This is a genomic window from Bacillus chungangensis (assembly GCF_030812995.1).
Taxonomy (GTDB): Bacteria; Bacillota; Bacilli; order Bacillales; family Bacillaceae_C; genus Bacillus_CF; species Bacillus_CF chungangensis.
This window is the reverse complement of record NZ_JAUSTT010000029.1, coordinates 1-53,829: the sequence shown is the minus strand read 5'-3', so window position 1 is coordinate 53,829 and position 53,829 is coordinate 1. Positions and strand designations below refer to the sequence as shown.

General features: G+C 37.5%; 53 protein-coding genes, 1 tRNA gene and 2 rRNA genes. 54 read left to right on the top strand and 2 right to left on the bottom strand.

The features are described from left to right. The 12 genes from rrf to rsmI form a co-directional block, all read left to right on the top strand. Window positions 1-93, top strand: a 5S ribosomal RNA gene (rrf, locus tag J2S08_RS18930); the annotation flags it as partial. A gap of 236 nt (window positions 94-329) precedes the next feature. Continuing rightward, window positions 330-518 (top strand): sigma factor G inhibitor Gin, encoded by a 189-nt coding sequence (locus tag J2S08_RS18925; RefSeq protein ID WP_307232334.1) that lies wholly within the window; start codon window positions 330-332, stop codon window positions 516-518. 172 nt (window positions 519-690) lie between these two features. Beyond that, entirely contained in the window at window positions 691-2,130 is a 1,440-nt protein-coding gene (locus J2S08_RS18920; protein ID WP_307232332.1) for an aminotransferase class I/II-fold pyridoxal phosphate-dependent enzyme, read from the top strand. 150 nt (window positions 2,131-2,280) lie between these two features. Next, window positions 2,281-2,922: a dTMP kinase gene (gene tmk / locus J2S08_RS18915; protein ID WP_307232330.1), complete on the top strand. Its 642-nt coding sequence runs from the start codon at window positions 2,281-2,283 to the stop codon at window positions 2,920-2,922. 210 nt (window positions 2,923-3,132) lie between these two features. Further along, window positions 3,133-3,462 carry a cyclic-di-AMP receptor gene (locus J2S08_RS18910; RefSeq protein WP_307232328.1) on the top strand — a complete coding sequence of 110 codons (330 nt, stop codon included), beginning with the start codon at window positions 3,133-3,135 and terminating at the stop codon, window positions 3,460-3,462. A 53-nt stretch (window positions 3,463-3,515) separates the two neighbouring features. Next, window positions 3,516-3,956, top strand: coding sequence for a YaaR family protein (locus tag J2S08_RS18905; RefSeq protein ID WP_307232327.1), 441 nt, complete (start codon window positions 3,516-3,518; stop codon window positions 3,954-3,956). 59 nt (window positions 3,957-4,015) lie between these two features. Next, entirely contained in the window at window positions 4,016-5,023 is a 1,008-nt protein-coding gene (holB, locus tag J2S08_RS18900; protein ID WP_307232325.1) for a DNA polymerase III subunit delta', read from the top strand. Next, on the top strand, window positions 5,016-5,843 hold the full coding sequence (locus J2S08_RS18895) for a PSP1 domain-containing protein (protein WP_307232323.1): 828 nt from the start codon (window positions 5,016-5,018) through the stop codon (window positions 5,841-5,843). The genes holB and J2S08_RS18895 overlap by 8 nt, the downstream gene beginning before the upstream one ends. Before the next feature lie 13 nt (window positions 5,844-5,856). Continuing rightward, window positions 5,857-6,231, top strand: coding sequence for a DNA replication initiation control protein YabA (gene yabA, locus J2S08_RS18890; protein WP_307232321.1), 375 nt, complete (start codon window positions 5,857-5,859; stop codon window positions 6,229-6,231). Window positions 6,232-6,437: 206 nt separating this feature from the next. Continuing rightward, entirely contained in the window at window positions 6,438-7,187 is a 750-nt protein-coding gene (locus J2S08_RS18885) for a tRNA1(Val) (adenine(37)-N6)-methyltransferase (protein ID WP_307232319.1), read from the top strand. Next, complete coding sequence (locus J2S08_RS18880; RefSeq protein WP_307232317.1) at window positions 7,171-7,458, top strand: GIY-YIG nuclease family protein; 288 nt, start codon at window positions 7,171-7,173, stop codon at window positions 7,456-7,458. Before J2S08_RS18885 ends, J2S08_RS18880 begins: the two co-directional genes overlap by 17 nt. Then, the gene (rsmI, locus tag J2S08_RS18875) at window positions 7,436-8,314 is read left to right on the top strand and encodes a 16S rRNA (cytidine(1402)-2'-O)-methyltransferase (protein WP_307232315.1); all 879 of its coding nucleotides are present in this window, start codon (window positions 7,436-7,438) and stop codon (window positions 8,312-8,314) included. The genes J2S08_RS18880 and rsmI overlap by 23 nt, the downstream gene beginning before the upstream one ends. Window positions 8,315-8,567: 253 nt before the next feature. Here rsmI and J2S08_RS18870 read toward each other — a convergent pair whose 3' ends face one another. After that, complete coding sequence (locus J2S08_RS18870) at window positions 8,568-8,852, bottom strand: AbrB/MazE/SpoVT family DNA-binding domain-containing protein (protein WP_307232313.1); 285 nt, start codon at window positions 8,850-8,852, stop codon at window positions 8,568-8,570. 830 nt (window positions 8,853-9,682) lie between these two features. Here J2S08_RS18870 and metG point away from each other — a divergent pair. The 26 genes from metG (at window position 9,683) to J2S08_RS18740 (ending at window position 36,216) form a co-directional block, all read left to right on the top strand. Beyond that, window positions 9,683-11,644 carry a methionine--tRNA ligase gene (gene metG / locus J2S08_RS18865; RefSeq protein ID WP_307232310.1) on the top strand — a complete coding sequence of 654 codons (1,962 nt, stop codon included), beginning with the start codon at window positions 9,683-9,685 and terminating at the stop codon, window positions 11,642-11,644. 356 nt (window positions 11,645-12,000) lie between these two features. Beyond that, window positions 12,001-12,768: a TatD family hydrolase gene (locus J2S08_RS18860; RefSeq protein WP_307232309.1), complete on the top strand. Its 768-nt coding sequence runs from the start codon at window positions 12,001-12,003 to the stop codon at window positions 12,766-12,768. A gap of 224 nt (window positions 12,769-12,992) precedes the next feature. Next, a complete protein-coding gene (locus J2S08_RS18855) occupies window positions 12,993-14,201 on the top strand; it encodes a G5 and 3D domain-containing protein (RefSeq protein WP_307232307.1) in 1,209 nt (402 codons plus the stop codon). Between the two features lie 158 nt (window positions 14,202-14,359). Then, window positions 14,360-14,920 carry a ribonuclease M5 gene (gene rnmV, locus J2S08_RS18850; RefSeq protein WP_307232305.1) on the top strand — a complete coding sequence of 187 codons (561 nt, stop codon included), beginning with the start codon at window positions 14,360-14,362 and terminating at the stop codon, window positions 14,918-14,920. Further along, on the top strand, window positions 14,913-15,803 hold the full coding sequence (rsmA, locus tag J2S08_RS18845) for a 16S rRNA (adenine(1518)-N(6)/adenine(1519)-N(6))-dimethyltransferase RsmA (protein ID WP_307232304.1): 891 nt from the start codon (window positions 14,913-14,915) through the stop codon (window positions 15,801-15,803). The genes rnmV and rsmA overlap by 8 nt, the downstream gene beginning before the upstream one ends. A gap of 245 nt (window positions 15,804-16,048) precedes the next feature. Then, window positions 16,049-16,927 (top strand): sporulation peptidase YabG, encoded by an 879-nt coding sequence (gene yabG, locus J2S08_RS18840; RefSeq protein ID WP_307232301.1) that lies wholly within the window; start codon window positions 16,049-16,051, stop codon window positions 16,925-16,927. Window positions 16,928-17,302: 375 nt separating this feature from the next. Continuing rightward, complete coding sequence (gene veg / locus J2S08_RS18835) at window positions 17,303-17,572, top strand: biofilm formation stimulator Veg (RefSeq protein ID WP_307232299.1); 270 nt, start codon at window positions 17,303-17,305, stop codon at window positions 17,570-17,572. 156 nt (window positions 17,573-17,728) lie between these two features. Then, on the top strand, window positions 17,729-17,911 hold the full coding sequence (locus tag J2S08_RS18830; protein WP_307232297.1) for a small, acid-soluble spore protein, alpha/beta type: 183 nt from the start codon (window positions 17,729-17,731) through the stop codon (window positions 17,909-17,911). Between the two features lie 343 nt (window positions 17,912-18,254). Beyond that, the gene (ispE, locus tag J2S08_RS18825; protein ID WP_307232296.1) at window positions 18,255-19,124 is read left to right on the top strand and encodes a 4-(cytidine 5'-diphospho)-2-C-methyl-D-erythritol kinase; all 870 of its coding nucleotides are present in this window, start codon (window positions 18,255-18,257) and stop codon (window positions 19,122-19,124) included. Window positions 19,125-19,427: 303 nt separating this feature from the next. After that, a complete protein-coding gene (gene purR, locus J2S08_RS18820; RefSeq protein WP_307232294.1) occupies window positions 19,428-20,264 on the top strand; it encodes a pur operon repressor in 837 nt (278 codons plus the stop codon). Between the two features lie 46 nt (window positions 20,265-20,310). Continuing rightward, window positions 20,311-20,685 (top strand): RidA family protein, encoded by a 375-nt coding sequence (locus J2S08_RS18815; protein WP_307232292.1) that lies wholly within the window; start codon window positions 20,311-20,313, stop codon window positions 20,683-20,685. Between the two features lie 304 nt (window positions 20,686-20,989). Next, window positions 20,990-21,283 (top strand): septation regulator SpoVG, encoded by a 294-nt coding sequence (spoVG, locus tag J2S08_RS18810; RefSeq protein WP_307232290.1) that lies wholly within the window; start codon window positions 20,990-20,992, stop codon window positions 21,281-21,283. 272 nt (window positions 21,284-21,555) lie between these two features. Then, the gene (gene glmU / locus J2S08_RS18805) at window positions 21,556-22,929 is read left to right on the top strand and encodes a bifunctional UDP-N-acetylglucosamine diphosphorylase/glucosamine-1-phosphate N-acetyltransferase GlmU (protein ID WP_307232288.1); all 1,374 of its coding nucleotides are present in this window, start codon (window positions 21,556-21,558) and stop codon (window positions 22,927-22,929) included. A gap of 12 nt (window positions 22,930-22,941) precedes the next feature. Further along, entirely contained in the window at window positions 22,942-23,892 is a 951-nt protein-coding gene (locus J2S08_RS18800; protein WP_370875719.1) for a ribose-phosphate diphosphokinase, read from the top strand. A gap of 252 nt (window positions 23,893-24,144) precedes the next feature. Further along, window positions 24,145-24,759, top strand: a complete 615-nt coding sequence (locus tag J2S08_RS18795; protein WP_307232286.1) for a 50S ribosomal protein L25/general stress protein Ctc — start codon at window positions 24,145-24,147, stop codon at window positions 24,757-24,759. 292 nt (window positions 24,760-25,051) lie between these two features. Next, window positions 25,052-25,609, top strand: coding sequence for an aminoacyl-tRNA hydrolase (gene pth / locus J2S08_RS18790; RefSeq protein ID WP_307232284.1), 558 nt, complete (start codon window positions 25,052-25,054; stop codon window positions 25,607-25,609). Window positions 25,610-25,682: 73 nt separating this feature from the next. Then, entirely contained in the window at window positions 25,683-25,913 is a 231-nt protein-coding gene (locus J2S08_RS18785; RefSeq protein WP_307232282.1) for an anti-sigma-F factor Fin family protein, read from the top strand. A gap of 122 nt (window positions 25,914-26,035) precedes the next feature. Next, complete coding sequence (gene mfd, locus J2S08_RS18780; protein ID WP_307232280.1) at window positions 26,036-29,554, top strand: transcription-repair coupling factor; 3,519 nt, start codon at window positions 26,036-26,038, stop codon at window positions 29,552-29,554. A gap of 302 nt (window positions 29,555-29,856) precedes the next feature. After that, a complete protein-coding gene (spoVT, locus tag J2S08_RS18775; RefSeq protein WP_307232340.1) occupies window positions 29,857-30,393 on the top strand; it encodes a stage V sporulation protein T in 537 nt (178 codons plus the stop codon). 453 nt (window positions 30,394-30,846) lie between these two features. Further along, a complete protein-coding gene (locus J2S08_RS18770; RefSeq protein ID WP_307232278.1) occupies window positions 30,847-32,448 on the top strand; it encodes a putative polysaccharide biosynthesis protein in 1,602 nt (533 codons plus the stop codon). A 39-nt stretch (window positions 32,449-32,487) separates the two neighbouring features. Next, window positions 32,488-33,951, top strand: a complete 1,464-nt coding sequence (gene yabN / locus J2S08_RS18765) for a bifunctional methyltransferase/pyrophosphohydrolase YabN (protein WP_307232276.1) — start codon at window positions 32,488-32,490, stop codon at window positions 33,949-33,951. Window positions 33,952-33,975: 24 nt separating this feature from the next. Next, window positions 33,976-34,242, top strand: coding sequence for an RNA-binding S4 domain-containing protein (locus tag J2S08_RS18760; protein WP_307232338.1), 267 nt, complete (start codon window positions 33,976-33,978; stop codon window positions 34,240-34,242). Window positions 34,243-34,357: 115 nt separating this feature from the next. After that, window positions 34,358-34,669: a sporulation protein YabP gene (yabP, locus tag J2S08_RS18755; RefSeq protein ID WP_307232274.1), complete on the top strand. Its 312-nt coding sequence runs from the start codon at window positions 34,358-34,360 to the stop codon at window positions 34,667-34,669. Beyond that, window positions 34,666-35,307 carry a spore cortex biosynthesis protein YabQ gene (yabQ, locus tag J2S08_RS18750; RefSeq protein ID WP_307232272.1) on the top strand — a complete coding sequence of 214 codons (642 nt, stop codon included), beginning with the start codon at window positions 34,666-34,668 and terminating at the stop codon, window positions 35,305-35,307. The genes yabP and yabQ overlap by 4 nt, the downstream gene beginning before the upstream one ends. A gap of 14 nt (window positions 35,308-35,321) precedes the next feature. Then, on the top strand, window positions 35,322-35,726 hold the full coding sequence (locus J2S08_RS18745) for an FtsB family cell division protein (RefSeq protein ID WP_307232270.1): 405 nt from the start codon (window positions 35,322-35,324) through the stop codon (window positions 35,724-35,726). 73 nt (window positions 35,727-35,799) lie between these two features. Next, a complete protein-coding gene (locus J2S08_RS18740) occupies window positions 35,800-36,216 on the top strand; it encodes a S1 domain-containing RNA-binding protein (protein ID WP_307232268.1) in 417 nt (138 codons plus the stop codon). Between the two features lie 127 nt (window positions 36,217-36,343). Here J2S08_RS18740 and J2S08_RS18735 read toward each other — a convergent pair. Then, window positions 36,344-36,417: transfer RNA gene (locus tag J2S08_RS18735), tRNA-Met, on the bottom strand. Window positions 36,418-36,741: 324 nt separating this feature from the next. On the opposite strand from J2S08_RS18735, the gene spoIIE reads away from it, so the two are divergent. The 16 genes from spoIIE to J2S08_RS18655 form a co-directional block, all read left to right on the top strand. Next, complete coding sequence (gene spoIIE / locus J2S08_RS18730) at window positions 36,742-39,219, top strand: stage II sporulation protein E (RefSeq protein ID WP_307232267.1); 2,478 nt, start codon at window positions 36,742-36,744, stop codon at window positions 39,217-39,219. Window positions 39,220-39,325: 106 nt separating this feature from the next. Then, window positions 39,326-40,069 carry a VWA domain-containing protein gene (locus tag J2S08_RS18725; RefSeq protein ID WP_307232265.1) on the top strand — a complete coding sequence of 248 codons (744 nt, stop codon included), beginning with the start codon at window positions 39,326-39,328 and terminating at the stop codon, window positions 40,067-40,069. Next, window positions 40,035-41,000 carry a protein kinase domain-containing protein gene (locus J2S08_RS18720; protein WP_307232336.1) on the top strand — a complete coding sequence of 322 codons (966 nt, stop codon included), beginning with the start codon at window positions 40,035-40,037 and terminating at the stop codon, window positions 40,998-41,000. The genes J2S08_RS18725 and J2S08_RS18720 overlap by 35 nt, the downstream gene beginning before the upstream one ends. 264 nt (window positions 41,001-41,264) lie before the next feature. After that, window positions 41,265-42,665, top strand: a complete 1,401-nt coding sequence (gene tilS, locus J2S08_RS18715; protein WP_307232263.1) for a tRNA lysidine(34) synthetase TilS — start codon at window positions 41,265-41,267, stop codon at window positions 42,663-42,665. A gap of 15 nt (window positions 42,666-42,680) precedes the next feature. Continuing rightward, a complete protein-coding gene (gene hpt / locus J2S08_RS18710) occupies window positions 42,681-43,226 on the top strand; it encodes a hypoxanthine phosphoribosyltransferase (protein WP_307232261.1) in 546 nt (181 codons plus the stop codon). Between the two features lie 121 nt (window positions 43,227-43,347). Beyond that, the gene (gene ftsH / locus J2S08_RS18705; RefSeq protein ID WP_307232259.1) at window positions 43,348-45,375 is read left to right on the top strand and encodes an ATP-dependent zinc metalloprotease FtsH; all 2,028 of its coding nucleotides are present in this window, start codon (window positions 43,348-43,350) and stop codon (window positions 45,373-45,375) included. A gap of 161 nt (window positions 45,376-45,536) precedes the next feature. Continuing rightward, window positions 45,537-46,322, top strand: a complete 786-nt coding sequence (locus J2S08_RS18700; RefSeq protein WP_307232257.1) for a type III pantothenate kinase — start codon at window positions 45,537-45,539, stop codon at window positions 46,320-46,322. Between the two features lie 10 nt (window positions 46,323-46,332). Then, window positions 46,333-47,226, top strand: a complete 894-nt coding sequence (gene hslO, locus J2S08_RS18695; RefSeq protein ID WP_307232255.1) for an Hsp33 family molecular chaperone HslO — start codon at window positions 46,333-46,335, stop codon at window positions 47,224-47,226. 177 nt (window positions 47,227-47,403) lie between these two features. Then, window positions 47,404-48,330 carry a cysteine synthase A gene (gene cysK, locus J2S08_RS18690; protein ID WP_307232253.1) on the top strand — a complete coding sequence of 309 codons (927 nt, stop codon included), beginning with the start codon at window positions 47,404-47,406 and terminating at the stop codon, window positions 48,328-48,330. 205 nt (window positions 48,331-48,535) lie between these two features. Further along, window positions 48,536-49,369, top strand: a complete 834-nt coding sequence (folP, locus tag J2S08_RS18685; protein ID WP_307232251.1) for a dihydropteroate synthase — start codon at window positions 48,536-48,538, stop codon at window positions 49,367-49,369. Beyond that, window positions 49,362-49,730, top strand: a complete 369-nt coding sequence (gene folB, locus J2S08_RS18680; RefSeq protein ID WP_307232250.1) for a dihydroneopterin aldolase — start codon at window positions 49,362-49,364, stop codon at window positions 49,728-49,730. Before folP ends, folB begins: the two co-directional genes overlap by 8 nt. Continuing rightward, a complete protein-coding gene (gene folK, locus J2S08_RS18675) occupies window positions 49,723-50,250 on the top strand; it encodes a 2-amino-4-hydroxy-6-hydroxymethyldihydropteridine diphosphokinase (protein WP_307232248.1) in 528 nt (175 codons plus the stop codon). Before folB ends, folK begins: the two co-directional genes overlap by 8 nt. Continuing rightward, window positions 50,202-50,411, top strand: a complete 210-nt coding sequence (locus J2S08_RS18670) for a helix-turn-helix domain-containing protein (protein WP_307232246.1) — start codon at window positions 50,202-50,204, stop codon at window positions 50,409-50,411. The genes folK and J2S08_RS18670 overlap by 49 nt, the downstream gene beginning before the upstream one ends. A 79-nt stretch (window positions 50,412-50,490) precedes the next feature. Beyond that, complete coding sequence (gene dusB / locus J2S08_RS18665; protein WP_307232245.1) at window positions 50,491-51,498, top strand: tRNA dihydrouridine synthase DusB; 1,008 nt, start codon at window positions 50,491-50,493, stop codon at window positions 51,496-51,498. A 187-nt stretch (window positions 51,499-51,685) separates the two neighbouring features. Then, on the top strand, window positions 51,686-53,170 hold the full coding sequence (gene lysS / locus J2S08_RS18660) for a lysine--tRNA ligase (protein ID WP_307232243.1): 1,485 nt from the start codon (window positions 51,686-51,688) through the stop codon (window positions 53,168-53,170). 572 nt (window positions 53,171-53,742) lie between these two features. Beyond that, window positions 53,743-53,829: ribosomal RNA gene (locus J2S08_RS18655) — 16S ribosomal RNA — on the top strand; the annotation flags it as partial.

Here is a 53,829-nt window from a genome sequence, read left to right as displayed (position 1 = left end):
CACACCCGTTCCCATCCCGAACACGGCAGTTAAGCTTCTCTGCGCCGATGGTAGTGGAGGATTTCCCTCCGCAAGAGTAGGACATTGCCAGGCAACCAAATAAGTCCATTAGAGAAAAATTTCTCGGTGGGCTTATTTTTTATTTATTTTAATAAAGTGACAGTTCATTGTAAGGTCTTTTTCATATTTTCAAAAAGACACAAAGATGGATAATCGCACATATAATAAAAGAAAACAATTGTTGTCTATCACATTAAAATGCTAAGAATCTTGTATATGAAATATCAGATTAGGGAAAGATAATGATAAATCATATGGGGGTGGGAAAAATGCATGAGTCTACATTAGAGACTTGTATTATTTGTGAACAACGTAAAAAGAAAGGTATTCATCTTTACACGTCCTTTATTTGCATAGATTGTGAGAAGGAAATACTTCAAACAGATACAAATGATGCTAAATATCAATATTTTATTAAACGTTTAAAATGTGTAGCCAAACCTGAAATATTTTCATAATAAAAATAAAACATGAATGAAGTGGAATAGATAACTAATCACCATTTTCCTCTTTCTATTCCCTCTACATATAGTACAATTTTAAATAGAGAATGAAATGCTTTTTTATCAGCAGAAAAGATTGGAAGATCGCAATCCAATAAGATTGATGAAGTAGAGAGGATTATTTTTGATGAATCAAAATCAAATGCCATTATATGATTTTATGAGTCATTTTAGTGAGCAGCAGCCAATATCTTTCCATGTTCCAGGACACAAAAATGGTTTTTTGCTTGATGCCCTGCCTGTTAAACGGGATTTTAGACATTTTTTGAAGTATGATGTTACAGAGCTGCCAGGGTTAGATGATCTCCATGCACCAGAGGGGATTATTGCTCAGGCAGAAGCGCTTTTGTCTGATTTTTATCAAACAGTAAAGAGTTATTTTCTTGTAAACGGTAGTACAGTTGGAAATTTAGCGATGATCCTTGCTCTATGTAAAGAAGGAGATACTGTATTTGTACAAAGAAATGCACATAAATCAATATTTCATGCTTTAATGTTAGCAAAAGTACAACCTATTTTTCTCTCCCCAGAAATTGATCAAACTCTTGGTGTTGCCGGAGGGTTGTCGATAGAGGCGGTTAAAAAAGCTTTTGAACAGTATCCAAATGCAAAAGCCTGTATCTTTACTTATCCTCATTACTACGGTTTAACATATGATTTAAAATCCATGATTGAGGTTGCCCATGCACATGGATCTTATGTATTAGTGGATGAGGCGCATGGACCCCATTTTATTTTAGGAGAGCCATTTCCCCCATCAGCTATTTCACTAGGTGCTGATATCATTGTTCAGTCAGCACACAAAATGCTGCCAGCAATGACGATGGGTTCTTTTTTACATATAAATACTACAGCAGTCGCAATCGAGAAGGTAACCTTTTATTTAGGGGCATTGCAATCAAGCAGCCCTTCTTATCCAATTATGGCTTCTCTTGATATGGCCCGCTACTATTTATCTAGTATGACGAAGGACGATATCTGCTATACGATACATGAAAGAAACTCTTTTGTAAAACAACTACATAAAAACGATGGTATAATCGTTCAAGAAAAAGAACAAATGGATCCACTAAAAATCGCCCTTCGTTTAAGAGGCATTTCTGGATACGAGTTGCAAGAGCGGTTTATAAAAAATGGAATATATCCTGAACTGGCTGATCCTTATCAAGTTTTATTAGTATGGCCATTGTTAAAGAGTGGCTGCACCTTTCCTTCTAAAGAAGCGGCAGAAAAAATAAACAAGAGCATAAGTGATGTTAATATTAATAGAAAAGAGGATTCGGAAAAGTACAATGATCATTTTGGAGATGGATTGTTTAAGGGGCTGGAACTTTCCTATCAAGAAATAGAAAATCGACAAATAAGATGGGTGCCATTAGAAAAAGCGGAAAATGAAATTGCTGCTAAAATGGTGATTCCTTATCCTCCAGGTGTACCATTATTGATAACAGGTGAAAAAATTTCTCGTAAAACATTGATGCAGCTCCAATTTTATATCAAGATGGGGGCAAAATTTCAAGAAGATGATGCTCGATTTCAACAAGGATTCATTGCGATATTTATTTAGTTTTTCATAGGATATGGAAGTTTTTTTGATAATAGGGTTCTATCTCCAAAGGTTGACGTTATGTGAATACTTTGCACAAAGCTCTTTTACGACGTAAACTTGAACAATGGACAAGACAGATAGATTATAGGATTAGCGGAGGTTTATTATATGTCAGGATTATTTATTACGGTTGAAGGACCAGAGGGAGCGGGAAAAACAACCATTCTTCAAAGGCTTGCTGAATCATTAGCAAATGAAGAAGAACGTGATATTGTTTTAACTCGTGAACCTGGTGGGATTCCGATTTCAGAGCAAATTAGGGATATAATTTTAGATAAAAAAAATGTCGAAATGGACGCTTGGACGGAAGCATTGTTATATACTGCTGCCAGAAGACAGCATTTTGTTGAAAAAATTCTTCCTGCATTAGATAGAGGAGCAATTGTCCTTTGTGATCGATTTATTGACAGTTCTTTAGCATACCAAGGCTATGCAAGAGAACTTGGAATTGATGAAATTTATCGGATGAATCAATTTGCCATTCAAGATATGATGCCTGATTTAACATTATATTTCGATATTTCCCCGGAATTAGGATTGCAGCGGATAGAAAAACATCGAGGCAGGGAGCAGAACCGTTTAGATATGGAAACATTGGCCTTTCATCATAAAGTGCGAACAGGCTATCAGTTGCTTCTAGAAAAGTTTCCAAATCGTATTTTTAGGATTGATGCTAGTGAACCAATAGATATTGTTTATGAAAAAGTAAAGCAAAAGATAGCAATGTTTATAAAGAACAGCTGCAGCTAGCCGAATATATATATGATGATGTTAGATTTTTAATACTGATAGCTTTTTAGAGCCTATGTTGTTTTTTAAGAAAAACCTTACATTAAAAACGATAATAATGGCATGCTTTTCATTATTTTCAGTGACTTCATGTGGTAGAAAGGAAAAATCTTGATATAATAAAGAGAATAAGAAAGGAACGAATTTATTTTTACGAAAGGGTGAAACATGATGAAGTTAATTTTAGCGGTTGTGCAAGATCAGGATAGCAATCGATTGTCCAGCGCCTTAGTAGAATACAACTTTAGAGCAACAAAGTTAGCTAGTACAGGTGGATTTCTGAAATCAGGAAATACAACTTTCATCATTGGAACAGAAGATATTAGAGTAGATAAATGTCTACAGGTTATTCAAGATAATTGTAAATCTCGTGAACAGCTGATGGCCCCTGTTTCACCAATGGGAGGGAATGCTGATTCGTACGTTCCTTATCCAGTAGAAGTAGAGGTTGGGGGTGCGACCGTATTCGTTCTACCTGTTGAACAATTTCACCAATTTTAATAATGAATAAATATATCAGATAAATCATCATGACAAAATTGGAGGCAATGAATGTGAAAATTAACCAAGACGTAAGAGTTGGTTTTGATAAAGGAATCCAAGATCAAAAACAAAAACATACAGGGAATATCAAATTTTCTGAACTTGTCCAAAAACACGATGAGAAGCTTCATGTGCAGCAATTGAATAAGCTGCTTGCTGAAATTGAAAAAGCGGGGGAACGATTAAATCGGTCGCAAACATTTAAGGAATTAACAAAATATAAAACATTAGTAAAGCGTTTTGTTCGTGAAACAGTTGATTTTGGCATGGATTTAAAACAATCCCATACTTGGAACCAGTTTGGAGAAGGACGGAAATTAAATATTGTCGAAACAATTGACAAAAAATTGGTTGAACTAACAGAGGAAATCATGGTTAAAGAGAAGGAATCGATTGATATACTTGGTAAAATTGGAGAAATAAAAGGCTTATTGATTAATCTCTATATGTAGTCTTGTCTCAGATACATCTAAATGAACATACAAAAGATCAAGAAGAGAGCGGTGAAAACGTGGCAGCACAATGGGATGAACTTGAAAAAGTACAGCCATTAGTCATGAGATATTTAAAAAACAGTTTGCAAAAAAAACGGATGGCTCATGCGTATTTATTTGAGGGAGAGCGTGGTACCGGAAAAGTACATGTTAGTTTAATGTTGGCCAAAAGTATTTTTTGTACGTCTCTTCAGGAAAATGATATTCCTTGTGAAGCGTGTGTCAATTGTAAACGCATTAACAATGGAAATCATCCAGATGTCCACGTACTGGAACCAGATGGATTATCAATTAAGACGGCTCAAATTGAAGCATTGCAGCAGGAATTTAGCAAAAAAGGGGTCGAGTCAAAACAAAAGCTCTATATGATCGTTCATGCAGATAAAATGACGACTAATGCTGCAAATAAATTACTGAAATTTTTGGAAGAACCTAATGCTGAAACGACTGCGATTTTAATAACTGAACAAGTGCAGCAAATACTCCAAACGATTATTTCTCGGTGTCAAACAATCTCATTTCGATCGCTGCCTCCTCAATTACTTCGTGCCAAGCTTCAAGAAGAAGGGATTCATCACGTGAAAGCATCGTTATTAGCGAATATGACAAACAGCGTTCAGGAGGCAGTTGCTTTAAATAATGATGATTGGTTTGTACAAGCACGAAAAATAGTGTTAAAATTATATAAAGCTCTCCATTATGACTCCTTATATGCAATGGTATCATTGCAGGAGGATTGGTTTATTCATTTTAAGGAAAGAAACCAGCTAGATAGGGGACTTGATTTACTCCTGCTTCTTTATAAAGATTTACTCTATATGAAGGTAGGAAAGGCTGACCAACTGATCTATCCAGATCTATCTCAACAATTAGAGGCAGATGCTTTACAAATTACGACGCGGCAACTATCAGAACGAATGGAAGCAATTTTGGAAGCAAAGCGAAAACTCAACGCGAATATGAATCCTCAGCTGTTGATGGAACAATTGGTTTTAAATTTGCAGGGGGGATCAACTTTTGTATGATGTAGTAGGTGTACGCTTCAAAAAAGCAGGAAAGATCTATTACTTTGCTCCAGGCCATCTTTCCATTGATAAAAATAATTATGTCATTGTGGAAACTGTTCGTGGGGTAGAGTACGGAAAAGTTGTCATTGAGCGGAAAACAGTCGGCGAGAATGATGTTGTTTTACCACTAAAGAAGGTTATTCGCATTGCCGATCAGAAGGATCGAATGATTGTTGAAGAAAATAAAAATGAAGCAAATAAAGCTTATGAGGTCTGCTGTGAAAAAATAGTTGAACATCAGTTGGATATGAAGCTTGTTGATGTTGAATATACATTTGATCGCAATAAAGTGATATTCTACTTTACAGCTGATGGTCGTGTTGATTTTCGTGAGCTAGTCAAAGATTTAGCTGCTATTTTCCGAACGAGGATTGAGCTCAGACAAATTGGAGTAAGAGATGAAGCAAAAATGCTTGGTGGAATAGGACCGTGTGGCCGAATGCTTTGCTGCTCGACCTTTCTCGGTGATTTTGAACCAGTATCGATAAAGATGGCAAAGGATCAGAATCTCTCATTAAACCCAACAAAAATTTCAGGTTTATGCGGGCGGTTGATGTGCTGTTTAAAATACGAAAATGATGAGTATGAGGCAGCTAAAGAAGAGCTTCCTGATTTAGGAACATTTATTAAAACGCCTGAAGGAGCTGGAAAAGTTGTTGGCTTGAATATTTTAGAACGTGTGCTTCAAGTTGAATTGCAGGAGCAAGAACGTGTTTTAGAATATACTATGGAAGAAATTTTAAATGAGGGCATTATATCCATCCAAGCCATAGACTAAAGAGGTGAGTTCTATGGATAAAAAAGAGTTCTTTGATTCAGTCATCAATATGGAAACCCAAATTGGTCAATTATATAAACAGTTGGGAGAGTTAAAGGAATATTTAGCGGAATTTCTGGAAGAAAACAACTCTTTGAAGCTGGAAAATAAACATTTGCGTCAACGACTGGAGCAAATAGAGAACTCCAATAATCAGAGAACCTCTTGTGACGAAGGAAATAGCGGCGAAGCTGATTCAGCTGAAGAAATGTTTGATATAGGGGAGGGCTATGATAATCTAGCTCGTCTCTATCAAGAAGGCTTCCATATTTGCAATTTTCATTTTGGCAGTCCGCGAAAACAGAAGGAAGATTGCTTGTTCTGTTTGTCGTTTTTAAATAAAAAATAAAGGGAAACTCATTTTTTAGTGAAGACGATTTGTTCGAAATAAGGGAAAAGAAGTTATACAAAGTAAGCTGATTTTCTCGTAATTTTTGAATGCACATAAAGCTGTTCAACCATTAATATGAAGGATGAACGACTTTTTTTAAAATGAGCCCTTTTTAATCGCCTTCCTTGTTGCCAGGAAGGCTTTTTCACGGAGGTTTTAAAGGAATGACTCTTGAATTAAAAGATGACGAACGATTGGATTATTTACTCGCAGAAAATCTAAGAATTATTCAAAGTCCAACGGTTTTTGCTTTTTCATTAGATGCGGTACTATTGGCGCGGTTTGCTTATTTGCCGATTCAAAAAGGAAATATCATTGATCTGTGCAGCGGGAATGGCGTTGTTCCGTTATTAATAAGCAAGCGGACGAAAGCAACGATTGTCGGAGTTGAAATCCAGGAAAGATTGTATAGTATGGCGATAAGAAGTGTTAAATATAACCGGCTTTCAGATCAAATAAAAATGATACATGGCGATTTGAAGGAAATGCCAGAGCAGCTTGGCTATGGAAAGTTTGATGCACTAACTTGCAACCCCCCCTATTTTATGACACCGCCAAGTGGAGATACGAATATAAATGAACATTTGGCAATTGCAAGACATGAGATGATGTGTACGTTGAAAGATGTGATTCAAGTTAGCAGTCAATTGCTAAGACAGGGAGGGAAAGCATCGTTCGTTCATCGTCCCGATCGGCTTTTAGAACTGTTAATGCTGATGAGAGAATATCAGCTAGAGCCAAAAAGACTAAGATTTGTATATCCAAATGAAAGCAAAGAAGCAAATACCATTTTAGTTGAAGGGATAAAAAATGGACGTACAGGTTTAAAAGTGTTGCCCCCATTGTACGTATATGATAGCGAAAACAAATATACTGAAGAAATGCGTGAGATGTTATATGGGCAAGAAGCATAATCATTTTTTTTATGTATTAGAATGTGCTGACGGTTCTTTTTATGGCGGCTATACAATTGATGTGCAGCGAAGACTGTCAGAACATAATGAAGGAATTGGTGCGAAATATACACGTCCCCGCCTGCCGGTTACATTGGTCCATTCAGAAGCGTATACAACAAAAAGTGAGGCAATGCGGGCAGAATATGCTTTTAAAAAGCTCAGTAGAGCAAAGAAAGAAATATATTTGCAGGAAGCTGGTGAGGTGGATGCACAGCCAAAAAAGCTTTAAAAATGACAATGAAGGAAAGCTTTATCTCGTTCCAACTCCGATTGGCAATTTGGAGGATATGACTTTTCGAGCAGTACGGATATTAAAAGAAGCTGATGTGATTGCTGCCGAAGATACACGCAATACGAAAAAACTTTGTCATTACTATGATATCTGTACGCCCTTAACAAGCTATCATGAACATAATAAGGATAAAAGTGGAGAGCGCTTATTAGAACGTTTGCAAAAAGGGGAGAAAGTAGCGCTTGTAAGTGATGCGGGAATGCCGACTATATCAGATCCTGGCTATGAATTGGTTGCGGCTACATTAAAAGCTCAAATTTCTGTTATTCCGCTGCCGGGAGCTAACGCAGGATTAACAGCACTAACTGCTTCAGGACTGCCAACTCAACCATATTATTTTTATGGCTTTTTAAATCGGAATAAAAAAGAAAAAAGAAAAGCTTTAACCTATTTACAAAAACAAACAGCTACTTTTATTCTATACGAGTCTCCATACAGATTAAAAGAAACTTTGCAGCTTGCTTATGACATATTAGGCAATCGCCGTATCACTATTTGTCGAGAGCTGTCGAAAAAATTTGAAGAGTTTTTAAGAGGAGATATAGAAAGTGCTTTACAGTGGGTAGAAGAAGAAGAAATTCGCGGAGAGTTTTGCCTCATTATTGAAGGAACTTCTGCTACTGAAGAAGAAAAAGATAGTAAAAACGAATGGTGGTCCCATTTAACAATAGAAGAGCATGTACAATATTACATAGAACAAAACAACATGATAGGAAAAGAGGCCATTAAACAAGTGGCTAAGGAACGAAACTTAACGAAACGTACTGTCTATCAAGCTTATCATAATCTTTAATTTTGTAAACAAAAAAGCATCTCTAGGATGCTTTTTTGTTTTTCAACTTAAATAATCACTAAGACTCCTACAACTGATCATGTAGGAGTTCAACCAAGTTTTGTATAAACATAGATGATTGCCAGTTTAACCCATACAAGGAAAGACAAACAGAGAAACTCTCACTAGGTGCATATTATTGTCATTTCAGCATCGCTTCTATGCTCATGCGCTCTTCATAAAAAATATGGGCTTTTTGTCATATCAATCATGCTTATTTATTATCTTGAAATGCACGTTGTATTTCTTGAATTAATTGGTCTGCGCCTTCACGGCTAAGAATTAATTTTCCACCAGCAAGCTGCTTATTATCATCAGAAACGTCGCCAGTGATATGACAAGTCATGCTAGGTTTATATTTCTTAAGAATGATTTTGTCATCATCCACGTAAATTTCGAGTGCATCTTTTTCTTCAATTCCAAGTGTGCGTCGAAGCTCAATCGGAATAACCACCCGACCTAATTCATCAACTTTACGTACAATACCTGTAGATTTCATCTTTTTAATCCCCTCTCCTTTTCTCACATTTTTTTAGAAGCATTATACAACCTTGAGATAACTAGAAAAATAGGACTGCTCGTAGTCTTTTTCCGTTTTTCCAAGAAGATAAACCTCTTTTAGTTAAAAATGGCACTAATTGGCGTTTCAAACTCCATGAATCGCCTTTTTTCGACATTTTTTGTGCTGACCTTATCATACCAGTCATTTCCAAATACGTCAATAATTAAATTAAAAAAATCATGAATAAATTACAAGAAAAAAAGATTTAAATAATGGATTAAATGGTAGTTATCGTTAATTATATTTCGAGAAATTTTAGAAGAAAAGAGAAAAGGCTTATTAAAGAAAAATAACCTCAAAGAGTGTTCTAGAAAAATACGCTGAAATCAGATCAAAGGCGCTTTTCATGATGAAATATTTTCCATTTGGTTTGATCTAGGTTTTTCTAGATAAAGAGAAAAACAAGTGATCGGGAAAAGTTGCGAAATAAACAAACTTTATGTATATTTTTTGGATATAGAGGGTTAAGATGAGATAATGGAAATGTATGCTTTTGAGATTGTTTCAAAAAGTTTTGAAAACAAACGGCGTGTTCGCACTTTGTTCGAAAAACATTGCTAGTAGAGGGAATCTCCCAGCTATGTTTGGAGCTTTTTGTTTTGGTTTCAATTACTTTTCACAATTTTTAAAAGCCATTTAAGAAAAGCCACTTATATCATAATGGTGGCTTATCTCTATTATCATGAGGCTTACTACAGATAAATTGGCTAGTTTGCAGTGGCTTCAATTTTCTTAAAGCTGATGTAATCATTTGGGAGGAGATATATATGAAGGAATCAGCAAAAACGTTTTATATTACAACACCCATTTATTATCCAAGTGGCAACTTACATATTGGCCACGCTTATACAACGGTTGCAGGTGATGCGATGGCCCGTTATAAGAGAATGCGTGGATATGATGTAATGTATTTAACTGGCACTGATGAACATGGCCAAAAAATACAACGAGTTGCTGCGGAAAAAGGAGTTACACCCCAAAGCTATGTAGATCATATTGTCAGCGGTATTCAAGAACTATGGAAAAAACTAGATATTTCTTATGATGATTTTATTCGAACTACGGAAGAGCGGCATAAACGGATTGTAGATAAAATTTTTAAGCAATTGCTTGATCAAGGCGACATTTATTTAGACGAATATGAAGGATTATATTGTACACCTTGTGAGTCATTTTTTACAGAACTGCAATTAATAGACGGAAAATGTCCTGATTGCGGCCGGCCTGTTGAAAAAGTAAAAGAAGCTTCATATTTCTTTAAAATGAGCAAGTACGCAGATCGTTTGCTTGCATATTACCAAGATAATCCGGGATTTATTCAACCTGAATCTCGGAGAAATGAAATGATCAATAACTTTATTAAGCCTGGATTAGAAGATCTTGCAGTTTCACGAACAACATTTGACTGGGGAATTCCAGTTCCTGGAGACCCTAAACATGTGATTTATGTTTGGATCGATGCTTTGTCTAACTACGTGACGGCATTAGGATATCAAACAGCAGATGATGAGAAATTTAAAAAATATTGGCCTGCTGATGTTCACCTTGTTGGGAAAGAAATTGTTCGCTTCCATACGATTTATTGGCCTATTATGTTAATGGCTTTAGATCTGCCATTGCCTAAAAAGGTATTCGCCCATGGCTGGCTGTTAATGAAAGATGGGAAAATGTCAAAATCAAAAGGCAATGTCGTGAATCCAGTGACATTAATTGATCGCTATGGTTTGGATGCTCTTCGTTACTACTTGCTCCGAGAAGTGCCATTTGGTTCTGACGGCGTCTTTACACCAGAAGGATTTATTGAACGTATTAATTTTGATCTTGCTAATGATTTAGGCAATTTGTTAAATAGAACAGTGGCGATGATCAACAAATATTTCGATGGTGAAATTCCTTCCTACCAAGGACCACTAACGGAATTTGATCAATCATTGCAGGATGCACATGCAGATGCTGTCCAAAAATATGAAGAAGCGATGGAAAAAATGGAATTCTCCGTTGCATTAACAATACTTTGGCAGCTGATCAGCAGGACAAATAAATATATCGACGAAGCACAGCCTTGGGTGCTAGCCAAAGATGAAAATAAAAAAGAACAATTAGCCAGTGTCATGGTTCACCTTGCAGAATCATTGCGCCGTGTTGCTGTGTTGGTACAACCATTCTTAACAAACACTCCTGAGAAAATCTTTGAACAATTAAGCATTTGCGAAGCACACTTGAAGACATGGGAAAGTCTTCATACATTTGGCGAGATTCCAAAGACGACAGTCGTCAAAAAGGGAGTGCCTATTTTTCCACGGTTAGATGTAGAGGCAGAAGTTGATTATATTAAGCAGCAAATGCAAGGAACGCTTGAAGGAAATAAAGAAAAAAATCAATCAAAAGAACAAGAAAAAAGTAAAGAAGAAATTACAATCGATGATTTCATGAAAATTGAGCTTCGTGTCGCAGAAGTGATTCATGCTGAACCAATAAAGAAAGCAAACAAATTATTAAAATTACAGCTTGACTTAGGATATGAAAAAAGACAAGTTGTATCTGGGATTGCCGAATATTATGAGCCATCGGAACTAATTGGGCGTAAATTAATATGTGTCGTGAATTTAAAACCCGTCAAGCTACGCGGTGAACTATCACAAGGAATGATCTTAGCAGGAGAAAAAGATGGCGTCCTCTCTTTAGCAAATGTAGACCAGTTTTTGCCAAATGGAACACTTGTAAAATAAATTTAATATTTGAAACAAAAATTTACCTAATAGTAAAATACATAGAGATCTTTCACAAGGAAGAAAATGTTGTAAAGACTCTATGTTATTTTTATGAAAAAAGACATTTTGTGTGGGAGTATATATTATAGAAGAAACTCGATTTATGAATAGATAAAATATCAAATTTTCAAGTCAAAAAACAAGAAATAAAAACGATGGATAAAGAAGAAACTATCTCCATTTTTGTTTTGTAATCATTTTGTAATGTAACTGATATATACATTTGGATATCTCGTCTGAAATAAGGCAAGCGGATTTCATTAGGTGAGTTCATAGTGAGACATCGAAAATTATTACAAAAAGGAGTTTATTACATGTTATTCGATACGCATGTTCATCTGAATGATGAGCAGTTTAACGAAGATGTAGAAGAGGTAATCGAGAGAGCACGGGATAATGGCGTTGACACAATGCTTGTTGTTGGATTTGATCGTAAAACCATTCCAAAAGCGTTGGAATTAGCGGAGACTTATGATTTTATTTATGCAAGTGTGGGATGGCATCCAGTAGATGCGATCCATATGACCGATCAGGATCTTATTTGGTTGGAAGAGTTGGCAGCACATCGGAAAGTTGTTGCCCTAGGAGAAATGGGATTAGATTATCATTGGGATACATCGCCAAAATCAATACAAATGGACGTTTTCCGAAAGCAAATTCGTTTGGCAAAAAAGGTGAAGCTGCCGATCGTTATTCATAATCGAGAAGCGACCCAAGACATCATTACTGTTTTGAAAGAAGAAAAGGCTGAAGAAGTTGGCGGCATTATGCATTGCTTTAGCGGCAGCCCTGAAATAGCTAAAGAATGTGTAAAAATGAATTTTTATATTTCTTTAGGCGGACCCGTCACATTCAAAAATGCTAAAAAACCAAAAGAGGTAGCAAAGGAGCTTCCACTTGAACATTTACTGGTGGAAACAGACTGCCCTTATTTGGCTCCCCATCCATATCGTGGAAAAAGAAATGAGCCAGCTTATGTTAAACTAGTTGCTGAACAAATTGCTGAGCTAAAAGAAATACCTTTTGAAACAGTTGCTTTACAAACAACGAGGAACGCAAAAAAATTATTCGGCATAAACTGATAAAAAAGCTTATCGAATCACTTAGAAACTTGTCCATTCTTTTTTAATTCCAAAAAGTTCTACATGGCGTTTTTCATTCATAGGATATTTGTGTCGAGAAGGCAGACTTTCTTTTTTTCAAGAGTTTATGCATAATAGTGATTACGTTGTTGCCGGAAACTAAATGGGTTGACAGTCAGAAAAATAGTCTATATAATCTCTCGGAGAAGAAGGAGGCGCAATTCATGAAAATCAAAAACATGAAAAGCCTGTTTTCCAAGTCTATGAGTAAAAACAAATGGGCAGCAGTTATCGTAACGTTTGTAGTACTTATCACTGCTATTAGTTTTGTCACTTATGAGGGGACTAAAAAAACTGTTGCACTCACAATTGACGGTGAAGAACAAGTCATTAAAACTCATGCAAAAACAATTGCTGATATATTAAAATCCTTAGATATTGATACTCGCTCAGAAGACTATTTATCTCCAGCGGCAAAGACAAAGGTAAAAGAGGGCATGTCTGTCGTATTGGAACCGGCAAAACAGGTTGATTTGGCTGTTGGGAATGAAGAACGCACTGTTTGGACAACGGCAAAGACGATTCAAGAATTGTTAACGCAGGAAAAAATTAAAGTAGGAGAACACGACGAAATTACTCCTAATCTTGACGAGGAAATTTCTAACAATATGAAAATAGCAATAGAATACGCTTTCCCACTCACGCTGGTTGATGGACAACAAGTTGAGGAGACTTGGTCTACTTCGACTACGGTCGCTGACTTTTTAAAAAAGCATGATGTAACGCTTAATGAATTGGATCGACTTAACCTTGAGTCATCTTATGAACTAAAGCCTCATGACAAGGTTGAAATCGTGAGAGTGGAAAAAGTTACCGATGTCGTAGAAGAACCGACTGACTTTAGTGTGGTCACGAAGAAAGAAGACACGATGGACCAAGGAACTGAGAAAGTCGTTCAACAAGGTGAAAACGGCATTAAAAAGAATACGTTTGAAATTGTAAAAGAAAATGGGCAAGAAGTTTCTAGAAAACTAGTAAAAGAGGAGACAGTAAAAGACAGTACTGATAAGATTGTTGCAGTAGGAACAAAGCCAGTGGTTTCTCAAGTTTCACGTGGTGCAACAACAAATGCTGCAGCAGAAGGTAATGAATTTTACATGGACTCCACTGCCTATACATCTTACTGTAATGGCTGCTCAGGTGTAACTGCAACTGGCATCAATCTTCGAGAAAATCCTGGATTGAAAGTTGTAGCAGTGGACCCCAGCGTTATTCCGCTTGGTTCTAAAGTGCATGTGGAAGGTTATGGCTACGCAGTAGCTGGTGATACTGGCGGAGCCATTAAAGGGAATAAAATCGACGTTTTTATTCCGGATAAAACACAAGCGTATCGCTGGGGCGTTAAAAAGGTAAAAGTAAAAGTGATAGAATAGCTTATTTTTTTCAGCAGAGGGGGGATTCCTCTGCTGTTTTTATTTTTTCTCAAGAAGAGATATAATAAGAAAGAAACACAGCATTATCACTTTTTTAAAACATCTACTATATTAGACGTTTTATATGACAAAAATGTTTCACTTTTTTCGGAGGTTTTATGAAAATAAAAGAAATTGTTGTAGTGGAAGGCAAAGATGACACAGTTGCGATTAAAAGGGCAATCGATGCGGACACAATTGAAACAAATGGTTCTGCAATTTCAGAAGAAACAATAGAAAGGATTCGCCTTGCCCAGAAGATAAGAGGAGTAATTGTATTTACTGATCCTGATTACCCAGGTGAAAAGATACGCAAAATCATTGCTGAGAGCGTACCAGGCTGTAAACATGCATTTGTGAAAAAAACAGATGCGAGGCATCAATCAGGAAAAGGAATTGGTGTTGAGCACGCTAGCCCTGAGGCTATTCGTACCGCTTTGAAGGATGCATATGTGATGAAAGAAGAGATCAATGAGCTGATTACAAAAGAAGATCTGCTCACTGCTGGATTAATTGGCGGCAAAAATGCAAAGCAGCGGAGAGAACGATTAGGAAATTTGCTTAAAATTGGTTACACCAATGGCAAACAGCTGCATAAACGCTTAATGGCTTTTCAAATTAGCAAAGAAGCATTTGCATCTGCATGGAAGCAGGTTATACAGGAGGAGCAGGATGGCTAAAGACATTGCAACACCATTAAGAACAAAAGAAATATTACAGAAACATGGATTTTTGTTCAAAAAAAGTTTAGGACAAAATTTTTTAATTGATCCTAATATTTTACTGAAGATAACTTCATATGCCGGATTAACGAAGGAAACCGGTGTGATCGAAATTGGACCCGGCATTGGCGCCTTAACGGAGCATTTAGCTAGAGAAAGCAAAAAGGTTGTTGCTTTTGAAATCGATCAAAGATTGCTGCCGGTACTGGCAGATACGTTATCAGCATATAAAAATATTCACATTATCCACGAAGATATATTAAAAGCAAATGTGCTTGATGTCATTCAACATCATTTTTCTGGAATTACTGATTTGATGGTTGTTGCCAATCTTCCGTATTATGTCACAACCCCAATTTTACTGAAACTGTTAGAGGAAAATTTGCCGCTCAGAGGATTGGTAGTGATGATGCAGAAAGAAGTAGCAAATCGGATTTCAGCCCAGCCTGGAACGAAGGATTACGGATCTTTATCAATTGCAGTTCAATATTATACGAAAGCGGAGCAAGTGATGACTGTTCCAAAAACTGTATTTATGCCTCAGCCAAATGTAGAATCCGCGGTTGTTCGTTTAATAAAGCATGAGCTTCCCGTCGTAAATGTAAAAGACGAGGCTTTTTTCTTCCAAGTGACAAGGGCATCCTTTGCTCAGAGGCGAAAAACAATATTTAATAATTTAATCAATCAATTAACTAACGGCAAAAATAAAAAAACAGAAATTCTTGATGCGTTGGAAAAAGCGGCGATTGATCCGGGAAGAAGAGGTGAAACATTATCTATTGAAGAATTTGCTAGGCTTAGTGATGCACTCTATATCCCATTTCATGAGCAGCCTTTGTAGGTTGCCCCCTCTTCACTAATAAATGAAATAAGCAGAAATAATGACCATCTAGTGCATCCGTATAATGAAATGAGCACCTATTTACAATGTACAGCATAGGCTAAGATAGGAGCATAACGTGGTATTTATGATTTCCTTCTCTTTAGGCAGCAGCTGTTTATTAGCTAAAGCCTTATTTAGAAATAAGGGAAGGAAAGATTACTGATCATACTCCTCATTCTGCTGTTTATTGGAGTTGAAAGACTGTGGAAGTTCAGAAAAATCAAATTGTCGGTCGGATATCTTACCAGTGTGATCTGTTATTTCGAGTGATTGATATTAAAGAAATAGACGGCGAGAAAACAGCGATCTTATATGGGGAAGATTATCGACTGATAGCTGACGCACCTTTAGATGATTTAGTTTTCATGGATGATCAAGAACAAATGAAAAGGTCAAGTGCATGTAGGGATTTAGAGGAACAGTCATATAAACTATTTAGCCAGGATATTGCTTTGTTAAGGGAAAAACAGGAATATGAAGCTACTTATGGATATAATCAAGCGTATAATTATTTTCAAGTCCCGGGTAGAGTGCTGCATTTAGATGGAGACCCATCATATTTAAACAAATGTCTTGCTTTATATGAAAAAATTGGTGTCACTGTTTATGGAATTCATTGCAACGAAAAAGAAATGCCGTATCAAGTTGGTCCTCTCATTGAAAAATATCGCCCCGATATTCTAGTTATTACAGGTCATGATGCGTATTCGAAAGTAAAAGGAGAAAAGTCAGACCTTAATGCTTATCGACATTCTAAAGATTTTTTAAAAACGGTAAAAGAAGCAAGGAAAAAAGTTCCCCACTTAGATCAATTAATTATTTTTGCAGGTGCTTGCCAATCTCATTTCGAATCTTTGATCCATGCTGGCGCCAATTTTGCTAGTTCACCGCTCAGAGTAAACATTCATGCCCTTGATCCGGTTTATATTGTAGCCAAAGTAGGATTTACTTCTTTTATGGAACGAATAAATGTTTGGGATGTCTTACGCAATACATTAACCGGTGAGAAAGGATTGGGCGGAGTGGAGACGAGGGGAGTATTGAGAACGGGAATGCCTTTTCGATTTATTCATGAAAACTAATGAAAGGTTATTTATTTAATTTTGCTATCGAAAAACCTTCGCTTGTACCTCTGCTATTTTCTTAGCATTGTCTAGATCTTTATGTGCTGACTAAATAAGCCTTCACTGTTAAGAATGGAAAAGCCCTTTATGCATTAGATAGGGCTTTTGCTTTTTTACATTTCATCGTTGTCTTGTTAATGAATCTCCTCATTCCTTGCAAATATCTTACATAAAAATAAACTTTTAGGGCAAGATTTAGATAGCAAAGAATTTTAGTACAATTTGTAGATGAAAAATCATTGACAAACAAATCGATTCATTGATAAAATAATAAATTTACTTGACTATTTTATGTAAAGGTGTTACACTATATTTTAGTGAGGTGGGAGCGAAATGCCAAAAACATTAGCGAGCATTAAAAAATCCCTTGATTCTAACTTGGGTAAAAGATTAATGTTAAAAGCCAATGGAGGCCGCAGAAAAACCATTGAGCGTTCTGGGATTTTGGCAGAAACTTATCCATCGGTTTTTGTCATAGAATTAGACCAGGAAGAAAATGCATTTGAACGTGTTTCATATAGCTACGCAGACGTACTTACTGAAACAGTTGAATTAATTTTTTTTGACGATACAACAAGAGGTTTAGCCTTAGGACAACAGTAAACATGATATGTTTACTGTTTTTTTATTGTCGTTCGAGCTGATCATTTAAACCAGGGCTGATTGCTACAAAATGGTGCTTTTGGAGGCGTAAATCGCTGATAAAGCAGCTTTCTTTGTATACACTAAGAAGTGCGGCAATGTAAAGGAGGACTCGTGATGAGTAGAAGACGGCGAGGAATCATGTCTGAAGGACTAAAAGAAGAAATTGCAAAAGAATTAGGATTCTATGATGTCGTTCAGAAAGAAGGCTGGGGCGGTATTAAAGCTCGAGATGCTGGTAACATGGTAAAACGAGCTATTGAAATGGCTGAGGAGCAGCTTGCAGACAAAAAAGGCTGAACGAAAGCCGTTTTGTATAACCCTCTGGATTAGTAATGATTAATAGTCGGATTTTGACCCTTTGCGTGTTGATGAAAGCACACACATACAACAATACATGCCGCAAAGAGGCTAAGCTCTAAGTTTAGCCTCTTTTTCTATATCCGCTGAAAACACTTTATGATTGCTTTTCTCTGCATCATCCGTTAAAATATGCCATCTATAGTGTGGTTTATGGTAAAATAGGACAAAATCATTTGAACAGTCATGACTACATATTTTATTGTAATGTATGATGAGAGGCCACAAGATGATCCGCACTTTTTAAGGAAACCTCTTATAGACGAAAAAGCAGGTGAATGAAGTGACAGTGTTAGTAAAAGCGCCAGCCAAAATCAATCTATCTTTGGATGTTTTATATAAACGGCCAGACGGTTATCACGAGGTGGAAATGGTGATGACTACAATCGATTTAGCTGACCGTATTGAATTAGCAGAACTGCCGGAAAATCGAATTAAGATTTTATCACAAAGCCGCTATGTTCCAGACGATCATAGAAATTTGGCATTCAAGGCAGCAAAATTGTTAAAAGAGAAGTATCATATTTCCAAAGGTGTTGCGATATCGATTGATAAAATGATTCCAGTTGCCGCTGGCTTGGCTGGAGGCAGCAGTGACGCTGCAGCGACTCTTCGGGGATTGAACAAATTGTGGAATTTAAATCTTCCTCTAAGCAAACTAGCTGAACTAGGAGCAGAAATCGGCTCAGATGTTGCTTTTTGTGTTCATGGCGGGACAGCATTAGCAACCGGTCGCGGAGAGATTATTACAAAATTGCCATCGCCGCCTAATTGCTGGGTTATTCTCGCAAAACCAGCAATCGGGGTTTCCACTGCTGATATATATAAGCAGCTGCAATTGCATACGATCGACCATCCAGACACAAAAGCGATGGTCGAATCATTGTATCAACAAGATTTTAAAAAAATTTGTTCACATGTTGGTAATGCACTTGAAATGGTTACATTAGGCATGTACCCACAAGTTCAGCAAATTAAAGATCAAATGAAACGTTTTGGAGCTGATGCCGTTTTAATGAGCGGAAGCGGCCCTACTGTATTTGGACTTGTGCAATACGAATCACGTGTCCAACGAATCTATAATGGACTTAGAGGATTTTGTGAGCAGGTTTATGCTGTTCGTATGCTTGGAGATGAAAAAGCGCTTGTTTAAATCCGTACATTACTGGTATATTAACAATATACATTCGTTTTTTTAGCTAATGATGATCAAGTACGATTGATCATTTACTTATTCCACATCTAATAGAGAGAAGACCTGACTTCAAGCGAAGCATCAATAGAATTCGATTGCTCCCGAGATTATTGAATGTAAGGGACAGCACTTTTGAAGGCTGTGATTTCGTTTTAATTGTGTACAAGCGTTTAGATTCCTTCTTTCTAGAAGTGGATTTTTTCATCAAGGTGGAGAGTGAGTGTTTAGCATAAACGAATTCACTAACAGGAGGGTTGTGCCATGAAGTTTCGTCGTAGTGAGCGACTGATCGATATGACTCATTATTTAATGGAGCATCCAAGAAAACTAGTGCCATTAACCTTCTTTTCTGAACGCTATCGTGCGGCGAAATCGTCCATTAGTGAAGATCTTGTTATTATTAAAACAACATTCGAACAGCGCGGGGTAGGTACACTACAAACTGTTTCTGGTGCAGCTGGCGGAGTCATGTATCTATCGATGGTCAGTGAACAAGAGGCTAGAGAATTTGTGGATAATCTTTGCCAGATCATAGCAGATCCAAGCCGTTTGCTGCCGGGAGGCTACTTGTATTTAACAGATTTGCTCGGACAGCCGGCAATTTTGAATGAGGTTGGCAAGATGCTAGCTTCTGCATTTGCTAAGAAAAAAATAGATCTTATTATGACAATGGCTACAAAAGGAATTCCAATCGCCCAAGCAGTAGCTTCACATTTAAACGTGCCATTTGTTATTGTAAGAAGCGATAGTAAAGTAACAGAAGGTTCAACAGTAAGCATAAATTATGTGTCAGGATCATCAAAGCGTATTCAAACAATGGCCCTCTCAAAGCGGAGCTTGCAGGAGAATGCAAAAGTATTAATTGTGGATGATTTTATGAAAGCGGGCGGAACGATAACAGGAATGATTAATTTGCTGGATGAATTTCAAGCTTTTGTAGCTGGTATTGGCGTATTAGTAGAATCTGAATACCCAGAGGAACGATTAATTGACGAATATGTTTCTTTAGTAAAACTAACAGACGTTGATGTAAAAGAGAAAAAAATCAATGTAGTGGCAGGCAATTATTTTACAAAAAAACAAAGTGAATGCTCTTAAAGCTTTTGGATGCCGCACACGGTAAGTGAAAGGGGAGGAATGGGAAATGAAAGTAGTAGCAACGAATCAAGCACCGGCTGCCATTGGACCATATTCACAAGGGATCGTCGTTAATAATATGTTTTACAGTTCTGGACAAATTCCTTTGACAGTTGATGGAGAAGTTGTTTCAGGAGGCGTTAAGGAACAAACGCATCAAGTTTTTAAAAACTTGCAGGCGGTATTGAAAGAAGCTGGCGCTTCATTAGAAACAGTCGTAAAAGCAACGGTATTTATTAAGAATATGAATGATTTTGGGATTATTAATGATGTATATGGGGAATATTTTTCTTCACATAAGCCTGCGCGTTCGACTGTTGAAGTAGCAAGGCTTCCTAAAGATGTGCTAGTGGAAATAGAAGTTATTGCACTCGTAAAATAAGCAGCTGATGTAAGTGCTATCTGTTGCTCTTGAAAACTGCCATTTTGGAAATGACCGATATTTTTTTATCTTCCTAAGTGCTTGCATCTTTTGCTTAAAATGTCGGCAAGCACTTTTTAAAAATGAAACAACATTTTTATTGGTTTATATTCTCCATTAATGGCATAAATGATATCCACCAATTCCATTTTTATAAAATTACTGGAAACTTTTCAAAAAATTTCGGAATTATAGCAGGAAATTTCTAAAATCTGTTGAATACTTAAACTAGATTCTTTAAAAGGGAAAAGGTGGTGAACAGAACATGGAAGTAACAGATGTAAGATTACGTCGTGTAAATACAGAAGGAAGAATGAGAGCAATAGCGTCGATTACGATGGATGAAGAATTTGTTGTACACGATATTCGTGTAATTGATGGGAATAATGGATTATTTGTAGCGATGCCAAGTAAACGTACGCCAGACGGTGAATTCCGTGATATTGCTCATCCAATCAATTCTAGTACACGCAGTAAAATTCAAGAAGCTGTATTAGCAGAATACCATCGCCTAGGAGAGATGGATGAATTAGAATTAGAGGAAGCTGGAGCTTCTTAATTAAATATTGCAACAAGAGCCTACATATTTCGTAAGGCTCTTTTTTATGAGTGCGCTTACTTTCACAAAATAACCTGTTTTGGGTAATTATTATATATCATATAAAATAATGGGAGAACGATGCGAAATGCCAATGAAATCTCGGCAAAACTTGACTAGATGAAGGAAAAGAATACTTGCCATACTAATCATAGTAAATCCACCCTTTCTTGAAAAAAACCATAAATTAAGATATATTCATAGTGGACAAAAATGATTATGGGGGACCATATATGAAAAAACGATTCGCAGTTATACTTGCTGCTGGACAAGGAACGCGTATGAAATCGAAGCTGCATAAAGTGCTTCATGCTATATGCGGCAAACCAATGGTTGAACATGTAACAGACCAAGTCTCTCAACTTGGAATGGATAAAATTGTAACGATTGTTGGACATGGTGCTGAGGAGGTGAAGCTTCAATTAGAAGGCAAATGTCTATTTGTTCTTCAAGAGGAGCAACTTGGCACTGCCCATGCTGTTATACAAGCAAAACCACTGCTTAAAGATGAGGACGGAACGACCGTTGTTGTTTGTGGCGATACGCCGCTTATCAAAGCAGAAACAATTGAAGCACTGATGAAGCATCATGAAAACCAAGGTGCAAAAGCGACGATTTTGACTGCGTATGTTGCCAACCCGACTGGTTATGGGAGAATCATTCGAGACGACGCTGGCCATATTGAACGAATTGTAGAACATAAGGATGCCACACAGGAAGAAAGAGAAGTAAAGGAAATTAACACAGGCATATACTGTTTTGACAATAAGGCACTTTTTTCTGTATTGGATAAAGTATCCAACCATAACACCCAAGGTGAATATTATTTGCCGGATGCCATTGGCATTTTAAAAGCGAAAGGATCTGTCATTGCTGCTTATCAAACAGATGATTTTGAGCAATCACTCGGTGTAAATGATCGGGTTCAGTTAGCAGCAGCAGAAAAAATATTACAAAGAAGAATCAATGAGTTTCATATGAAAAACGGCGTTACAATAAGGGATCCTGAACATACATATATTGGCAGTGATGTGGTAATTGGGCAGGACACCGTGATAGAACCAGGTGTCATGTTGGCTGGAAACGTCACCATCGGTCAGAACTGTCATATTGGACCAAACACAGAAATAAAGAATTGTCACGTCGGAAATGATACAACTATTCGTCAATCAGTCGCTGCAGATAGTGCGATAGGATCTCATGTTCAAATCGGGCCATTTTCCCATATACGTCCTTTATCGGAGATTGCAGACGATGCAAAAATTGGTAATTTTGTAGAAATGAAGAAAGTATCCTTTGGACGTGGAAGTAAAGCTCCGCATTTGAGCTATATTGGTGATGCAGAGGTAGGATCAGGTGTTAATATCGGCTGTGGAAGTATTACCGTTAACTATGATGGGAAAAATAAATACTTAACAAAAATTGAAGATGAAGCTTTCATAGGCTGCAATTCTAATCTGGTTTCTCCTGTCACAATAGGAAAAGGCGCTTTTGTTGCTGCTGGTTCCACTATTACGAACGATGTGCCGGGTGAGGCATTATCCATTGCGCGAGCAAAACAAATAAATAAAGAAGGATATGTACAGAAATTAAATTTTAAAAAATAATTGGAGGGCATCATGTCAAAGTATCTTGACCCAAATCTTAAAATTTTTACATTGAGTTCAAACCGTCAATTAGCAGAGGAAATTGCAAACGGGGTTGGAGTTGAACTTGGCAAATCATCTGTTACTCGTTTTAGCGATGGTGAGATTCAAATTAACATCGAGGAGAGTATTCGCGGTTGTGATGTCTTTGTTATACAATCAACAAGTTCACCAGTGAACGAAAACTTGATGGAGCTGCTCATTATGGTTGATGCGCTAAAACGGGCCTCAGCCAAAACAATTAACATTGTAATGCCTTATTATGGATACGCTCGTCAAGACAGAAAAGCACGTGCACGCGAGCCAATTACAGCAAAATTAGTTGCAAATCTTTTAGAAACGGCTGGAGCGACTCGTGTCATCACATTGGATTTACATGCGCCGCAAATTCAAGGGTTTTTTGATATTCCAATCGATCATTTGATGGGTGTACCGATTTTATCCAATTATTTTAAAACAAAAGATTTCAATGATGATGTTGTCATTGTTTCTCCAGACCATGGCGGGGTAACACGTGCTCGTAGAATGGCAGAAATATTGAAAGCTCCAATTGCGATTATTGATAAACGCCGTCCAAAGCCAAATGTCGCTGAAGTGATGAATATTGTTGGAACTGTGGAAGGCAAAATTGCAATTTTGATTGATGATATTATTGACACAGCTGGAACCATTACTTTAGCAGCCAATGCTCTTATTGAAAGTGGGGCAAAAGAGGTATATGCAAGCTGTACACATCCAGTATTATCAGGTCCGGCGATTGAACGTATTACCCATTCAGCTATTAAGGAGCTTGTGGTGACGAACTCGATTGTTCTCCCAGAAGAAAAGCAAATTGATAAAATAGTGGAGCTGTCTGTTGCATCACTAATTGCTGAAGCTATTATTCGAGTACACGAAAATAAGTCCGTTAGTACGTTATTTTGATATTGTGTATAATGTATGATTAAATAATAAGTAAGCAACAAATGAAAAATTTGGTTTTTGTATGTGAAGAACAGTGCAATATTTCCTTGCTTGTACTTTGGTATTTTTTCCGGATTTTTGTCTTTAGCTGGAACTTTACTCAAAAGTGAATCAGACTTTGGCATCTTTAAGCGGATTTTTCATCAGGTAGAGTCGCTTTCTATCTGATATTTCGAAGTTAAGCGCAAAATAAATGAAAGGGAATGAATTGTAATGGTCACAATACTTGAGGCAAAAAGCAGAAAGAGTAAAAAGAAATCAGAAATAAACCAACTTAGAAAAACAGGGAAAATCCCTGCAGTTGTCTATGGCTTTAAAACTGAAAATACGCCGATTGCGGTCGATGAACGTGATTTTATTAAAACGATACGAGAAGTGGGAAGAAATGGTGTTATATCACTTCAGATAGACGGAGAAAAGCAAAATGTGCTGTTAAACGAATATCAAGAAGATACATTGCAAAATAAAATTACTCATATTGACTTTATCGCTGTCGATATGTCCCAAGAAATCGAAGCAAGTGTACGTGTTGAATTAGTTGGAGAAGCAGAAGGGGTTAAATCTGGTGGAGTTTTACAACAGCCGCTCTTTGAATTATCGGTATTGGCAAAGCCAGATAAAATTCCTGAATTTATTAGCTTAGATATATCAACGCTTCAAATTGGCGACTCCTTATCTGTAGGTGACATTAAAAATGATGGCACATACACGATTAATCATGATGAAAATGAAACAATTGCTTCAGTCCTAGCACCGCGAGTAGAAGAAGCAGATGATGAAGAGGCGAAAGAGCCGGAAGCAACTGGCGAAGGAGAAAAAGAAAGTTAAGTATAGATAAAGAAGGGCGCAGCCATCAAAAATAGAAGGTTGCGTCTTTTGGACGTGAAATCCATTAAAATGGAAACAACTTGTTGTATAAGATTTGTTTCATGTATAATAAGGGATAATATGTAACAGTTCTTGACAGACTACTTTAAAATTTGAAAGAAATCGTTCAAAAAGTATTGAGAATCTACGGTACAGACTTGCGTGTTTAAACAAGCAATGCCGCTTTGCCTGATCACGCTCGTATTCCATGGCTTTTTTGAACACACATTTAAAGAAAATGGAGTGTTGTGAATTGAAGTTAATCGTGGGTTTGGGAAACCCTGGTCCTCAATATGAACAAACTAGGCACAATATTGGTTTTAAAGTAATCGATGAATTAGCGCATCGGCTTCAAACGCCGCTGCGGCACTCTAAATTTAACGGAATGTATGCTATTGTTCATCATGGCAACGAAAAACTGATATTGCTAAAGCCCTTAACATATATGAATTTGTCTGGGGAAAGCATTCAAGCAATGATGCGTTATTACGATGTTCCTATTGATCATTTGCTCGTTATATATGATGACCTTGATTTGCCTGTTGGGAAAATCCGGCTGCGGCAAAAAGGGAGTGCTGGGGGGCACAATGGCATCAAGTCAACGATCGCACATCTTGGCACCCAAGAATTCAAGCGCATTCGAGTTGGCATCGATCGTCCAGAACCAGACATAAGTGTATCTAATTATGTGTTAAGTACATTTTCCAAGGAAGAACAAAAAATAATGGAAGAAGTCATAAGCAGATGTGCAGATAGCTGTGAAAAATGGTTAGAAATGTCATTTATTGAAGTAATGAATCAGTTTAATTAATCAATGATGAATAACTCCTTTTCAAATCGTTCATACTATAAAGAAGAACAGACTAGAAAGGGGCTTTTGCCACATGGCAATCCACTATCATTGTCGTCATTGCGGTGTTGAAATCGGTGCCATTAACGATGTACTTATCCATTCTGAGGATATAGGACTTCATACATTGACAGAAGAGGAAAGAAGAGACATGATTCGCTATGAAGCAGATGGACATGTAACCATTAAGACTATTTGTGAAGACTGTCATGAAGCATTGAATCGCAATCCAGATTTACATCAATATGATTATTTTATCCATTAACAGCTTTGGAATTGAAATCCAAAGCATTTTTCTATTTTTTATTCCACACATACCTAACGTGAAGGAGTAAGAAAGATAGCTAGAAGCTTTACTGTGTTTCGTTTTAAAGGGAGGGTTTTCGGTTGAAAGGATTACAGCAGCTGATGCTGCAACAGGATGAAATTCAATCAGTTATTGCTGGAGTAAAAGAAAACTTAAAGGAACAATTAGTGACAGGGTTGTCAGGTTCAGCTAGAGCAGTTTTTATAGCTTCACTATTTGAAGAATCAAAAAAACAAACAGTGATTGTCACCCATAATCTTTTACAAGCACAAAAACTATATGAAGATTTATTGCCATTTATAAAACAAGATCGTTTATATTTATATCCTGCGGATGAACTGATTGCTACAGAGATTAGTATTGCCAGTCCAGAGCTTCGAGGACAGCGGATTGAAACCCTCAATTTTATGATTTCCAAAAAACCAGGCGTGATCATCGCTCCTATCGCTGGATTGAGAAAACTACTTCCGCCTCCTGATGAATGGACCCGCCATCAGCTTATGTTCAAAGTAGGAACTGAGATTGAATTGGATCTCACTTTGCACCAGTTTGTTAGAATGGGGTATCATCGTGTCGAAATGGTAGAGGGGCCAGGGCAATTTAGTTTAAGAGGCGGAATTATCGATATTTATCCGTTAACAGAAACAGACCCAATCAGAATTGAGTTATTTGATGCTGAAATTGACTCTATTCGGAAATTTTCAATAGAGAATCAGCTCTCTGTTCAAAAGCTTGATGAGGTATTAATTGGACCAGCTACAGAATCATTAATAGATACAGCACAGTTAATTAGATTATCTGAAGAGTTAGAAAAAGGTTTGTCACATAGTCTAAAAAAGATAAAAAAACAAAAAACGAAAGAATTAATGACACAGTATATTGGCGAGGAAATTGAGAAGCTTCAACAAGGCCAAAAGCCTGAGCATATTTTTAAGTATTTATCGCTCGCCTATTCATACCCTGCAAGTTTGCTAGATTATGTTCCTAGCGGCAGTCTTTTTGTGTTTGATGAATTTTCACGAATTCAAGAAATGAGTGAAAGATTGGAGCAAGAAGAAGCGGAGTGGTATACGGCACTTTTAGAAGAAGGAAAAATCGTTCACGATCTAACATTAGCCCATTCGTTGCCGAAGCTGCTTAGCGCTTCTCCGCTTTCACATATTTATTTGTCTTTATTTTTAAAACATATACCAAATACGAGCCCACAAAATATATGCAGTCTGTCTTGTAAACAGATGCAGCAGTTTCATGGGCAGATGTCATTATTAAAAACAGAAGTATCCCGATGGCATAAAGGAAATTATGCAGTCGTCTTCTTAGCAACGGATGAAAAAAGAGCAGAAAAGCTGAAGCGAATGTTGATTGAAGATGACATTGAAACAGTTGTTTTGGAAGCGCAAAACAAACTATTGCCAGGAAAAACGCAAATTATTTATGGGCAATTAAATAGTGGTTTTGAATTGCCTAGTGTTAAATTAGTGGTCATTACGGAAGAAGAGATATTTAAAAAACCAACAAAAAAACCAAGGCGTTCAGCAAAACTTTCTAATGCAGAAAGAATTAAAAACTATTCAGAACTTAAAATCGGCGATCATGTCGTCCATGTAAACCATGGGATTGGAAAATACTTAGGTATTGAAACCCTTGTGATAAATGGTGTTCACAAGGATTATCTTCATTTGAAATATCAAGGGAACGACAAGTTGTATGTTCCGGTTGAACAAATCGATCTCGTACAAAAGTATGTTGGCTCCGAAAGCAAAGATCCTAAAATATATAAGCTCGGTGGCAGCGAATGGAAGCGAGTCAAGAAAAAAGTAGAGACATCTGTACAAGACATTGCTGACGACTTAATAAAACTTTATGCGGAAAGAGAGGCTTCAAAAGGCTTTGCTTTTTCTCCAGATGGCGATTTGCAGCGTGAATTTGAGTCTACCTTCCCATACAAAGAGACAGAAGATCAGCTACGGTCTATCGTAGAAATTAAACATGATATGGAAAAAGAAAGACCAATGGATCGCTTGCTTTGTGGAGATGTTGGCTACGGGAAAACAGAGGTTGCGATTAGAGCAGCCTTTAAAGCAATAATGGATGGCAAACAGGTTGCCCTATTAGTGCCAACAACGATACTAGCCCAGCAGCATTATGAAACTATTAAGGAACGTTTTCAAGATTATCCAATTAAAATTGGCTTGTTAAGTCGTTTTCGAACACGGAAACAGCAGACAGAGACGAAAAAAGGGGTGCTTAACGGGACAATCGATATTGTGATTGGCACCCATCGAATTTTATCAAAAGATGTCCGTTTTCATGATTTAGGATTGCTTATTATTGATGAGGAGCAGCGTTTCGGAGTCACTCATAAAGAGAAAATTAAGCAGATGAAGACGAATGTCGACGTATTAACGTTGACAGCAACGCCGATTCCAAGAACCTTGCATATGTCAATGCTAGGGGTTCGCGATTTATCGGTAATCGAAACGCCTCCTGAGAATCGATTCCCAGTACAAACATATGTAATGGAACTAAACAATATCCTCGTCAAGGAAGCAATTGAACGAGAATTAGTTCGTCATGGACAAATTTATTATTTATATAACCGTGTGGAGGATATTGAAAGAAAGACAGAGGAAATTTCAATGCTTGTTCCCGATGCTCGTGTTGCTTATGCACATGGCCAAATGTCAGAAACAGAATTAGAATCGGTTATTTTCAGTTTCTTAGAAGGTGAATTTGATGTGCTAGTAACGACAACGATTATCGAAACTGGTGTTGACATTCCGAATGTAAACACATTAATTGTACATGATGCTGATAAAATGGGACTTTCCCAATTATATCAACTGCGTGGAAGAGTAGGCCGTTCAAATCGTGTTGCTTATGCATATTTTACGTATCGTAAAGACAAGGTGCTAACAGAAGTGGCTGAAAAGCGACTGCAAGCGATTAAAGAATTTACGGAACTAGGTTCAGGATTTAAAATTGCGATGCGTGATTTGTCAATTCGTGGTGCAGGAAATATTCTAGGAGCACAACAGCATGGATTTATTGATTCAGTCGGTTTTGATTTATACTCGCAAATGCTAAAAGATGCTATTGAAGAAAGAAAAGGCAGCATATCTGAAAAGAAACTGCCTACTTTCGAAGTGGAACTGGAAATAGATGCCTATATACCTGATGTATATATAAAAGATGGCCAACAAAAAATTGAAATATATAAACGCTTTCGAGCGATCAAAACACTTCGTGAACTAACGGAGCTGCAAGACGAAATGGTTGATCGCTTTGGAGATTATCCTGAACAGGTGAACTACTTATTCATGGTTGCTGAAATGAAAATCTATGCGCGCGAATTATTGTTGGAAATGATAAAGCAAACAAAAGATCAAATCATTATTATGATGAGTGAAGAAGGCAGTCAGTTGATCGATGGACAAAAAGTGTTTCAAATTTGCAATCAGCACGGCGGAAAATTGGTTGGTCTTGGTATGGAAGGAGCCAAGCTAAAAATTTCTTTAAATATCCGCAGCCTTGCTACGGACGAGTGGTTTTTAATCGCTTATAACATGATCAAAGATTTGCCAAAAGCCAAAAAGTAGCTTCGATGGATGATGTCGTTTTGTAGCCATTTTTACACCTTCAGTCATGTATTTAAAAAGTAAATGTTGGGAATTAAACCACCTTCATTCGTTTCAATATTTGTCTTTTTTGTTTTCATCATTGAACCTTGAATGAACAGTTCTTTTTCACTGTGTCTTTTTTAAAAAGATGGTTTTATAAAAAATGTGTATAGAACTGCTCAGATGAAAGATACTAATTGTCAACGATGGTAATGGTTGTATTTTCGTTGACAAAAGAAATAATGTTCATTAATCATCTGATGAAAGAGAGGCAGCATAAGATGAAAGCAACTGGAATTGTTCGTCGTATTGATGACTTAGGAAGGGTGGTTATTCCAAAAGAAATTCGAAGGACTTTACGAATCCGAGAAGGAGATCCACTAGAGATATTTGTTGATAGAGATGGGGAAGTGATTTTAAAAAAATATTCTCCAATTAGTGAGCTCGGTGATTTTGCAAAGGAATACGCAGAAGCTTTATTTGACAGTTTAGGCAATCCTATTCTTATTAGTGATCGTGATACCATTATCGCCGTTGCAGGAGTATCAAAAAAAGAATATCTCAATAAAAGTATTAGCGAAATGGTAGAGTCAACAATGGAAAACAGAAATACTTCCTTAGTAACTGAGGGAGGAGAAGTCTATCTAGTCGATCATTATCGTGAAGAATTGGCTTCCTATGTAATCTCCCCTATTATTGCAAGTGGAGATCCAATTGGAGCTGTTATTGTATTTTCTAAAGAAAGTAAAATAGGTGAAATTGAAGCAAAATCAGCAGAAACTGCAGCAAGTTTTCTTGCAAGGCAAATGGAATCTTAATTGATTATCCTGATGGAAAGATGCTAGACATTGCTGCTTAGCCACTCAAGGTATCGTTTGAGTGGCTTTTTTCTTTTGTTGATGATAACGGGCTACAGCAGCGAATATGCTATAATACAAAAAGTACATACGCTTGAGGATAAAGTGAAACTTTATTAGTGGGGGTTTTCTCTTAATTAGACAAAAGCTAGGATCGCAGGCGTCCTCGAAAAGGAAACCGCTTTTCTTTGTGCGATGTTTATTCAAGAAGCTTTCCTTATCCTGTCGGCCCGAACCTATCGGAAATTTGACTTTCAGTTATCCCCCACCTAGCGCTTCTGATTCCTCTTACTCCTCAAGGTGGGGTCTTGACTTGCCAGTTAGATGTGGGATAAATACCTTTCCCTTCCTAACAATGAAAGGGAAGGGATATATGTAAGATCTTTTAAAATGATTCTTTTACGAGCGAAGTAATTGAAAGGAAAGGCGAGAGGACGTTTGTCGGAGCATGAGACAAAAAAGCTGATGCAGGGAGCTTTTATATTAACTGTCGCTGCGGTTGCAACGAAAGTTTTAAGTGCTGTATATCGGGTTCCTTTTCAAAATATTGTTGGTGATACTGGCTTTTATATTTATCAACAAGTTTATCCGATTTATGGTATTGCCATTGCCTTATCGATTTCTGGTTTTCCAGTAATGATATCTAAAATGCTTGCTGAAGCAGCTGAATTACAGAAAGAAAGTGAAGTAAAAAAAGTCATACAAGCAGCTTACCAGGTTCTTTTCGGATTAGGCTTTTTATTATTTGCAGGCTTTTATTTCGGGGCTCCTAAAGTGGCAGAATGGATGGGAGATCCCCTTTTATCTCCACTGATCAAAATGGTTTCTTTCGTTTTTTTATTTTTGCCATTATTATCTGTTTGGAGAGGTTTTTTTCAAGGAAAAGGAGAGATGCTGCCAACCGCAGTATCGCAAGTTAGTGAACAAACAATACGCGTTATTTCAATTTTAGTTCTATCCTATTTCCTTATTTCTAATGGCTATTCCCTCTATGATACAGGAATTGGAGCACTGCTTGGTTCAGTAGCAGGGAGTTTAGCCGCACTAATCGTTTTGTTTTTGTTTGTACTGTTCAGACAGCGCGACTTGTTGGAATTTAAGGTTGTTGATTGGAAAATATTCAAAAAAGTCGCGATAACAATCATTTTTCAAGGAACAGCAATTTGTATGAGCAGTATGCTTCTTGTATTGCTGCAACTTATAGACTCACTGAACTTATATGCAACACTAGTATCTTCAGGAATAGATGGCCAGCTGGCAAAGGAACTAAAGGGGGTCTATGATCGTGGACAACCGTTGGTTCAGTTGGGCATTGTCTTCGCAACATCACTATCATGGACACTTGTACCAATGGTTACTGCTGCTGCAAAAAAAGGACAGATGGATGTATTGCATGGATACATACAAACCACAATAAAAATAAGTATCATTGTTGGGGCAGGAGCAGCGGTCGGATTAATGAATATTATATCGCCAGTGAATGTTATGCTTTTTGAGAATGATAAAGGGTCGTCTGTTATTGCTATCTTTGTTTTCGCAATCTTTTTTTGCTCTATCATATTAACAAGCGCTGCCGTTCTTCAAGGCTTGGGGTCGATTTACAAACCAGTGCGATATATTGGAATTGGTTTAGTTATAAAGTTTTTTGGAAATCATTTACTTATTCCGTTGTTTGGAACGATGGGGGCTTCTTTTGCTTCTGTATGTAGTCTTGGAGTAATCGCGTTTCTATTGATGAGACAACTAAAAAAAAGGCTGACAAAACCTTTGTTGCCAAAAAGATTCTACCCCCATCTTTTACTGTCTTTGACAGCAATGTCAATTGTTCTCCAGCTATGGATGATGATTTTTGCGCCAGGCTCTGGCAGACTTGTAAATACAAGCGTGGCGCTTACAGCGGTGCTTGTAGGTGGATTTTGCTATTTTGTCATTGTGATTAGAAAACAGCTATTAGATGAAAAAGAATTGGAATATATTCCTTTTTTGGGTAAATTGCTTTTGGTCTTGAGAAAATAGCAGTTTAATCAATATAAATACAAAGAGGTGAAAACATAGATGAGGAAATCGATTACCATTGTCGGTTTAGGGGCAGGGGATTTGAACCAATTAACAATCGGCGTCTACGAAACATTAAAACAGACAAATAACTTATTTCTCCGAACAAAAGAACATCCAGTAATCCCAGCATTAGAAAAGGATCATATTCATTATGAATCTTTTGACGAGATCTATGAACAATATGATCAATTTACAGAAGTGTATGAGGCGATCGTACAGCGGCTTTTTCAAGAAGTTAAACAGCGGGGGAACCTTGTTTATGCAGTACCTGGCCATCCATTAGTGGCAGAAAAAACAGTTCAATTGTTATTGGAGCAAGCAGATAAACAGGAGGTTGAAGTAAAAATTAACGGAGGACAAAGCTTCCTTGATGCAATCTTTACCGCAGTTCAAGTTGATCCTATTGAAGGTTTTCAATTGTTGGATGGAACTGCCTTGCATCGAGATGATCTTCAACTCAATCAACATCTCATTATTGGACAAGTATATGATGCTTTTGTCGCTTCAGAGATAAAACTGACATTAATGGAAAAATATCCTGATAATTATCCGTTAAAGCTGATCACCGCTGCCGGCACTAGCAAACAAAAGGTAGAATCATTGTTGCTTTATGAACTAGATCGAGGGATGGCGTTGGATAACTTAACGAGTGTGTACGTGCCCCCAGTAAAGGAAGCGGAACTTCAATATCAAGAATTTTCAACACTAAGAAGGATTATTTCAACGTTGCGTGGTCCAGATGGCTGTCCATGGGATAAAAAACAAACGCATCAATCATTAAAGAAATATTTAATCGAAGAAGCCTACGAGTTGTTGGCAGCAATTGAGGCTGAAGACATAGACAACACGATTGAAGAGCTTGGAGATGTGTTGTTGCAAGTACTGCTGCATGCACAAATTGGGGAAGATGATGGGCTTTTTTCCATCGATGATGTCATCACAGGTCTGTCTGCTAAAATGATCCGTAGACACCCTCATGTTTTTGGCAAAACAAAAGCTGAAAATGTTGAGGAAGCTTTCAATCATTGGGAAAAAGCGAAAGAGCGAGAGCAGGGAGAACAATGTACTGCCTCTATCCTTGATAAAATTGCAAAGGGTCTGCCCGCACTATTACATGCTTATGAACTTCAAAAGCAAGCTGCTAAAGTGGGATTTGATTGGGAAGAGGCAAAAGATGCGTTAAAAAAAGTCTGGGAAGAAATGCAGGAGTTTGAAGAGGCATTGGAGAATGGAAACAGAGAAGAGCAATTAAAAGAATGCGGCGATCTTCTTTTTTCAGTTATCAATGCTGCAAGGCTTCTGTCTATTCATCCTGAGGAAGCGCTTCTCATGACTAATCAAAAATTTAAGAAGCGTTTTTCATTTATCGAAAAAAAAGTACAAGAAAGCGGCCGTACTTGGGATGAATATCCATTATCAGAGCTAGATCAGCTTTGGGAGGCGGCGAAGACGCAAGAATAGAGGGAGGTAGCGACAATGGCAACAATGCGTTTGGATAAATTTTTAAAGGTTTCCCGGATTATTAAAAGAAGAACACTTGCAAAAGAGGTGGCAGATAAAGGACGTATTCATATTAATGGGCAGCAAGCGAAGGCTAGCTCTAATGTTAAAGTTGGCGATGAATTAACGATCCTTTTTGGACAAAAGAAAGTGGTGGTGAGAGTAGAGAAACTACAAGACTCTACGAAGAAAGAAGATGCGGGAAGTATGTTTGTATTATTAAAGGAAGAACGAGTAGGCGAAGAATCTTAAATACAGCAGTTTATTATTATATCTAATTGACACTCCTTTTTCGAGAGCTTGTTCTATTTTTTCTCTCATTCACATACATATGGAACAAAGCGATGAAGAAGCGAGGGATTATTAGATGAACCATTATCAACGTGGAAGCGTAAATGAATCTACCAGCCGCAACGCTCAAGATCATGATATTATGATGAGAGGCCGTAAGCTTTTAGAAATAACTGGGGTTAAACAGGTGGAAAGTTTCGATAATGAAGAGTTTCTGTTAGAAACGGCAATGGGATTTTTGGCAATTCGAGGTCAAAATCTTCAAATGAAAAACTTAGATGTTGATAAAGGGATCGTTTCAATTAAAGGGAAAATCTTTGATTTAGTATATTTAGACGATCAACCTGGGGAGAAAGCTAAAGGGTTCTTTAGCAAATTATTTCAATGAGCCTCTCTATTCAATTTTATACCATGATTGCTATGTTTGGAATGGGAGGATTTTTTGGCGCCTCGCTTGACACATACAATCGATTTTTAAAAAGAAAAGCACGTCGGCGTTGGCTTGTTTTCATGAATGATATATTATTTTGGATTTTACAGGCCTTCATTCTTTTTTATATCTTATTATTAGTAAACGAAGGAGAAATTCGTTTTTATATATTTTTAGCACTGTTATGTGGATTTGCAGCCTACCAAGCTTTGCTGAAAAAAAGTTATGTAGCGTTATTAGAGTGGTTTATCCGCTTTACGATTTCGGTCGCAAATTTTATTTGGAGAGTATTGCATTTACTCATTTTTTCACCGTTTAAATGGCTTTTTCTTCTGCTTCTGACGATTATCCTTGGTTTAGGGCGGCAGCTATTTTTCCTTGTACAAATGATTGGAAAAATGTTATTATGGATGATAAAGACCATCTTGAAACCTATTACATGGATCGGGAGGATCATATGGAATATAATACCAATTAAGATTCGAAAAATGGTTATAAGATGGATAGATTTTCTCGCCCGACATATGCGTTATTGGAAGCACTTATTTACTAAGTTTTCTCGATTTTTACTGTCTATGTTCAAATCCAAATCGTGAGGGGGGGTTCGAGGATGAGTGTAAAGCCGAAGCGAAATATTACATCTATGCAGAATGAATATATTGACCAAAAAAAACAAAAAGCAAATAAACTAGTGAAAAAGCGTAAGCTGTTGTTTCGACGCTTGACAGTCTTTTTTCTCGTTGCTGCGGCTGTTTCTTATCTTTTCATTTCAACCCTTATCACACAAAATAGACAGTTAGAAAGTAAAAAAGCAGAAAAAGCAAAGCTGGAACAGCAGCTTGCTAAACTGCAATCTAAGCAGACAATGTTAGAAGATGAGATTTTAAAGTTAAACGACGATGAGTATATAGCGAAGCTGGCAAGGAGTGAATATTTTCTTTCAGATGAGGGAGAAATAATTTTCAGTATTCCTGACGAAGAACACGAAGACGAGGAAGAAGAAGTGTCTTATTGACACTCTTTTTTTAGGTTTTATATAATATAAAGTAGCGTTATTTTTCATACTTTTAAGGAGGATAAATTTTTTTATGTCGATTGAAGTAGGCAGCAAGTTACAAGGAAAAGTTACAGGCATCACACATTTCGGAGCGTTTGTTGAATTGGGGGAGGGGACGACAGGACTTGTCCATATTAGTGAGGTCGCTGATAATTATGTAAAAGATATTAATGATCATTTGAAGGTTGGCGACGTAGTAGAAGTAAAAGTGATCAATGTTGAAAAGGATGGCAAAATTGGGCTTTCTATTCGCAAAGCAAAAGAACAGCCTCAACAAACACAGCAGCAACAACGCCCGCCACGCCATAATAAAGCGAATGATTTTCGTGCGAAGGAAAGCTTCGAACAAAAGATGTCTCGTTTTCTAAAAGAAAGTGAAGACCGTTTATCATCTCTAAAACGTCATACAGAATCAAAACGCGGCGGCCGTGGTGCTAGACGTGGATAACTTGCTGTCTTTTCTGAATATAGCAGGTTGAAGATGCTAGAAAGAAAGTACACTGTTAAAACAGAATTTCATATAGCCCTTGAACATAAAAAAACCAAGTATGTCATCTGCATACTTGGTTTTTTTATAGCGGTGGAGGGGATTGAACCCACGACCTCACGGGTATGAACCGTACGCTCTAGCCAGCTGAGCTACACCGCCAGATCAGGAGATTAAGAAAAGCACAAAATCTATCATACCTAGAGTTACAGAGGTTGTCAATACCTTTTAGCTGATTTGCACCACATCATTGTAAAAATGTATAAAATGTAATCACTTTCAAAGCAGTGAACGATAACGGTCTTTTAAACGACAATCCAAAAGGAGAAAGAAGCTCTATTTTACGGTAAATTGTTCCAAAATTTAATTTTTCAAAGAAAGAAGTCGAACGTTTCTTTTTTCTAACTTCAAGCTTTTGACAAACTTTTGAGCTTGTCCCATTTATAATAGTCTGCAACGAAATCTAAACGGGGAGTGTGTAATGGAATGGGAAAAGTGGAACAAAGTTTTGTAGAACCGATGAGGAAGATGGATTTGAATCAAGCAAAAATGAATGTACCAAAAAGGTTCAAACAATTTCAACTAAAAATGGAGCTGCTTTTTTTGCAAAAAGGCCTTGCTCTGTTAATCATCGGCTTTCTTCTTGGAAGAGCCTTTATTTTAACCAATTTAACACCGTTTGCGTTGCCTTTTTTTGCTGCTGTTTACTTAGCTAGGAGAGATAAAACACCGCATGTATTTTTAGGGCTGCTTGCTGGAGCCATGACAATATCTTTAGCAAATGTTATTTATATATTTGCAAGTGGTGTCGTTTTTCTATTTATCTTTCGTACGTTTATTGAAAGGCACAAAAATGAAGTGAAAGTATTGCCATACTATGTTTTATCCATTACGTTTTTAGGGAAATTGACATTTGTCTATTTACAACAAGGAAAAGCACTATCGACTTATCATGTGGCATTGATAGGAATGGAAGCTGGTCTTGCTTGTATCCTTACCTTTATTTTTTTGCAAAGCATTCCATTAATTGCCTTTCATAAAAGGAAGAAAGTGTTAAAAACAGAAGAAGTAATTAGCATTATTATTCTATTAGCATCCGTGATGACAGGTACGATTGGGTGGTCTGTCTATAATCTATCGATTGAACACATTTTATCCAGGTATTTAGTCATTTTATTCGCTTTTGCTGGAGGTGCAGCGGTTGGTTCCACTGTTGGCGTAGTAACAGGAATCATTTTTAGCTTGGCAAATGTCGGCAATCTCTATCAAATAAGTTTGCTTGCATTTTCTGGTTTGCTCGGCGGTTTATTGAAAGAGGGAAAGCGAACAGGTGTCGCTTTCGGTCTATTGCTCGCTACTTTGCTAATCGGGTTGTATGGAGAGGGGAACACCCCGCTTTTACAAACGATGTACGAGTCCGGTTCAGCGATTCTTTTGCTGCTATTAACTCCATTTAGCCTTATTAATAAATTGGCAAAATATATTCCTGGGACTCCTGAATATGCGCAAGATCAGCAGCAATATTTGAAAAAAGTGCGTGATATCACTGTAAATAGAGTCGAACAGTTCTCCTCTGTATTTAAAGCGCTTTCCAACAGCTTTTCACAAACAGAGCAGAAGTTTGTTCCAGAAGAAAATCGTGAATTTGATTACTTTTTAAGTAATGTCACTGAAAAGACATGCCAAACTTGTTTTAAAAAAGAACAATGTTGGGTTAATCAGTTCCATACAACTTATGATTTAATGAAGGAAATTATGCATGATTTAGATGAAAATGATCATGTATTAAGTCAGAAGTATGGAAGAAAGTTAGAACAGCATTGCAATCGAGCCAATAAAGTGAAATTAGCCATGTTGCATGAATTAAGTTTTTTTCAAGCAAATCAGAAGTTAAAGAAACAAGTGAAGGAAAGCAGGAAGCTGGTCGCTGAACAATTGCTTGGTGTATCAGAAGTGATGGGCGATTTCGCAAAAGAAATACAAAGAGAGCGAGAGAATCATCATAAACAAGAAGAAGAGATTTTTGAAATGCTGCAAGATTTTGGAATCGACATTGAACAAGTAGAAATTTTTAGTTTGGAAAAAGGAGGAGTCGATATTGAAATGACGATCCCGTTCTGTGAAGGGCTTGGAGAAAGTGAAAAATTAATCGCACCTTTACTCTCAGATATTTTGGGAGAAACAATTATTGTCCAAAAAGAAGTCTGTGCTGAATATTCAAATGGATACTGCTATGTAACTTTTAGTTCTGCAAAAGCATTCGCTGTCGAAACAGGTGTTGCACACGCTGCTAAAGGGGGCGGCATTATTTCAGGCGATAGCTATGCAACCATTGAACTTGGAGCTGGGAAGTTTGCGATTGCCATTAGCGATGGAATGGGAAATGGTGAAAGAGCCCATCATGAAAGCAATGAAACGCTTTTATTGCTAAAAAAAATTTTAAAGTCTGGAATTGAGGAACAAGTTGCTATTAAATCAGTCAATTCTATTTTGTCTTTAAGAACGACGGACGAAATTTTTTCTACTTTAGATTTGGCTGTTATTGATCTTCAACATGCAAAGATGAAATGTATGAAAATTTGCTCAACACCAAGCTTTATTAAAAGAGGAACTAAAGTAATAAAAGTGGAAGCAGGCAATCTGCCAATGGGCATTCTTCAGGATTTTGATATAGAGGTCGTTTCAAAGCAATTAAAAGCAGGAGATGTACTCATTATGATGAGTGACGGCATCTTTGAAGGCCCCAACCATGTCGAGAATCATGAAATTTGGATGAAACGAAAAATAAGACAAATGGAAACAAATGAACCACAGGAAATTGCTGATTTAATTATGGAAGAAGTAATTCGAGGACGTTCAGGTTATATAGATGATGATATGACAATCATCGTGGCTCGGATTGACCACAATACGCCAAAATGGTCTACGATTCCTATTAGTAAAAGAAAAGCGCTTATTTCCTAGACAATGCATGTTCCTAGAGAGGAAGGAGGTTTCCTATTGTAAATAGTATATCCTCTTCGTTTTTTGTCGAAGCTGTTTAACAGCAAAAAAAATCGGAGGGACATTTATGAAAAAAGGGACATTAAAGCAAATATTGTTAATAACTGATGGTTGCTCTAATCAAGGAGAAGATCCGATTGCAATGGCTGCACTTGCCAAGGAACAAGGTATTACCGTTAATGTCATTGGAGTGATGGAAAATGATGTGATAGAGCCTAAAGGTCTTCAAGAAATTGAAGGTATTGCAATGGCTGGTGGTGGTATTAGCCAAGTAGTTTATACACAAAATTTAGCCCAAACAGTACAAATGGTTACAAGGCAAGCAATGACACAAACACTGCAAGGCGTAGTGAACAACGAATTAAAACAAATCCTTGGAAATCATGCATCAATGGATGAGCTGCCGCCTGATGAAAGAGGAGAAGTAATGGAAGTTGTTGATGAACTTGGGGAGACGGTTAACTTAGATGTATTAATTCTTGTAGATACGAGTGCAAGTATGACACATAAGCTTCCAACTGTAAAAGAAGCATTGCTCGATATGTCCATTAGTTTGAATGCAAGAGTAGGAAATAATCGATTTTCCGTTCTAGTATTTCCCGGGAAAAGAAAAGAGACGGAAAAATTGCTTGAATGGACTCCTAGTATGGATGCATTGACTAGTGTTTTTTCAAAGTTAAAAGCAGGCGGTATTACACCAACAGGGCCAGCAATTCGTGAGGGAATGGCACACTTTAAGAAAAAAAGATCCTTAAGGAAATTACTTTCTCGTGATCATGATGATTCATCCTACCTCGAAGAATCTATTTAATTATCCGCCAGGAACAACGATTATTGGAAAATGGCATAAAAATAGCTATACTATTATAAAAAAACTTGGTACAGGAGCGATCGGCACTGTTTATTTAGTACAGGGCAGAAAAGGCTATTTTGCTTTGAAGATGGGTAAAGATAGTCTTTCCGTTACTTCAGAAGTGAATGTGTTGAAAGCGTTTCAACGTGTTCAAGGCAAAAACCTTTGTCCAGCATTTATTGAAATGGATGATTGGGAAGTAAAAGGCCGGCGCATCTTGTTTTATGTGATGGAATATATTAATGGAAAAGATTTGCTTGCTTTTGTTCAACAGAAGAGGGCTTCTTGGATAGGAGTGCTAATGGTTCAGCTTTTAGACCATTTACACCAGATTCATCGAGCTGGATGGGTATTTGGCGATTTGAAGCCTGAAAATCTTTTAGTTTCAGGCCCAGGTGCTGTTGTCCGTTTTGTTGACGTAGGGGGCACTACCATTCAAGGCCGATCTATTAAAGAATTTACCGAATTTTTTGATCGCGGCTATTGGGGATTGGGAACAAGAAGAGCAGAACCTTCCTATGATTTATTTGCTGTCGCGATGATGATGATCGATATTTGTTACCCACAAAGATTTAGCAAGAATCAAAAGTATGATGGAATGAAGCAGTTAAAACAAGTTATTCATCATAAAAAGCAGCTGCGGCTATATGAACCAGTTTTGTTTTCAGCACTTTCGGGACAATATCATTCAGCGTTGGAGATGAAAAAAGATTTACTAGCTATATTAACGAATGATCGTCGAGGCAGCCAATATAAACGCAATCTGTCAAGCATACAACAAAACAGAGTAAGAAAAAGAAACAGAAAAACCCGATTTATGGAAACATTCTTCATTCTATTGCTCATTACATTATTGTACGCGATCTATATTTTCGGACAGATCGTTTAAAAAAGAGGGCCATTGATGCATTCGCTCTCTTTTTTATTTTTCATTATCAGCAAGCAGTGTAACGAAAAAGAATTATTGGTACAATAAAAAGAAGAGCTTATTAAAGTAATGTTTAAAAAGGGGGACAACCGACAAACTTCGAGACTTGAACAAATGGTTTTTACATGTGAGAACGGTTAAGCAATTTGATATGATGAGCTTTTTAAAGATGGGGTGTGATGAATAGGTCGCTTTGTACGAATAAGTAGATGAGGAAGGTGAAACATGAAGCAAATTGAAAGAAAAATTGCTGCTTTTATTAGAAAGCACGAATTGCTTCAAAAGGGTGATCAGGTGCTTGTTGCTGTTTCAGGTGGACCAGATTCATTAGCGCTGCTTCATTTTTTGCAAAAGAACAAGTTGCTTTATGAAATTGAAGTAGCTGCCATTCACGTCGATCATATGTTAAGAGGAGAAGCTTCTTATCAAGATCTGTTGTTCGTGCAACAATTTTGTCAAAATCATGAAATGGAGTGCCATACAGCGCGTATAAATATAAAAGAGAAAATGATAACTGATCAAAAAGGGATGCAAGAAACAGCTCGCAAATATCGTTATACGTACTTTCAAAAAGTAATGGCAAAACACGCCTACAATAAGCTGGCAATGGGCCATCATGGCGATGATCAAATCGAAACCATTTTAATGGGATTGACAAGGGGTTCAGGAAGTGGCAGAAATGGCATTCCTGTATCTAGAAAATTTTCTCCTGGAAAAATTGTCAGACCTTTCCTTTGTCTAACAAAAAAAGAAATAGAAAACTATTGCAGAAACTATCAACTGCAGCCGCGAAGAGATGCAAGCAATGATACTCAAGACTATACGAGAAATCGCTTTAGGCATCATGTACTGCCTTTTTTAAAAAAGGAAAATGGCCGTGTACATGAACATTTTCAGCGCTTTAGTGAGGAAATGATAGAAGATGAAACATATCTGTACGCACTAGCCGCTAAAAAAATGGAGCAGCTTCATGTAAAAAATAAAGGGGAAATTAGTTTAGATATCACAAAGTTTTTACAGATGCCTTTGTCTTTACAAAGAAGAGGGATTCATCTAATATTAAACTATCTTTATAATGATATTCCAGGTGCTTTGATGAAGAGCCATCTGGATGCAATTCAAGATTTACTGGAAAGCAAACACCCGTCAGGACAACTTGATCTTCCAGCAGGATTAAGAGTACAGCGTTCCTACCAGAGCTGTTTATTTTCATTTAAAGATGTAATAGACAATACCGCTTATTATATAGAAATAAATGAAAATGAACAAATATTCCTTCCAAATGGATATACAATCCGTTTTGAGAAGCAGACAACATCACCTTCACATCCAATTTTACAGTCTCATATGATTCAGCTTTGTCCTGAGGATGTGACTTTGCCTCTTATTGTAAGGACTAGACAGGCTGGTGATCGAATAGCTATTAAAGGGTTAAATGGAACGAAGAAAATCAAGGATATTTTTATTGATGAAAAGATCCCTTTAAGTGAACGAAAAAATTGGCCTGTTGTAACGGATCAGTCTGGGGAAATTATTTGGCTTCCAGGTTTAAAAAAATCAATTTTCGATACATATGGAACACAGCTTCCAGTTTATTATGTTTTACAGTATAGCAAGGATTTCTAGGAGGCCACCAAGCGAATGAAAAATGATATTGAAAGAGTATTAATCACAGAAGAGGAAATCGATGCAAAAATAAAGGAACTGGCTGCACAGCTTACTAAAGAGTATGATGGTCGTTTTCCACTTGCTGTTGGCGTATTAAAAGGAGCACTTCCATTTATGTCTGATTTGCTAAAACGAGTAGACACACATTTAGAAATGGACTTTATGGATGTTTCAAGCTATGGCCAATCAATCTCCTCTTCAGGAGAAGTGAAAATTGTCAAGGATTTAAACACTTCTGTTGAGGGGCGTGATATTCTTATTATTGAGGATATTATCGACAGCGGAAGAACGTTGCACTATCTCGTTGATTTAATGCGTTATCGGAAAGCAAAGTCCATTAAAATTGTAACGCTGCTTGATAAACCGACAGGAAGAAAGGCAGATATAGAAGCTGATTACGTTGGTTTTATCGTTCCTAATGCTTTTGTCGTTGGGTATGGCTTAGATTTTGCAGAGAAATACCGAAATCTACCTTATATCGCAGTTTTAAAACCAGAAGTGTATAACAAATCTGAATAAGTCAAAACTAGAGAAAAACCATGTACAGCAAACAGATGAAAAGAAATGCAAAAAGTTGTAAAAGGATAATTTTCTATGATACTATTGAATATAGTTTTTTTATGGTGGGAGGAGGTAAGGAATGAATCGGATATTTAGAAATACCATATTTTACCTATTAATATTTCTGGTTATTATTGGCATCGTTGGTTATTTTCAAAAAGGCAACGAGCCAACACAGAATATATCATATGATGAATTTATTGCACATTTAGAAAATGGCGAAGTGCAATCCTTTACAATGCAGCCGGAAAGAGCAGTTTATGAAATTAGGGGTCAATTAAAGGGAGATAACAAAGAACCGTCTTTCCGTACATATGTAATGAATAGCCAAGCGTCGCTTGATCGTATTGATGCGGCTGCTGCAAATACAAAAGTAGATATATTAATGGCGAAAGAAACAAGCGGTTGGGTTTCGTTCTTTACTACCATTATCCCGTTCGTGATTATATTCATCCTCTTTTTCTTCTTGCTGAATCAGGCTCAAGGCGGCGGCAGCCGTGTGATGAACTTTGGCAAGAGCAAGGCGAAGCTTTATAATGATGAAAAGAAAAAAGTTCGCTTTAAAGATGTTGCAGGAGCAGATGAGGAAAAACATGAGCTGGTTGAAGTGGTAGAATTTTTAAAGGATCCGCGAAAATTTGCTGATGTTGGCGCTCGTATTCCTAAGGGAGTCCTATTGGTTGGACCTCCAGGAACAGGAAAAACATTGCTGGCACGCGCAGTTGCTGGAGAAGCAGGAGTTCCATTTTTCTCCATTAGTGGATCTGACTTTGTAGAGATGTTCGTCGGAGTCGGTGCGTCCCGTGTTCGAGATTTATTTGAAACAGCGAAAAAGAATGCACCTTGTATTATTTTCATTGATGAAATTGATGCTGTCGGACGGCAGCGTGGCGCTGGTTTAGGCGGTGGACATGATGAGCGTGAGCAAACGTTAAACCAATTGCTCGTTGAAATGGATGGCTTCGGTGCCAATGAAGGGATTATTATTGTTGCAGCGACAAACCGTCCTGACATTCTAGACCCAGCATTATTGCGTCCCGGCCGGTTCGATAGACAAATTACCGTTGATCGTCCCGATATTAATGGCCGTGAAGCAGTGCTCCGTGTGCATTCTCGCAACAAGCCGCTAGACGAATCTGTTGATTTAAAAGCGATTGCGGCAAGAACACCTGGTTTCTCAGGAGCTGATTTGGAAAACTTGATGAACGAAGCGGCGCTAGTCGCTGCTCGTAGAGACAAAAAAGTCATTGATTTGGAAGATGTCGATGAAGCGACAGACCGCGTCATTGCAGGTCCTGCCAAAAAAAGCCGAGTTATTTCCAAAAAAGAACGCAACATTGTTGCTTTTCATGAGAGCGGACATACGATTATTGGCCTAGTATTAGACGAGGCGGATATCGTGCATAAAGTAACAATTGTCCCTCGCGGCCAGGCTGGCGGTTATGCAGTAATGCTCCCGAAAGAAGATCGCTATTTTATGACAAAACCAGAGCTGCTTGATAAGATTACTGGCCTTCTTGGCGGTCGGGTGGCAGAGGAAGTTGTATTTGGCGAAGTGTCAACGGGCGCTCATAATGACTTCCAGCGTGCGACGGGCATTGCTCGGAAGATGGTAACTGAATATGGAATGAGTGATAAACTTGGGCCGCTGCAATTTGGCCAGCCACAAGGTGGGCAAGTATTCCTTGGCCGTGACCTTCACAATGAGCAAAACTACTCTGATTCGATTGCGTATGAAATCGATATGGAAATTACACGCATCATTAAAGAGTGTTATGCACGTGCGAAAGAGATTATCACGAAACACCGCGATAAACTAAATTTAATTGCGGAGACGCTTCTGGAGATTGAAACTTTAGATGCAGAACAAATTAGACATCTTTATGATCATGGAAAATTGCCAGATCGCAAAGTGGTTAATATAACGAATGATTCAGATGAATCAACGACAGAAAATAACCCTAAAATCAAAATTCAACCTAAAAATGAAGAGCCGACAGCAATTGAAGAAAATCATGAAGTACAGGATGGCACTGCTATTCCTGAACAACGTCCTGAAAAATTAGGACCAACGAATCCATCACAAGATCAAGATAAAAAGGAATAGCATATTCAAAGGAGTAAGGCATTTGCAACATTGGCCTTGCTCCTTTCCTTTTATCTCATGCCATCTCTATTTATTTTTATTATTACTAACAAGAAAAAAACAAATTATGTTATGATGTTTGCAGTGTTTATAAAAGAAACTGTTAAAAAGTGGTGAAGATTGTGATTTTCGTTCTAGATGTTGGAAATACAAATATTGTTTTAGGTGTTTATACTCAAGATCAATTAAAGCACCATTGGCGGATCGAAACGAATCGTTATAAATCAGAAGATGAGTACGGAATTTTAGTAAAATCACTTTTTAAACATGAAGGTTTAGCATTTGATGATATTCATGGCATTATCATATCATCCGTTGTACCGCCTTTAATGTTCACTTTAGAAATTATGTGTAAAAAATATTTTGGTATAAAACCATTGATTGTCGGACCCGGGATTAAAACAGGTTTAAATATTAAATATGAAAATCCACGCGAAGTCGGTGCAGATAGAATTGTAAATGCGGTCGCAGCTATACATGAATATGGAAATCCACTTATTATTGTAGATTTTGGAACAGCAACGACTTTTTGCTATATCGATGAACAAAACCAATATATGGGGGGAGCGATTGCGCCGGGAATTGGCATCTCAACCGAGGCGCTTTATTCGAAAGCAGCAAAACTGCCAAGAATTGAAATAACTCATATTGAAAATGTGATTGGAAAAAACACAGTTACTTCCATGCAAGCTGGTATATTGTATGGGTTTGTTGGACAAGTTGAAGGTATTGTTTCACGGATGAAAGCAAAAGCTGAAAAGACACCGACTGTTATTGCAACTGGAGGCCTTGCTAATTTAATTTCAAGCGAATCAAGTATGATAGATATAGTTGATCCTTTTCTAACTTTGAAAGGTCTTTATTTAATTTACAATCGCAATGCAGAAAAAGAAGGAAGAAAGGACTGAATGATACAGAATGAGTGATACTTTGGTGCGTGCACTTGCCTATGATGGAAAGGTTCGCGCATATGCTATTTCAAGTACGGAAACTGTTGCAGAGGCCCAACGCCGCCATCAAACTTGGCCTACTGCTTCAGCCGCTTTAGGTCGTGCAATAACTGCAGGAGCAATGATGGGAGCCATGTTAAAAAACGAAGATAAAATCACCATCAAGGTTGAAGGCGGAGGCCCAATTGGCGTTATTTTAGTAGATAGCAATGCGAAGGGGGATGTCCGTGGTTATGTAACAAATCCACAAACCCATTTTCCTTTGAATAAGCATGGGAAGCTGGACGTTGCTCGTGCCGTTGGGCAAAATGGAATGCTTTCTGTCGTAAAGGACGTTGGTCTGCGGGATCATTTTACAGGCCAAGTGCCGATTGTTTCTGGCGAGCTTGGCGATGACTTCACATATTACTTTGCATCTTCAGAACAAATTCCAACGTCTGTAGGTGTTGGCGTATTAGTGAATCCTGATAACAGTATTCTTGCTGCAGGTGGTTTTATTATCCAATTGCTTCCTGGGACAGAAGATTCCATTATTGATCTAATCGATAAAAGCATTTCTTCGATCCCCCCTATATCAACGTTAATTTCACAGGGGTTGTCGCCTGAATCAATATTGACACGTATATTAGGAGAAGAAAATGTGAAAGTATTAGATGAAATGCCTGTTCAATTTCGCTGCAACTGCTCAAAGGAAAGGTTTGGAAACGCCATTATCAGCCTAGGACCGGATGAGATTCAGTTAATGATAGCAGAGGATGAAAAAGCAGAGGCACAATGCCACTTTTGCAATAACAAATATCAATTTTCAAAAGCAGAGTTAGAAGCACTTTTAAAAGAGGCGGAGTCTCATACAAACCATTAGAAACTGTCTAATTAAATATAACATAAGCAGTTTTTTAACATTTTATCAATCATAAACATGATGCTGCATTTCATTTTGGAGCTTTCCTTATGGTAAAGAAGTCATTGACATAAGCTGTAAAAGTTGCTAAAGTAAAATTAAACCAATAAAATTAGTCGGAATTAGGGGTGTTGTTAAATGGCTATCGTTGCAAATTCCATTGCCGAACTTGTTGGGAAGACACCGGTAGTAAAGTTAAATCGTCTTGTCGAAGAAAATAGCGCAGACGTTTACTTAAAGCTTGAATACATGAACCCTGGCAGCAGTGTGAAAGACCGAATCGCTTTAGCAATGATCGAAGCTGCCGAAAAGAAAGGCGTTATTCAGCCTGGAGATACAATTATTGAACCTACTAGTGGAAATACTGGTATCGGGCTCGCTATGATCGCAGCAGTAAAAGGCTACCATGCCATCTTAGTGATGCCAGAAACAATGAGTTTAGAACGACGCAATCTTTTGCGTGCTTATGGTGCTGAGTTAGTGTTAACTCCAGGACCTGAAGGAATGAACGGAGCAATCCGTAAAGCGGAGGAACTCGCAAAAGAGAAAGGTTATTTTGTTCCTCAGCAATTTAATAATGAGGCTAACCCGGAAATACATCGCTTAACAACTGGCAAAGAAATTATCGAGCAAATGGGAGACCAATTGGATGCATTTATTGCAGGTATTGGAACAGGTGGAACCATTACTGGTGTTGGTTCGCTATTGAAGGAAAAATACCCAAACATTAAAATATATGCAGTGGAGCCAGCTGATTCTCCTGTCTTATCTGGAGGAAAGCCTGGTCCACATAAAATTCAAGGAATTGGCGCTGGTTTCGTTCCTAGCATATTGGATACGAATATATACGATGAAATTATGCAAGTAAGTACAGAAGATTCATTCGAAGCTGCCCGAAGAGCAGCAAAAGAAGAAGGAATTTTAGGTGGAATTTCATCAGGAGCAGCGATTCACACCGCGTTGAAAGTAGCGAAAAAGCTTGGAAAAGGGAAAAAAGTAATGGCTATTATTCCAAGCAATGGAGAGCGCTATTTAAGCACAGCATTGTACCAATTCGAGGAATAAACAATAAGTATTCTATAGCAGGCAGCTTTTTTTCAGAAAATGAAGGAAGAGTGCCTATAGAAAAGTAATAAGTAAGGGTCTGTGCCAAACGTATGTTCATACAATTTGGTTCAGACCTTTTTTATTGGAATTCTTTTTTTAACTCTTACAATAGGTAGAGTGAAAAGAAAAAATACTTTTTTCATGATGAAAGGAGAGAGAAAAGATGGAGCAGGCAGTTCAATGTGGGAAATATTTACTTCCATACAATCAAAAAACGCTCATAATGGGCATCTTAAACGTAACACCGGATTCCTTTTCTGATGGAGGCCGTTATACTTTAGTAGAACAAGCTCTTCAGCATGCAAAAAAAATGGTAGAAGACGGAGCTGATATTATTGATATTGGCGGTGAATCAACAAGGCCTGGCCATGCAGCTGTCTCATTAGACGAAGAATTGTCTCGTGTAGTGCCAATAATAGAAGCTATTTCGAGAGAAGTGGATGTTCCCATTTCGATAGATACATACAAAGCGGAAACAGCTAGACAAGCTATTGAAGCAGGCGCACATATCATTAATGATGTTTGGGGAGCAAAAAAAGAACCAGAAATTGCGAAAGTTGCCGCTGACAAACAGGCGCCGATTATTTTAATGCATAATCGTCAGGATCGGAACTATCAACATTTTATTGAAGATGTTCTTCAAGATTTACAAGATAGTGTGGCAATTGCTAAGCGTGCAAACGTGAAGGATGAGCAAATCATCTTAGATCCCGGTATTGGATTTGCAAAAGATTTAGCAGAAAATATCAACATGATGCAGCACTTGGATCGGCTTGTTGCATTAGGCTACCCTGTGCTTCTTGGCACTTCTAGGAAATCAATGATTGGTCACGTGCTTGGGCTTCCGGCTAATGAGCGAATGGAAGGAACAGGTGCAACTGTTTGCTTCGGCATCCAAAAAGGCTGTCACATCATTCGTGTTCACGATGTACTAGCAATGAGCAGAATGGCTAAAATGATGGACGCTTTACTCGGGAAGGAGAGATCAAATGGATAAAATTTTTCTTAATGAGATGGAATTTTACGGTTATCATGGCGTTTTGACAGGAGAAAAGCAAATAGGACAACGTTTCAGAGCAACAGTTGTAATGAGTGTAGATTTAAAGCAAGCAGGACAGACAGATGACTTACAAGAAACGATTAACTATGCCGAGGTATATCAACTCTGTAAAAAAATCGTTGAAGGGTCAGGATACAATTTGATAGAGGCATTAGCGGAACATATTGCTTCAGAGATTTTGACGCAATATTCGAAGGTTCAGGAAGTGAATGTAACTGTTACAAAGCCTGATCCCCCTATTCCTGGGCATTACCAATCTGTTGCAGTTGAAATAACGAGGTCTCGTACTAATGACTAATATTGCTTACCTTTCAATTGGCACTAATATGGGTGATCGTTTTGCTCATCTTCAAGATGCAATCAAAGCACTACGAGCAAATAAATCCATCCAGATTTTACATATTTCTTCAATTTATGAAACAGAACCAGTTGGCTATGTAGATCAGGCACATTTTTTAAACATAGCGGTTAAGCTGCAAACTACCTTAACACCTAAGGGCTTGCTTCATACTTGCTTAAATATCGAACAAAAACTTGGGAGAATAAGGAAAGTTAGGTGGGGACCAAGAGTGATTGATCTTGACATCTTATTGTATAATAAAGACAATATCCAAACAGATGAGTTAATCATTCCACATCCTAGAATGCATGAACGTGCTTTTGTGTTGATCCCGCTTTTAGAAATTGATGAACACATTCAACTTCCGTCAACAAATACTCCGTTGCTGAAGCTTCTCAAAAAGATACCTGATAGAAAAGAGGTTCGATTATGGAGACAGATAAATGGGGAAGACGCATCCGTGCTTTTCGGAAACTAAAAGGCTATACACAAGAAGGACTAGCTAAAACGATAGGGATTTCAGTATCTGTGTTAGGTGAGATCGAAAGAGGAAGCCGAATTCCCTCTGAGCCTATCCTAAAAAACATCGCAGCATGTTTGCAGATCAAGGTAGAGGAATTGATTCCAATTGACGAATAATAATGTAGAATTTTCTCGGCCAAATATGTTATGATCTGCATCTATGATGAGAAAAATTTATCGTAAAGGGGGGATAATGATGTTTCGCATAGGGGATATTTCTATTAAAAATCGAGTCGTTCTTGCACCGATGGCAGGTATATGTAATTCTGCCTTTCGATTGACAGTAAAAGAGTTTGGTGCTGGCTTAGTATGTGCAGAAATGATAAGTGATAAGGGTATCGTTTTTAAAAATGAAAAAACAATGAATTTACTTTATATAGATGAGCGGGAGAAACCTTTAAGTTTGCAGATTTTTGGCGGTGAAAAGGAAACTTTAGTTGAGGCAGCGAAATTTGTAGACGAACATACGACTGCTGATATTATCGACATTAATATGGGATGTCCTGTCAATAAAATCATTAAATGTGAAGCGGGAGCAAAGTGGCTATTAGACCCAAACAAAATCTATGAAATGGTAGCAGCTGTGGTAGATGCTGTGAAGAAACCAGTAACAGTAAAAATGAGAATTGGCTGGGACGATGATCATTTATTTGCTGTTGAAAATGCACAAGCGGTAGAGCGTGCTGGTGGAGCGGCTGTCTCTATGCATGGGAGAACTAGGGTGCAGATGTATGAAGGATCAGCGAATTGGGATATTTTACGTGAGGTAAAAAAGGCAATTCATATTCCATTAATCGGGAATGGAGATGTAAAAACACCTCAAGATGCTGAGCGTTTATTGCAGCAAACCGGTTGTGATGGTGTCATGATTGGCCGGGCAGCACTTGGCAACCCTTGGATGATTTATCGCACTGTCCGATATTTAGAAACTGGAGAGCTTGTAGAAGAACCGTCAGCACGTGAAAAGATGGAAGTTTGTCTTTTACATTTAGACCGCTTGATTGCGTTGAAAAATGAACATATTGCAATCAGGGAATTCCGCAAACATGCTTCTTGGTATTTAAAAGGCATTCGTGGAAACGCTAAGGTCCGCAATGCGATAAATGCGAGTAATACACGTGATGAACTCGTATCAATTATCTCAAGTTTCGTTAAAGATACGGAAGAAAGAGAAAAAAAAGCAAGTTATTCGAATGTCGGATGAGAATGATTATTGCAAGACTACCAGTAGATACAGATACTGGTGGTTTTTTTGTATCTATTCTGTGCTTGTTATAAAATAAAATGGAAAAAGTTAAGGATGTCGATAACGATAAGATTGTGTACAATAAGAAAGGATCTTATAATCGTTTTAATCAGTTTTGTGAAGAAGAGATAGGAGTGAGGAGAAAATGAGTGAGGAATTAAATGATCAGCTGAAGGTGCGTAGAGATAAGTTGGCTGTTTTAAAAGAAAAAGGCGTTGATCCATTTGGCAAGCGTTTTGAACGAACAAGTAATGCGCAAGAAATTTTGCAAACATATAAAGAAGAAACAAAAGAATCATTAGATGAAAAAGGCATTTCTGTTACAATTGCTGGTCGGATTATGACTAAACGCGGGAAAGGGAAAGCTGGTTTTGCCCATATTCAAGACTTAACTGGCCAAATTCAAATTTATGTTAGAAAAGATGCAGTAGGCGATGAAAAATATGAACTTTTTAACAGTGCAGATTTAGGAGATATTGTCGGAGTTGTCGGCTACGTATTTAAAACGAAGGTCGGAGAACTATCTGTAAAAGCACAAGATTTTATCATGTTAACAAAAGCACTTCGTCCTTTGCCTGAGAAGTTTCATGGATTAAAGGATGTGGAGCAGCGTTATCGCCAGCGTTATTTGGATTTGATTACAAACGAAGAGAGCAAGCAGACATTTATTTTACGGAGCTTAATTATACAATCGATGCGCCGTTACTTAGATGAGCATGGCTATCTTGAAGTGGAAACACCAATGCTGCACGCAATTGCCGGAGGAGCAGCAGCAAGACCCTTCATTACACATCACAATGCTTTAGATATGCCTTTATATATGAGAATAGCGATTGAATTGCATTTAAAGCGGCTCATTGTCGGCGGATTAGAAAAAGTGTATGAAATCGGAAGAGTTTTCCGAAATGAGGGCGTATCAACACGACATAATCCTGAGTTTACAATGATTGAATTGTACGAAGCTTATGCGGATTATCGAGACATTATGCGCTTAACCGAAAACATGGTAGCCTTTATTGCAAGAGATGTGCTAGGCTCAACAACCATTCGCTATGGCGACGAAGAGGTAGACTTAAACCCAGAGTGGAAAAGAATGCATATGGTTGATGCTGTGAAAGAATATACTGGTGTTGATTTTTGGCAACACCTTACTGATGAAGAAGCTCATCAATTGGCAAAAGAGCATCATATTGAAGTCGATAAACATATGACTTTTGGTCATATCTTAAATGAATTTTTTGAGCAGCGAGTAGAGGAAAAACTGATTCAACCAACTTTTATTTATGGACACCCTGTAGAAATTTCACCATTAGCTAAGAAGAATGAAGAAGATCCTCGATTTACAGATCGATTCGAACTATTCATTGTCGGACGGGAGCATGCTAATGCATTTACAGAATTAAATGACCCAATTGACCAACGAGAACGATTTGAAGCGCAATTAAAAGAAAGAGAACAAGGAAACGATGAAGCACATATGATGGATGAAGATTTCATTGAAGCGCTTGAGTACGGCATGCCGCCAACAGGAGGGCTGGGAATTGGCATCGATCGACTTGTCATGCTGTTGACAAATTCCCCTTCTATTAGAGATGTATTGTTATTCCCTCAAATGAGACATCGTGATTAACAATTTGTTCTAGCCCTTATCTCAGAAATGGGATGAGGGTTTTTTTATTATATAGAAGAATCATTAACATACACTTTTGCATATGGAGTTTAGACATTGATATAGGTAAGTTGCTATTTTTAATTAAATATAATATTGATGACTAGTGAAGATTATGTTGTGATAAACAATATTATTAAAAATAAAATGAAAAAACTATTGCAAGTCTGGTCTAAAGGTGCTATATTATTATTCGTTGCCGTTAAATGTTGCGGCACTTGAAAAATAAAAAACAAAAAAACAGTTGACAATTACTTTAAAAACATGTAATATGTAAAAGTCGCTGTTAGACAACTTGAACCTTGAAAACTGAACAAAACAAAACGTCAATGTAATTCTAAAATTATTAAACATGAGCTATTCAAAGCTTCTAAAATTAGTTTTGACTTTCGGTGAAGATTTCTTCGTTAGAACGTAAAAAGTTCAAGTAACGAGGAGGTCAAGGAAGCGAAGAGGAGGAACACCGGAACGTACTAAAGTACGTGAGGATGTGACGACTCGAGCTGACGCAGGGATCCGAAGTTAATTGAACTTTTTTGGAGAGTTTGATCCTGGCTCAGGACGAACGCTGGCGGCGTGCCTAATACATGCAAGTCGAGCGAACCGAAGAGAGCTTGCTC

Bases quoted from the DNA above. Each gene is read 5' to 3' on its own strand.
- J2S08_RS18925 (WP_307232334.1), top strand. From the start codon at position 330: ATGCATGAGTCTACATTAGAGACTTGTATTATTTGTGAACAACGTAAA.
- J2S08_RS18920 (WP_307232332.1), top strand. From the start codon at position 691: ATGAATCAAAATCAAATGCCATTATATGATTTTATGAGTCATTTTAGT.
- tmk (WP_307232330.1), top strand. From the start codon at position 2,281: ATGTCAGGATTATTTATTACGGTTGAAGGACCAGAGGGAGCGGGAAAA.
- J2S08_RS18910 (WP_307232328.1), top strand. From the start codon at position 3,133: ATGAAGTTAATTTTAGCGGTTGTGCAAGATCAGGATAGCAATCGATTG.
- yabA (WP_307232321.1), top strand. From the start codon at position 5,857: ATGGATAAAAAAGAGTTCTTTGATTCAGTCATCAATATGGAAACCCAA.
- J2S08_RS18885 (WP_307232319.1), top strand. From the start codon at position 6,438: ATGACTCTTGAATTAAAAGATGACGAACGATTGGATTATTTACTCGCA.
- J2S08_RS18880 (WP_307232317.1), top strand. From the start codon at position 7,171: ATGGGCAAGAAGCATAATCATTTTTTTTATGTATTAGAATGTGCTGAC.
- rsmI (WP_307232315.1), top strand. From the start codon at position 7,436: ATGCACAGCCAAAAAAGCTTTAAAAATGACAATGAAGGAAAGCTTTAT.
- J2S08_RS18870 (WP_307232313.1), bottom strand. From the start codon at position 8,852: ATGAAATCTACAGGTATTGTACGTAAAGTTGATGAATTAGGTCGGGTG.
- metG (WP_307232310.1), top strand. From the start codon at position 9,683: ATGAAGGAATCAGCAAAAACGTTTTATATTACAACACCCATTTATTAT.
- J2S08_RS18860 (WP_307232309.1), top strand. From the start codon at position 12,001: ATGTTATTCGATACGCATGTTCATCTGAATGATGAGCAGTTTAACGAA.
- J2S08_RS18855 (WP_307232307.1), top strand. From the start codon at position 12,993: ATGAAAATCAAAAACATGAAAAGCCTGTTTTCCAAGTCTATGAGTAAA.
- rnmV (WP_307232305.1), top strand. From the start codon at position 14,360: ATGAAAATAAAAGAAATTGTTGTAGTGGAAGGCAAAGATGACACAGTT.
- rsmA (WP_307232304.1), top strand. From the start codon at position 14,913: ATGGCTAAAGACATTGCAACACCATTAAGAACAAAAGAAATATTACAG.
- veg (WP_307232299.1), top strand. From the start codon at position 17,303: ATGCCAAAAACATTAGCGAGCATTAAAAAATCCCTTGATTCTAACTTG.
- J2S08_RS18830 (WP_307232297.1), top strand. From the start codon at position 17,729: ATGAGTAGAAGACGGCGAGGAATCATGTCTGAAGGACTAAAAGAAGAA.
- purR (WP_307232294.1), top strand. From the start codon at position 19,428: ATGAAGTTTCGTCGTAGTGAGCGACTGATCGATATGACTCATTATTTA.
- J2S08_RS18815 (WP_307232292.1), top strand. From the start codon at position 20,311: ATGAAAGTAGTAGCAACGAATCAAGCACCGGCTGCCATTGGACCATAT.
- spoVG (WP_307232290.1), top strand. From the start codon at position 20,990: ATGGAAGTAACAGATGTAAGATTACGTCGTGTAAATACAGAAGGAAGA.
- glmU (WP_307232288.1), top strand. From the start codon at position 21,556: ATGAAAAAACGATTCGCAGTTATACTTGCTGCTGGACAAGGAACGCGT.
- J2S08_RS18800 (WP_370875719.1), top strand. From the start codon at position 22,942: ATGTCAAAGTATCTTGACCCAAATCTTAAAATTTTTACATTGAGTTCA.
- J2S08_RS18795 (WP_307232286.1), top strand. From the start codon at position 24,145: ATGGTCACAATACTTGAGGCAAAAAGCAGAAAGAGTAAAAAGAAATCA.
- J2S08_RS18785 (WP_307232282.1), top strand. From the start codon at position 25,683: ATGGCAATCCACTATCATTGTCGTCATTGCGGTGTTGAAATCGGTGCC.
- spoVT (WP_307232340.1), top strand. From the start codon at position 29,857: ATGAAAGCAACTGGAATTGTTCGTCGTATTGATGACTTAGGAAGGGTG.
- yabN (WP_307232276.1), top strand. From the start codon at position 32,488: ATGAGGAAATCGATTACCATTGTCGGTTTAGGGGCAGGGGATTTGAAC.
- J2S08_RS18760 (WP_307232338.1), top strand. From the start codon at position 33,976: ATGCGTTTGGATAAATTTTTAAAGGTTTCCCGGATTATTAAAAGAAGA.
- yabP (WP_307232274.1), top strand. From the start codon at position 34,358: ATGAACCATTATCAACGTGGAAGCGTAAATGAATCTACCAGCCGCAAC.
- yabQ (WP_307232272.1), top strand. From the start codon at position 34,666: ATGAGCCTCTCTATTCAATTTTATACCATGATTGCTATGTTTGGAATG.
- J2S08_RS18745 (WP_307232270.1), top strand. From the start codon at position 35,322: ATGAGTGTAAAGCCGAAGCGAAATATTACATCTATGCAGAATGAATAT.
- J2S08_RS18740 (WP_307232268.1), top strand. From the start codon at position 35,800: ATGTCGATTGAAGTAGGCAGCAAGTTACAAGGAAAAGTTACAGGCATC.
- spoIIE (WP_307232267.1), top strand. From the start codon at position 36,742: ATGGGAAAAGTGGAACAAAGTTTTGTAGAACCGATGAGGAAGATGGAT.
- J2S08_RS18725 (WP_307232265.1), top strand. From the start codon at position 39,326: ATGAAAAAAGGGACATTAAAGCAAATATTGTTAATAACTGATGGTTGC.
- J2S08_RS18720 (WP_307232336.1), top strand. From the start codon at position 40,035: ATGATGATTCATCCTACCTCGAAGAATCTATTTAATTATCCGCCAGGA.
- tilS (WP_307232263.1), top strand. From the start codon at position 41,265: ATGAAGCAAATTGAAAGAAAAATTGCTGCTTTTATTAGAAAGCACGAA.
- hpt (WP_307232261.1), top strand. From the start codon at position 42,681: ATGAAAAATGATATTGAAAGAGTATTAATCACAGAAGAGGAAATCGAT.
- ftsH (WP_307232259.1), top strand. From the start codon at position 43,348: ATGAATCGGATATTTAGAAATACCATATTTTACCTATTAATATTTCTG.
- hslO (WP_307232255.1), top strand. From the start codon at position 46,333: ATGAGTGATACTTTGGTGCGTGCACTTGCCTATGATGGAAAGGTTCGC.
- cysK (WP_307232253.1), top strand. From the start codon at position 47,404: ATGGCTATCGTTGCAAATTCCATTGCCGAACTTGTTGGGAAGACACCG.
- folP (WP_307232251.1), top strand. From the start codon at position 48,536: ATGGAGCAGGCAGTTCAATGTGGGAAATATTTACTTCCATACAATCAA.
- folB (WP_307232250.1), top strand. From the start codon at position 49,362: ATGGATAAAATTTTTCTTAATGAGATGGAATTTTACGGTTATCATGGC.
- folK (WP_307232248.1), top strand. From the start codon at position 49,723: ATGACTAATATTGCTTACCTTTCAATTGGCACTAATATGGGTGATCGT.
- J2S08_RS18670 (WP_307232246.1), top strand. From the start codon at position 50,202: ATGGAGACAGATAAATGGGGAAGACGCATCCGTGCTTTTCGGAAACTA.
- dusB (WP_307232245.1), top strand. From the start codon at position 50,491: ATGTTTCGCATAGGGGATATTTCTATTAAAAATCGAGTCGTTCTTGCA.
- lysS (WP_307232243.1), top strand. From the start codon at position 51,686: ATGAGTGAGGAATTAAATGATCAGCTGAAGGTGCGTAGAGATAAGTTG.